Source organism: Leifsonia poae (assembly GCF_050632865.1).
GTDB lineage: Bacteria > Actinomycetota > Actinomycetes > Actinomycetales > Microbacteriaceae > Leifsonia > Leifsonia poae_B.
The window spans coordinates 447,924-502,696 of sequence record NZ_JBODSA010000002.1 but is presented as its reverse complement, the minus strand read 5'-3'; the positions used below and the strand labels follow the sequence as shown (position 1 = coordinate 502,696).

Sequence of the window (54,773 nt, the reverse complement as noted above, 5' to 3'; positions counted from 1 at the left end):
GATCCGCGCTCCTCAGATGACCGGTGGTGGCATCGTCCACGGCCCGACGCCGCGCAGCTACGCGCAGCGCACCCCGAAGAAGATGATCGCCGCTGCTCTGCTCGGCGCCCTCTCGGACCGCGCTCGTGGCGCCCGTCTCCACGCCGTCCAGGCCTTCACCGCCGGTGACGCGCCCTCGACCAAGGCCGTCGTCGACCTGCTCAGCGGCATCGCGACCTCGAAGCACGTCCTGATCGTGCTCGAGCGCGACGACGAGCTGGCCTTCAAGAGCGTCCGCAACATCCCGTCGGTGCACGTGCTGACCTTCGACCAGCTGAACGCCTACGACGTCCTGGTGAGCGACGACATCGTCTTCTCGCAGGCCGCGCTCGAGGGCTTCATCGCTGCCAAGTCCAACAAGGAAGAGGTGAACGCGTAATGGCCGCCGTCAACAAGGACCCGCGCGACATCATCATCGCCCCGGTCGTCTCCGAGAAGAGCTACGGCCTGATCGACGAGGGCAAGTACACGTTCATCGTCGACCCGCGTTCGAACAAGACCGAGATCAAGCTCGCCATCGAGTCGATCTTCAAGGTCGAGGTCGCGTCGATCAACACCCTGAACCGTCAGGGCAAGACCCGTCGCACCCGCTTCGGCATCGGCAAGCGCAAGGACACCAAGCGCGCCATCGTCACGCTGAAGTCCGGTTCCATCGACATCTTCACGGCCGTCGGCTGAGCGAAGGACTAGAGGAAAACAGACATGGCTATTCGTAATTACAAGCCCACGACCCCCGGTCGTCGCGGCTCCTCGGTCGCCGACTTCGCCGAGATCACCCGCTCGACGCCGGAGAAGTCCCTTCTCCGTCCGCTGTCGAAGACCGGTGGCCGCAACAACCAGGGCCGCATCACGACACGTCACATCGGTGGTGGCCACAAGCGCCAGTACCGCGTGATCGACTTCCGTCGCAACGACAAGGACGGCGTCGACGCCAAGGTCGCGCACATCGAGTACGACCCGAACCGCACCGCGCGCATCGCGCTGCTGCACTTCGTGGACGGCACCAAGCGCTACATCCTGGCGCCGGCCGGCCTCAAGCAGGGCGACATCGTCGAGTCGGGCGCCGGCTCGGACATCAAGCCGGGCAACAACCTGCCGCTGCGCAACATCCCGACCGGTACCGTCGTGCACGCGATCGAGCTGAAGCCGGGCGGCGGCGCCAAGATGGCCCGCTCCGCCGGAGCCTCGGTCCGTCTCGTCGCGAAGGACGGCCCCTACGCCCAGCTGCGCCTCCCCTCGGGCGAGGTCCGCAACGTCGACGCACGCTGCCGCGCCACGATCGGCGAGGTCGGCAACGCCGAGCAGTCGAACATCAACTGGGGCAAGGCCGGCCGCATGCGCTGGAAGGGCGTCCGCCCGACCGTCCGCGGTGTCGCGATGAACCCGATCGACCACCCGCACGGTGGTGGTGAGGGCAAGACCTCCGGTGGTCGCCACCCGGTCAGCCCGTGGGGTCAGAAGGAAGGCCGTACGCGCCACCCCAACAAGGAAAGCGACAAGCTCATCGTCCGCCGCCGTAACGCCGGCAAGAAGCGCAAGTAGGAGTTCGAGAAGATGCCACGCAGTCTCAAGAAGGGCCCCTTCGTCGACGAGCACCTGTTTCGCAAGGTGGTCGCCGCGAACGAGGCCAACAGCAAGAACGTGATCAAGACCTGGTCGCGCCGCTCGATGATCGTCCCGGCCATGCTGGGTCACACCATCGCGGTGCACGACGGTCGCAAGCACATCCCGGTGTTCGTCACCGAGACCATGGTCGGTCACAAGCTCGGCGAGTTCGCGCCGACGCGCACCTTCCGTGGACACGTGAAGGACGACAAGAAGGGTCGTCGCCGCTAACGCGGTGACGTAAGGAGGAGAGAAATGGTGGAGTCGATCGCACGCGTGCGACACATCCGCGTCACCCCCATGAAGGCCCGCCGCGTCGTCAACATGATCCGCGGCAAGCAGGCCCAGGAGGCCCTGGCCATCCTGAAGTTCGCGCCGCAGAGCGCGAGCGAGCCGGTGTACAAGCTCGTCGCCTCGGCCATCGCCAACGCGCGAGTCAAGGCCGACCAGAGCAACACCTACCTGGACGAGCAGGACCTCTACGTGAGCCGCGCCTTCGTGGACGAGGGCACCACCCTCAAGCGGTTCCAGCCGCGAGCACAGGGTCGGGCCTTCCGCATCAACAAGCGCACCAGCCACATCACGATCGTCCTCGCGACGCCGGATGAGGTCGAGGACGCCAAGGCTACGAAGAAGGCGAGCAAGTAATGGGCCAGAAAGTCAACCCGTACGGCTTCCGTCTGGGCATCACCACCGACCACGTGTCGCGTTGGTTCTCGGACAGCACCAAGCCGGGTCAGCGTTACAGCGACTACCTCGCCGAGGACGTCAAGATCCGCCGTCTGCTGCAGACGTCGCTCGACCGTGCGGGCGTGTCCCGCATCGAGATCGAGCGCACCCGTGACCGCGTCCGCGTCGACATCCACACCGCCCGCCCGGGCATCGTGATCGGTCGTCGCGGCGCCGAGGCCGAGCGCATCCGCGCCGACCTCGAGAAGCTCACCGGCAAGCAGATCCAGCTGAACATCCTCGAGGTGAAGAACCCCGAGGCCGACGCCCAGCTCGTCGCGCAGGGCATCGCCGAGCAGCTTTCCGCCCGTGTGGCCTTCCGCCGCGCGATGCGCAAGGGTCTGCAGGGCGCGCAGCGCGCCGGCGCCAAGGGTGTCCGCATCCAGGTGTCCGGCCGTCTCGGCGGCGCCGAGATGTCCCGCTCCGAGTTCTACCGCGAGGGTCGTGTGCCGCTGCACACGCTCCGCGCCAACATCGACTACGGCTTCTACGAGGCCAAGACCACCTTCGGTCGCATCGGTGTGAAGGTGTGGATCTACAAGGGCGACATCACGAACAAGGAACTCGCTCGCGAGCAGGCCAACCAGAAGCCGTCGCGCGAGCGCAACGACCGTGACCGTCCGCGTCGCGGCGGCCGGGGCAACGCCCCCGCCACCGAGTCGGCGCCGGCCGCGGCAGGAGTTGAGGCATAACCATGTTGATCCCACGCAGAGTCAAGCACCGCAAGCAGCACCACCCCGGCCGTAGCGGCCAGGCGACCGGTGGCACGAAGGTCTCCTTCGGCGAGTTCGGCATCCAGGCCCTGACCCCCGCTTATGTGACCAACCGTCAGATCGAGTCCGCTCGTATCGCCATGACGCGTCACATCAAGCGTGGCGGCAAGGTGTGGATCAACATCTACCCCGACCGTCCGCTCACCAAGAAGCCGGCCGAGACCCGCATGGGTTCCGGTAAGGGTTCGCCCGAGTGGTGGGTCGCGAACGTCAAGCCGGGTCGCGTCCTCTTCGAGGTCTCGGGAGTCTCCGAGGAACTCGCTCGCGAGGCCATGACCCGTGCAATCCACAAGCTGCCCCTCAAGGCACGCATCATCAAGCGCGAGGAGGGCGACGCATAATGGCGATCGGTTCCAAGGAGCTTGCCTCGAGCGAGCTCGACACCTTCGAAGACGAGCGTCTCGTCGACGAGCTGAAGAAGGCCAAGGAAGAGCTGTTCAACCTGCGCTTCCAGTCGGCCACCGGCCAGCTCGAGAGCCACGGCCGCCTGCGCGCCGTGAAGCGCGACATCGCTCGCATCTACACCGTGATCCGTGAGCGCGAGCTCGGGATCCGGGCGACCCCGGCTCCGGCCGAGGCCGCGCCCAAGGCTGAGAAGAAGTCCCGTGCCAAGAAGGCGGCCCCGGCCGCCGAGGCTGAGGACACCACGAATGAGGAGGCCAAGTAATGGCTGAGACCACCAAGGCCGCGGCCGCGGAGTCGACGGCCGACGAGGCCATCGTCCGCGGATACCGCAAGGCCCGCCGCGGCTACGTCGTCAGCGACAAGATGGACAAGACCATCGTCGTCGAGGTCGAGGACCGCGTGAAGCACCCCTGTACGGCAAGGTCATCCGCCGCACCTCCAAGGTGAAGGCGCACGATGAGAACAACACCGCCGGCATCGGCGACCTCGTTCTCATCAACGAGACCCGACCCCTCAGCGCCAGCAAGCGGTGGCGTCTGGTGGAGATTCTGGAGAAGGCCAAGTGATCCAGCAGGAATCCCGACTCAAGGTCGCCGACAACACCGGCGCCAAGGAGCTCCTCGCGATCCGTGTGCTCGGCGGCTCCAGCCGTCGCTACGCCGGCCTCGGCGACGTCATCGTCGCCACGGTCAAGGACGCGATCCCGGGTGGGAACGTCAAGAAGGGCGACGTCGTCAAGGCGGTCGTGGTGCGTGTTCGCAAGAACACCCGCCGTCCGGACGGCTCCTACATCAAGTTCGACGAGAACGCCGCGGTCATCCTGAAGAACGACGGTGACCCCCGCGGTACCCGCATCTTCGGACCGGTCGGCCGCGAGCTCCGCGACAAGAAGTTCATGAAGATCATCTCGCTCGCACCGGAGGTGCTGTAACCCATGGCGAACATCAAGAAGGGCGACCTGGTCCAGGTCATCTCGGGCCGCACGCAGGCCCGCGGTGGTGACCGTGGCAAGCAGGGCAAGGTCATCGAGGTTCTCGTCGAGCAGAACCGCGTGATCGTCGAGGGCGTCAACTTCGTCACCAAGCACGTGCGCGTCGGCCAGACGCAGCGTGGCACGAAGACCGGCGGCATCGAGACCCACGAGGCCCCGATCCACGTCTCGAACGTGGCCCTGGTCGACCCCGAGACCAAGAAGCCGACCCGCGTCGGCTTCCGCGAAGAGAGCGTCACGAAGGACGGCGTCACCAAGACGGTCCGCGTTCGCTACGCCAAGAAGTCTGGTAAGGACCTGTAATGACCGACACTGCAGTGGAGTCTGGCAAAATCCAGCCCCGCCTCAAGCAGAAGTACAAGAACGAGATCTCCAAGCAGCTCCAGGGAGACTTCGGCTTCACCAACGTGCACCAGGTGCCCGGTCTGGTGAAGATCGTCGTCAACATGGGTGTCGGCGAGGCGGCTCGTGACGGCAAGGTGATCGACGGCGCGGTCAACGACCTCACCCTGATCACCGGCCAGAAGCCGCAGGTCACGAAGGCCCGCAAGTCCATCGCGCAGTTCAAGCTGCGCGAGGGCCAGCCGATCGGTGCGCACGTCACGCTGCGCGGCGACCGGATGTGGGAGTTCCTCGACCGCCTGCTCTCGCTCGCTCTGCCCCGTATCCGCGACTTCCGCGGACTCTCGGACAAGCAGTTCGACGGGAACGGCAACTACACGTTCGGTCTCACGGAGCAGTCGATGTTCCACGAGATCAACCAGGACCGCATCGACCGCGTCCGCGGTATGGACATCACTGTGGTGACCACCGCCAAGAACGACGACGAGGGCCGCGCGCTGCTCAAGCAGCTCGGCTTCCCGTTCCGTTCCAACGACGCGGCCAACTAAGGCCCACCCGCGGGCCGGCCGCCTTGGCCGGCCCGCTTCCACCACAGGTCGTCAGTCGTGTAACGGCTGAACGAAACCTGGTGATCCGTAAGGAAAAACCGAAATGACCATGACAGATCCGGTCGCAGACATGCTGACCAGACTGCGCAACGCGAACTCGGCTCACCACGACACCGTGTCGATGCCGCACTCGAAGCTCAAGGCCCACATCGCCGAGATCCTCACCAACGAGGGCTACATCGCCGGCTGGGACGTCACCGACGCCCGCGTCGGCAAGACGCTGACCCTGAACCTCAAGTTCGGTCCGAACCGCGAGCGTTCCATCGCCGGTATCAAGCGCGTGTCCAAGCCCGGCCTTCGCGTCTACGCGAAGTCCACGGAGCTCCCCAAGGTGCTCGGCGGGCTCGGTGTCGCCATCCTGTCCACCTCCTCCGGTCTGCTCACGGACCGCCAGGCTGAGAAGAAGGGCGTGGGTGGGGAAGTCCTCGCCTACGTGTGGTAAGCCGCCATGTCGCGTATTGGAAGACTGCCCATCGACGTCCCCGCCGGGGTCGATGTGAAGATCGACGGCCAGGCCGTCACCGTCAAGGGCCCGAAGGGTGAGCTGAGCCTCACCGTCGCGAACCCGATCGAGGTCAAGCTCGAGGAGAACCAGGTCCTCGTCACCCGTCCGGATGACGAGCGCGCGTCGCGTTCGCTCCACGGCCTGACCCGCACGCTCATCAACAACCAGATCATCGGCGTCACCGAGGGCTACTCCAAGGGCCTGGAGATCGTCGGCACCGGTTACCGCGTCGTGCAGAAGGGTGCGGCCGTCGAGTTCGCGCTCGGCTTCTCGCACCCGGTGACCGTCGAGCCGCCGGCCGGGATCACGTTCACGGTCGAGGGCAACAACCGCCTCACCGTGGCCGGGATCGACAAGCAGGCCGTCGGCGAGGTCGCCGCGAACATCCGCAAGATCCGCAAGCCCGAGCCGTACAAGGGCAAGGGTGTGCGTTACGCCGGCGAGGTCGTTCGTCGCAAGGCCGGAAAGGCTGGTAAGTAATCATGGCTCTGGGTACCAGAGGAAAGAGCAAGGCGGCCGCTCGCGACCGCCGTCACACCCGCCTTCGCAAGAAGATCGAGGGCACCGCGGTCCGTCCGCGCCTGGTCGTCACCCGTTCGGCCCGCCACGTCTTCGTGCAGGTCGTCGACGACGCTCAGGGTCACACCCTGGCCTCCGCCTCGACCATGGAGGCGGACCTCCGCACCTTCGACGGTGACAAGACCGCCAAGGCCCGCAAGGTCGGCGAGCTCGTGGCCGAGCGCGCGAAGAGCGCCGGTGTCGAGGCCGTCGTGTTCGACCGCGGAGGCAGCAAGTACGCCGGCCGCGTCGCCGCTGTCGCCGAGGGCGCTCGAGAGGGCGGACTGAACCTGTGAGCGACGAGAACAACAAGGAGCAGACCGTGGCCGATCAGGTAACGGACAGCGCGCAGCCGGTCGAGACCGCTGCGTCCACCGACAACAACACCACCAGCCGTGGTGAGCGCGAGCCCCGCCGTGGCGGTCGCGACCGCAACCAGGGCCGTGGTGACCGCGGCAGCCGCGACGCCGACAAGAGCCAGTTCCTGGAGCGCGTCGTCACCATCAACCGCGTCTCCAAGGTCGTGAAGGGTGGTCGTCGCTTCAGCTTCACCGCTCTCGTGGTCGTCGGCGACGGCAACGGTCTGGTGGGCGTCGGCTACGGCAAGGCCCGCGAGGTGCCGCTGGCGATCTCGAAGGGCGTCGAGGAGGCGAAGAAGAACTTCTTCCGCGTCCCGCGCGTCGGCAACACCATCCCGCACCCGGTGCAGGGTGAGGCCGCCGCCGGTGTGGTCCTCCTGCGTCCGGCCGCCGCCGGTACCGGTGTTATCGCCGGTGGTCCGGTCCGCGCCGTGCTCGAGTGCGCCGGCATCCACGACGTCCTGAGCAAGTCGCTCGGTTCGTCCAACACGATCAACATCGTGCACGCGACCGTCGAGGCGCTGCAGCAGCTCGAGGAGCCTCGTGCCGTCGCTGCCCGCCGTGGTCTCGACTACGACCAGGTGGCTCCGGCTCGCCTGCTGCGTGCCGAGGCTGAGGCGGCAGAGGCCGCCGCGACCGCGAAGGCAGGTGCCTGATGGCTGCGCGTCTGAAAATCACGCAGATCAAGTCCAAAGTGAGCGAGAAGCAGAACCAGCGCGACACCCTGCGCAGCCTGGGTCTGAAGCGCATCGGTGACGTCGTCGTCCGCGAGGACAACCCGCAGAACCGCGGGTACGTCAACACCGTCGCTCACCTGGTGAAGGTTGAGGAGATCGACTAATGGCTGACGAGAAGGCCACCACCGAGGCCGCCGAGACGGCGACCCCGAAGAAGGCGCCCGCCAAGAAGGCTCCGGCCAAGGCCGCCGCCGACAAGCCGGCAGCCGAGAAGAAGGCGCCCGCCAAGAAGGCTCCGGCCAAGGCTGCCGACAAGGCCGCCGCCGCCGACAAGGCCGACGACACCGTCGCGGCCAAGCCGGCGAAGAAGGCTGCTGCCAAGAAGGACGTCGCGGAGCCCCGCGAGCAGGTCCTGAAGGTTCACCACCTGCGCCCCGCCGCCGGTGCCAAGAAGGACCGGACCCGCGTCGGACGCGGTGAGGGCTCGAAGGGCAAGACGGCCGGCCGCGGTACCAAGGGAACCAAGGCGCGCTACCAGGTGCGTCCGGGCTTCCAGGGCGGACAGCTTCCGCTGCACATGCGTGCGCCGAAGCTGCGCGGGTTCAAGAACCCGTTCCGCGTCGAGTACCAGGTCGTGAACCTGGAGAAGCTCGCCGAGCTGTACCCGTCCGGCGGTGACGTCACCGTCGCCGACCTCGTCCTCAAGGGCGCCGTTCGCAAGAACGAAAAGGTCAAGGTTCTCGGCAACGGGGACATTGCGGTTAAGCTGAACGTTGCGGTCGACAAGGTCTCCGGCTCTGCTGAGCAGAAGATCGTCGCCGCTGGTGGTTCCGTCAAGTAGCCATCCGTACAGCAGTCGAGTCGGGTGGTCGGGAAACCGGCCACCCGACTGACTCTTAGGAAAGCAGGACGCAGGTTTGTTTAGCGCCGTTGCGCGGATCTTCCGCACCCCGGACCTTCGGAAGAAGATCCTCTTCACCCTGGCGATCATCGCCCTGTTCCGGCTGGGGTCGTTCATCCCCGCGCCGTTCGTCGACTTCGGCAACGTCCAGACGTGTCTGAACGCCAATCAGGACACCTCGGGTCTCTACTCGCTGGTCAACCTGTTCTCCGGCGGCGCCCTGCTCAAGCTCTCGATCTTCGCGCTCGGCATCATGCCGTACATCACCGCGTCGATCATCGTGCAGCTGTTGCGCGTGGTCATCCCGCGCTTCGAGACCCTGTACAAAGAGGGTCAGGCCGGTCAGGCCAAGCTCACGCAGTACACGCGTTACCTCACGATCGCGCTGGGCGTCCTCCAGTCGACGACCCTCATCACCGTCGCCCGCAGCGGCGCGCTGTTCGGCACCACCGCCGTCTCGCAGTGCACGCAGCTCATCACGGACGACTCCTGGTACGCGATCATGCTCATGGTGATCACCATGACCGCCGGTACGGGCCTCATCATGTGGATGGGCGAGCTCGTCACCGAGCGCGGCATCGGCAACGGCATGTCGCTCCTCATCTTCACCTCGATCGCCGCGCAGTTCCCGTCCTCACTGTGGGCGGTCGGCCAGTCGCAGGGCATCGAGATCCTGCTGGTCGTGATCGCGATCGGACTGCTCATCGTCATGGGCGTCGTCTTCGTCGAGCAGTCGCAGCGGCGCATCCCCGTGCAGTATGCGAAGCGGATGGTCGGGCGGCGCACCTACGGCGGCAACAACACGTACATTCCGATCAAGGTCAACATGGCCGGCGTCGTGCCCGTCATCTTCGCCTCGTCGCTGCTGTACCTGCCTGCCCTGATCGCGCAGTTCAACCAGCCGGCCGCGGGCAAGGCCCCGGCGCCGTGGGTCACCTGGATCACGAACTACCTCACCAAGGGCGACCACCCGCTCTACATGCTCCTGTACTTCCTCCTGATCGTGGGCTTCACGTACTTCTACGTCGCCATCACCTTCAACCCGGAGGAGGTCGCGGACAACATGAAGAAGTACGGCGGATTCATCCCCGGTATCCGCGCGGGCCGCCCGACGGCGGAGTACCTGGACTACGTGCTCACCCGCGTCACGCTGCCCGGCTCGTTCTACCTCGGCATCATCGCGCTGATACCGCTGGTCGCCTTCGCGCTGATCGGCGCGAGCCAGAACTTCATGTTCGGCGGCACGTCCATCCTGATCATCGTCGGTGTCGGGCTGGAGACGGTCAAGCAGATCGACTCCCAGCTCCAGCAGCGGCATTACGAAGGGCTTCTGCGTTGACCCGAATGCTGATCGTCGGTCCCCCGGAGCGGGCAAGGGCACTCAGGCCTCCCGCATCACCACCACCTACGGGATCCCCGACATCTCCACGGGCGACATCTTCCGGGCCAACATCAAGAACGAGACCGAGCTCGGCAAGCAGGTCAAGGCCATCGTGGATGCGGGCGACTACGTTCCCGACAGCCTCACGAACCAGCTGGTCGCGGACCGGCTGCGCGAGGACGATGCCGCGAACGGCTTCCTGCTCGACGGCTACCCGCGCACGCTCGCGCAGGTCGAATACCTCGACCAGCTCCTGGCCGGCGACGGGCAGAAGCTCGACGCGGTCATCCAGCTGACGGCCGACCAGGACGAGATCGTCCAGCGCCTCACCAAGCGTGCGCAGGAGCAGGGGCGCGCCGACGACTCGGAGGAGGCGATCCGCCACCGCCAGGAGGTGTACGTCCGCGAGACGTCGCCGCTGATCGACGTGTACCGCGAGCGCGGCCTGCTCGTCCCGGTCGACGGCCTGGGCGGCATGGACGAGGTCGCCGACCGCATCACGGCGGCACTCAGCGAGCGCGGCATCCACCCGGTCGCGAGCGCGTCCACCGGCGAGTCCGTGGCCTGACGGCCCCTCTCGATGAAGTTCAAGAGGTCCATCTACAAGACGCCCGCCCAGCTGCGCGAGATGGTCGCGCCGGGACGGGCGACGGCGGCGTCGCTCGACGCCGTGGCGGCGGCGGTGGCGCCGGGCATCACGACGCTCGAACTCGACGCCCTCGCCGAGCGGGCGATCGTCGACGCCGGCGGTGCGTCGAACTTCAAGCTGGAGCCGGGTTACCACCACACGATCTGCGCGTCCGTGAACGACGAAGTCGTGCACGGCATCCCGGGCGGCCGTGTGCTGGAGCCGGGTGACATCCTCTCGGTCGACAGCGGCGCCATCCTCGGCGGCTGGAACGGGGACGCGGCGCGCACGTTCGTGCTGCCCGATCCGGCGCATCCCGAGCGGGTTGAGCAGCGGCAGCGCCTCTCCGACGTGACCGAGCGGTCGCTCTGGCGCGGCATCGCGACGCTGGCACAGGCCCGCTACCTCAACGAGGTCGGGGAGGCCATCGAGGACTACATCCTCTCGGAGGGCGACTACGGCATCCTGACCGACTACATCGGGCACGGCATCGGCCGGCGGATGCACGAGGAGCCGCCGGTGTTCAACTACCGTGTGCGGGCCAAGGGCCCGGAGGTGCGCCCCGGCCTGGTCGTGGCCATCGAGCCGATGGTGGTGCTGGGCGACCAGGAGACCTACGTGAAGGACGACGGCTGGACCGTCGCGACCGAGGACGGCTCGGCCGCCGCGCACTGGGAGCACAGTGTCGCCGTGCACGAGAACGGCATCTGGGTGCTCACCGCGGCGGATGGCGGAGCGGCCGGTCTGGCGCCGTTCGGCGTGACGCCGACGCCCATTCCGTGACCCGGGCGCAGATGATACACGCCGATTGGCGGAATCGCGCCTTTTCCCATAAGATAGATCCTTGGTGTCTTAGGCGCGTTCCGACGTGCCTTCCGCCAGTCAACGCACGACCAGCAAACCACTACTTTTAGCGACAGTGAGGCTATGGCCAAAAAAGACGGTGTCATCGAGATCGAAGGATCCGTGATCGAAGCTCTGCCCAACGCGATGTTCCGCGTCGAGCTGACGAACGGTCACAAGGTTCTTGCCCACATCTCCGGCAAGATGCGTCAGCACTACATCCGCATCCTCCCCGAGGACCGCGTGATCGTGGAGCTGAGCCCCTACGATCTGACCCGCGGCCGGATCGTCTACCGCTACAAGTAAAGGTCTGCTGTAAGTAACGGCCACGCCCACGGGTTGCCCCGGGCGAGGTACGAGGACAGCGAACAAAGGTAAATCACAATGAAGGTCAATCCCTCCGTCAAGCGGATCTGCGACAAGTGCAAGGTCATCCGTCGTAACGGCCGGGTAATGGTCATCTGCGAGAACCCGCGCCACAAGCAGCGCCAGGGCTGATCGCAGCGCTCATAACCGAATAACGAAACAGGCGGTCCCAGATCCCTGCTCCGGAAACGGACCAGGAGGACACCCTCGGAGGAGGCCGGGGCACCGGGATCGCTGCAGACCTCCACTCACCACAGGAGCCACCGAACATGGCACGTCTAGCAGGCGTCGACATCCCGCGCGAGAAGCGCGTGGAGGTCGCACTCACCTACATCTACGGAGTCGGCCGCACCCGCGCCCTCCAGACTCTGCGCGAGACCGAGATCTCGGGCGACATCCGCGTCAAGGACCTGACCGACGACCAGCTCGTCGCTCTCCGCGACTACATCGAGGGCAACTTCAAGGTCGAGGGTGACCTCCGCCGTGAGGTCGCCGCCGACATCCGCCGCAAGGTCGAGATCGGCAGCTACGAGGGTATTCGCCACCGCAAGGGCCTGCCGGTCCGCGGCCAGCGCACCAAGACGAACGCGCGCACCCGCAAGGGACCGAAGCGCACGGTCGCCGGCAAGAAGAAGGCACGCTAAGGCCCGCGGCCCCACGCTCTTAGGATTCAGGAGAAGAAATGGCAGCACCCAAGTCGGCCGCTCGTAAGCCGCGCAAGAAGGAAAAGAAGAACATCGCTGTGGGCCAGGCCCACATCAAGAGCACGTTCAACAACACGATCGTCTCGATCACCGACACCACCGGTGCCGTGATCAGCTGGGCCTCGTCCGGCGGCGTCGGGTTCAAGGGCTCCCGTAAGTCGACCCCGTTCGCGGCACAGCTCGCGGCCGAGTCGGCTGCGCGTCAGGCGCAGGAGCACGGCATGAAGAAGGTCGACGTCTTCGTCAAGGGCCCGGGTTCGGGTCGCGAGACCGCGATCCGCTCGCTCCAGGCCGCCGGCCTCGAGGTGGGCTCGATCAACGACGTCACCCCGCAGGCGCACAACGGCTGCCGCCCGCCGAAGCGTCGCCGCGTCTAAGCAGTTCTCTTCAGTCCGCCGCAGGCGGCGACTCGATCGGGTCGCCGCCTGACGGCGTGACACCCCCACCTCAGTAGAAGCAAGTGTCATATAGCGGACACTTAGCCGAAAGGAATCAATAGTGCTCATCGCACAGCGTCCTACCCTCACCGAAGAGAACATCTCCGAGTTCCGCTCGCGGTTCGTCATCGAGCCGCTGGAGCCGGGCTTCGGCTACACCCTCGGCAACTCCCTTCGTCGCACCCTCCTCTCCTCCATCCCCGGCGCCGCGGTCACCAGCATCCGCATCGACGGCGTGCTGCACGAGTTCAGCACCGTGCCGGGCGTGAAGGAGGACGTGACCGAGATCATCCTGAACATCAAGGGTCTGGTGGTCTCGAGCGAGCACGACGAGCCGATCACCGCGTACCTCCGCAAGACCGGCGCCGGTCAGGTGACCGCCGCCGACATCTCGGCTCCGGCCGGTGTGGAGATCCACAACCCCGAGCTGGTCATCGCGACCCTCAACGACAAGGCGAAGTTCGAGGTCGAGCTGACCATCGAGCGCGGCCGTGGCTACGTGTCGGCCCAGCAGAACCGCAACGAGTACAGCGAGGCGGGCCAGATTCCGATCGACTCGATCTACTCGCCGGTCCTCAAGGTCACCTACCGCGTCGAGGCCACCCGTGCCGGCGAGCGCACCGACTTCGACCGCCTCGTGGTCGACGTCGAGACCAAGCCGGCCATCAGCCCGCGCGACGCGATCGCGTCGGCCGGCCGCACCCTGGTCGAGCTGTTCGGTCTGGCCCGCGAGCTCAACAGCGCGGCCGAGGGCATCGAGATCGGCCCCGCGCCGGTCGACCAGGTGCTCAGCTCCGAGCTGTCGATGCCGATCGAGGACCTCGACCTGTCGGTCCGCTCGTACAACTGCCTCAAGCGCGAGGGCATCAACACCGTCAGCGAGCTCGTCTCGCTGTCGGAGACGCAGCTCATGAACATCCGCAACTTCGGTCAGAAGTCGGTGGATGAGGTCAAGGACAAGCTGACGGAGATGGGCCTGTCGCTGAAGGACTCGGTTCCCGGGTTCGACGGCGCCCACTTCTACAGCGGGTACGACGAGGACGAGTCCACCACCATCTGAGGCCCGTCGTCCGACTGCAACCCTCAGACCTTTTCAACACTGGAGATAACCGATCATGCCTAAGCCCACCAAGGGCCCCCGCCTCGGGGGCGGTCCGGCGCACGAGCGCCTGCTGCTCGCCAACCTGGCCGCTGCGCTCTTCACGCACAAGAGCATCAAGACCACCGAGACCAAGGCCAAGCGCCTCCGTCCGGTGGCCGAGCGCCTGATCACGTTCGCGAAGCGCGGCGACCTGCACGCGCGCCGTCGCGTGCTGTCCGTGATCCAGGACAAGACCGTCGTGCACGAGCTCTTCACCGAGATCGCGCCGCTGGTCGCCGAGCGTGAGGGCGGCTACACCCGCATCACCAAGCTCGGCTTCCGCAAGGGCGACAACGCGCCGATGGCGCAGATCGAGCTCGTCCTCGAGCCGGTCAGCCCGAAGGTGAAGTCGTCGAAGTCGACCAAGGCCGCTGAGCCCAAGGCCGCGCCGGTCGAGGAGCCGGCCGCCGAGGAGACCGCTGCTGAGGAGACCCCGGCCGAGGAGACCTCGACCGAGACCGCCGCTGCCGAGGCCGAGGTCGCGGAGGACGCGACCGCCGACGCCGACGTCGCCGGTGAGACCGACGCCGAGACCGAGGCCGAGAAGGCGTAACCCCTTCCGCTGCACGTCTGAAGGCCCCGCATCCACGGATGCGGGGCCTTCGTCGTGTGCGGCCCGTAAGGTGAGAGGCATGACCGACGACACTCTGCCGCCGCTCCGGGAGCGCGTGAGCGCCCCTCCGTCGCACCGTCCGCAGCATCCCGAGATCGCCGAGTGGCGTCCGGCGACGATGGGCGACGTGGACGCGGTGCACGCGGTCTTCCACGCCATCGACACCGAGGATCACCCCAACTACCTGACGAATCGCGAGCAGGTCGAGGAGGAGCTGGGCTACAGCTTCATCGACCTGGAGCGGGACTCGCTGCTGGCCGTCACCGCCGACGGCCGTGTTGCGGCGGTCGGGATCGTCATGGAGCCGCCGCGGCAGGAGACGCTGGTGCGCGAGTTCATGAACGGCGGCGTCCATCCGGAGTTCCGCGGCCGCGGTATCGGCCGTGAACTGCTCGCCTGGCAGCGGGCGCGCGGCGAGCAGAAGCTGGCGGCGTCGGAGAAGCGCCTGCCGGGCTGGCTGGTCGGCTACGCCGACGTCCGCGCGCCGGGACGTCAGCGGCTTCTCGAGGCGGGCGGGTTCGAGGTGGTGCGGTACTTCCAGACGATGGAGCGCGACCTCGCCGAGCCCATCCCGGAGGTGTCGGCGGTCGGCGTCGTCCGCATCGAGCCATACCGGGCCGAGCTGTCGGCGGCCGTGCACGCGGCGAGGGATGACGCGTTCCGCGACCACTGGGGCAGCCAGCCGCTGTCGGACGAACAGTTCGCGGGGCTCACATCCGGCACCTTCGACGCGTCGCTGTCGTTCGTGGCGATGGTCGACGACGTCGTCGCGGGGGTGCTGCTGACCGACGTGGCGGAGGAGGACTGGGCCGGCCAGGGCTTCACGGGCTCGTATGTCTCGACGGTGGCCGTCACGCGTCCGTATCGCGGGCGGCGGATCGCGCCGACGCTGCTGCGCGCGGTGCTCGAGGCGTCGAAGGCGCGGGGCCTCGAGAAGGTGGTGCTCGACGTCGACGCCGAGAACCCGACCGGCGCGCTCGGTCTCTATACCGGGATGGGCTTCGTCACCTCGCAGCAGGAGTTGGGGCTGGTCCGTGCCTACTGATCCGTCGGCCGCCACGCGGTACCGGCTCGACATCGCCTACCAGGGCACCGACTTCAACGGTTGGGGCCGCCAGCCCGGGCTGCGGACCGTGCAGGGCACCCTCGAGGACGCGCTCGCCACGATCTTCCGCCGCGCCGGCGATCCGCCGCTGCTGACGGTGGCAGGCCGTACCGACGCGGGGGTGCACGCGACGGGTCAGGTCGCGCATGTCGACCTCACTGCGGACCAGGAGGCGGTGCTGCGGAAGCCGCACGGCAAGCGTCCTCCACTCTCGGCGGAGGAGGCGCTGGGTCGCCGTCTCAACGGCATCCTCGGCCCGGTGTCGGACGTGGTCGTGCTGGCGGCATCCGTCGCACCCGCGGGGTTCGATGCGCGTTTCTCGGCGCTGTGGCGGCGCTACGAGTACCGGGTGGCGGACCGCGCCTCCCTGCGTGACCCGCTGCAGCGCCACCGCACGGCGTGGGTGTCCTCCGATCTCGATGCGAGCGCGATGGACATGGCGTCGCACGGGCTGCTCGGGCTCCACGACTTCGCCAGCTACTGCAAGGCACGCGAGGGTGCGACGACCATCCGCACCCTGCAGGCGTTCGCCTGGCGCCGCGACCCCGACGGCGTTCTCGTGGCCGACCTCACAGCGGACGCGTTCTGTCACAGCATGGTGCGCGCGCTGGTGGGCGCGTGCGTAGAGGTGGGGGAGGGGAAGCTCGCGCCGCAGGATCTGGTGGCGCTGCGCGATGAGCGGCAGCGCACCAGCGCCTTCAAGGTGATGCCGGCACGCGGACTCACCCTGCTGGAAGTCGGTTACCCCGAGGGAGCGGAGCTCGCGCTGCGGGCCGAGCGGACGCGGGCGCTGCGGGAGCTGTAGTCAACGCAGCGTCTGGGTCCCGATCACGGAAAGCAGGCGCAGTTTCTCCGCGGATTCGCTCCCAGGAATCGCCGTGTAGACCAGCAGCGAATGCGCGTGGCCAGGGTCCACGAGCTGCTGGCAGTGCAGCTCCAGCTCGCCGACCTCCGGATGCATGAAGTGCTTGACCTCCTTGGGTCGGAGGCCTACCTCGTGCGCCGCCCAGAGCGTCCGGAACTCCGCGCTGCGTTCCGAGAGGTAGTCGGCCAGCGCGGCGGCCCGGGACTCCGGACCGCGAGCCGTCGCGATCTCGCGCAGGCCCGAGGCGAACATCCGGCTGAGGAAGTCGTGCTCGCTGGGTGCGTAGAGCCGGCGGGATGCCGGGTCGGTGAACCAGCGCACCCCAAGGCTGCGCTCCGGACCGCGGAGGGACGCGGTGTCTCCCGTGAGCGCCACGCCCATCCTGCTCTGGCGCAGGGTCTCGCCCAACTCGGTCACGATCTCGGCCGGGGTGTCGTCGAGGCGATCGAGCACGCGCAGCAGGCCCGGGCTCACATGCTCGCTCTCCACGCCCTGCGCGGGCGGGGTGTGGCCCGCGAGCCGGAATAGGTGGTCGCGCTCGGCGTGCGAGAGGTGCAGGCCCTGGGCGATCGAGGCCAGCATCTGCTCGGACGGTTGGGGTCCGCGCTCGCGCTCCAGCCGCGAGTAGTAGTCGACGGACATGTGCGCCAGCGCGGCCACCTCCTCGCGCCGCAGCCCGGACGTCCGCCGCCGGGCGCCGCGGGGCAGTCCCACATCCTTCGGCTGAAGCAGTTCACGCCGTGTGCGGAGGAAGTCGGCGAGCCCGGTACGGTCGATCACTCTTCATGTCTACCGTTCCGCGCCCTCCGCAGCCACGGATCGTCAGGCCGTGGCTACGTCTCGGCGCACGATCCAGTGTTGATCGCGAGAGAAGGAGCACACCATGGCACGGACCATCGACATCGACATCCCCGACCTGAGCGTCCGGAGGGCCATCGTCACCGGAGCGAGCGACGGCATGGGCGCCGTCATCGCCGAGCGGCTGGCGCGAGCGCGCGCCGAGGTCGTCATGCCGGTCCGGGACCGTGCCAAAGGCGAACGGGCAGCGGCGCGCATCCGCTCCGCCGTCCCGGAGGCGCGCCTCGCGCTGCGCGACCTCGACCTGGCCTCCCTCGACTCGGTCGCGTCCTTCGGAGATGGGATGCGCGCCGAGGGGGCGCCCGTCCACATCCTGATCAACAACGCCGGGCTGATGACCCCGCCGGAGCGCCGGACGACGGCCGACGGATTCGAGCTGCAATGGGGCACGAACCACCTCGGTCACGTCGCCCTCGTCGGCGCCCTCTTCCCCCTGCTGCGCGAGGGACGGGCGCGCGTCACGTCGCAGGTGAGCGTGGCCGCGCGGAGCGGCGCGATCGACTGGGACGACCTCGGGAGCGAGCGGCGGTACAACGCGCAGCGGGCGTACAGCGCCTCGAAGATCGCGCTCGGCCTGTTCGGGCTGGAGCTGGATCGCCGCAGCGCGGCGGGCGACTGGGGCATCACGAGCAATCTCGCGCATCCCGGCGTCGCGCCGACCAACCTGCTCGCCGCGCAGCCCGGGTACGGACGCGCCGCGGACACGGGTGCCGTCCGGCTCATCCGCTGGATGTCGGCTCGCGGGATCCTCGTCGGGACGCCGGAGACGGCTGCGCTGCCGGCCCTGCTCGCGGCGACGTCCCCGGATGCGGTGGGCGGCCGGATGTACGGCCCGAGCGGAGCCGGACACCTGGGTGGAGTTCCGGCGGAGCAGGAGCTCTACCGCCCGCTGCGCGATGCTGCTGAGGCGGCGCGCGTGTGGGACGTGTCGGAGCGGCAGGCAGGGATCGCGCTGCCCGCAGCGCAGGCATGACGCCGGTCCCGACCGCTCAGCGCACCAGACCGTTCTCGTAGGCGAAGGCGACCAGCTGCACCCGGGTGGCAAGTTTGAGCTTGGCCAGGATGCTGCGGATGTGGGTCTTGACGGTCGCCTCCGAGATGAACGCGGTCCGGCCGATCTCCGCGTTGCCGAGGCCGCGAGCGGCGAGGAGGAAGACCTCCTTCTCGCGGACCGACAGGGGCGCAAGGGCCTCGGGTCGCCGCCGCGCGATGGCGCGAAAGAGCTCACTGGTCGACTTGTGGGCCACGACGGACGTTCCCTCGTGGACGGTCCGGATCGCCGACAGGATCAGGTCGGGGGTGGCGTCCTTGAGCAGGAAGCCCTCCGCGCCGGCTCGGAGCGCAGCCGCGACAGCGTCGTCGCGTTCGAAGGTGGTGAGGACGACGATGCGGGGGAGGGCGGAGTCGGCCGCCTCCCGGATCGCCGTCGTCGCGGCGATGCCGTCGAGGCGCGGCATCCGGATGTCCATGAGCATGACGTCGGGTCTCGCGTCGCGCGCGAGCGCGATCGCCGCGTCGCCGTCGGGCGCGGCTCCGGCGAACTCGAGGTCGGGCTGGGATTCGATCATCATCTGGAGCCCTGCGCAGAACAACGGCTGGTCGTCGGCCACCGCGACCCGGATCATGCGGACACCGCCGTGCGGCCGGCCGCCGGGAGGTAGGCGGTGACGAGGTAGCCGCCGGGGACGTCGTCGTCGGGGCCGGCGTCGAGCCAGCCGCCGGCGAGCCGGGCGCGCTCGCGCATGCCGACGAGTCCGCGGCCAGTCTCGCTGGGCTCCGGCGCGGGCCGGGTCGCATCGGCGGGGTGGGAGGCGACCGACAGCGAGAGCCCGTCGTCGCGCGCGTCCAGGGCGATCCGGGCGGAGGCGCCGGGACCGGCGTGCTTCAAGGCGTTGGTCAACGCCTCCTGCACGATCCGGTAGACCGCGAGCTGCTGGGCGCCGGTCAGGCCTCCCGTCGCGCCGAAGCGCTCAACGGTGACGGTGAGGCCTGAGTCGGTCAGCCGTCGCACCAGGTCGTCGAGATCGCCGAGTCCCGGATGCTCCGCGGACGTCGGTGCGCCGACCAGCGTCTCGATCAGCATCCTGACCTCGGTCAGGGACGACCGCGCGGTGTCCGCGATGGTGACGAGGGAAGGTGCGACGGCGGCCGGGCGCTCCTCCGCGAGCAGCCGGGCACCGTCCGCCTGGGCGAGGATGACGGACAGCGAGTGCGCCATGATGTCGTGCACGTCCTGGGCGATCCGCTCCCGCTCCTCCGCGATGGCGAGGTCGGTCTGCACCTCGCCGAGGCGACCGGCGGCGTCAGCTGCGGCTCGCTCGGCGCGGCGACGGCCGATCCGAGCGCTGACCGCGATACCGCCCGTCCACGCCACCGCTGCGACAAGGAGGAGCAGGAGGATGAGCGCGATGCGATTGACCAACACGGTGCCTGTGTACCCATCGTCGATCTGCCCAGGCGCCGTCGCCACGAGCGGCCAATCGGCTGTCACGGTGGACCACGAGGCCACGATGCCCGCCGTCAAGAGGGCCGAGATGGCACCGGCGGCACCGGAAAGCGCGAGCGCGCGACGGCCTGACACGACGGCCGTGGCGGCGAACAGGATGTAGGCGGAGCCCAGGTAGAACCAGATGGGGAAGAGAGTGCCCGGGAAGAAGAGCTGAGCGGCGGGGATCGCGACGATGGCGCTGAGTGCCGCTGCCGGCCACCGCCTGGCCGTCGCCATGGCGACCGACATGACGACGAGCAATGCCCACCAGGCTGCGGTCATCTTGTTCCCGCCGGGAGCGAACTGGTGCCTGCCCGCCTCGGCGACGGCGCACACGATGAAGTACGCGACACCGGCAAGCGGATCGAGCATCCGGTGGAAGCTGAGGAAGAGGCGCGTCATGCGGCCAATGTATGGGCACGGGGGTCGGACAGCACGCTGATCGGACGGCTTTCAGCCCTGGGGATGAGGGGAACCATCCCGGTTTGACCGGGTATGACGCCGTCCCGTACTATTGATCTTTGGTGTCCGCGCCTCCTGCGGCGCGGCACGCGAACGTGAGCCCTCCACCGGCATCGGTTCCCTCTTCTCGAGAGACGAACCCCCATCGGAGCGGGATTCACGAACACCTCCGTTCGAGACAGAAAGCAGCCACTACTGTGACGCGCACGTATTCCCCGAAGGCAGACGAGATCCAGCGCGACTGGGTCGTCATCGACGCGACCGATGTCGTGCTCGGCCGTCTCGCCAGCCACACCGCCGCCCTCCTGCGCGGCAAGCACAAGCCGACCTTCGCCCCGCACATGGACTCCGGTGACTTCGTCATCATCATCAACGCGGACAAGGTCGCCCTGACCGGCCAGAAGCTGCTCCAGAAGAAGGCCTACCGCCACTCGGGCTACCCGGGCGGCCTGAAGGCGACCACCTACTCCGAGCTCCTGGAGAAGAACCCGATCCGCGCCGTCGAGAAGGCCGTCCGCGGCATGCTCCCGAAGAACTCCATCGGTCGCGCCCAGCTCCGCAAGCTGAAGGTCTACACCGGAAGCGAGCACCCGCACGCCGCCCAGCAGCCGAAGCCGTACACGCTCGGCCAGGTCGCGCAGTAAGCGCGTCGACGACTTTCACGACTTAAAGAGACAAAGGATTATCACCACCGTGGCGAAGATCGCAGACAGCATCGACTCGGCCCAGGTCGAGAACGTCGAGTCCTACTCGACCGAGACCCCGGAGAGCGCGGCCCCGGCCGCGCCCCGTCCCGTCCTCTCCGTTCCGGGTGCGGCCGTCGGCCGCCGCAAGGAGGCCATCGCGCGCGTGCGCCTGGTCCCGGGCGCCGGAACCATCACGGTCAACGGCCGTGAGTTCGCGGACTACTTCCCGAACAAGCTGCACCAGCAGCTCATCAACGACCCGTTCAAGGTGCTCGACCTCCTCGGCTCCTACGACGTGGTCGCCCGCATCACCGGCGGTGGTCCCTCGGGCCAGGCGGGCGCGCTGCGTCTCGCCATCGCGCGTGCGCTCAACGAGATCGACCGCGAGAACAACCGCCCGACCCTGAAGAAGGCCGGCTTCCTCACCCGTGACGCCCGCGTCACCGAGCGCAAGAAGGCCGGTCTCAAGAAGGCCCGCAAGGCGTCGCAGTTCTCCAAGCGTTGACGCTTCCGAGCGTTTAGGCTTCGGTCCATGCCCCGCCTTTTCGGAACCGACGGCGTTCGCGGTCTCGCGAACGGCAGCCTCACCGCCGACCTCGCGCTCGGCCTTGCTCAGTCAGCTGCTGCTGTACTGACGCAAGGCCGCAGCGCCGAGGCGCGGCGAGCTGCCGGCAAGCGCCCGACGGCCATCGTCGCCCGCGACCCCCGCGTCTCGGGCGAATTCCTCTCCGCCGCCGTCGCGGCCGGGCTCGCTAGCTCCGGCATCGACGTGTACGACGCGGGAGTCATCCCCACGCCCGCGACCGCGTTCCTGATCGCCGACTACGATGCCGACTTCGGCGTCATGGTGTCGGCGTCGCACAACCCGGCGCCCGACAACGGGATCAAGATCTTCGCCCGCGGAGGCACCAAGCTCCCGGACATCGTCGAGGACCGCATCGAGCAGCACCTCGACCTCGAGAAGCTGACGCCCACCGGCGCCGACGTGGGTCGCATCCGCCGCTTCGCGGACGCCGAGGACCGCTACGTCCTCCACCTGCTGGCCAGCCTCCCGCACCGGCTCGACGGCATCCACGTCGTCCTCGACTGCGCGCACGGCGCCGCCGCAGGCATCTCTCCTGAGGTCTTCACCGACGCCGGCGCCCGCGTGACCGTCATCGGCGACGCGCCGGACGGCATGAACATCAACGACGGGGTCGGCTCCACGCACCTCGACAACCTGGCGAAGGCCGTCCTGGCCGCCGGCGCCGACGTCGGCATCGCGCATGACGGAGACGCCGACCGCTGCCTCGCGATCGACGCCGAGGGCAACGTCGTCGACGGCGACCAGATCATGGCGATCCTCGCGGTCGGGATGAAGGAGCGCGGCAAGCTGCGCGACAACACGCTCGTCGCAACGGTCATGAGCAACCTCGGGCTCAAGCTCGCCATGCGTGAGAACGGCATCCGCGTCGTCGAGACCGCAGTGGGCGACCGCTACGTGCTCGAGGAGATGAACGAGCACGACTTCTCGCTCGGCGGCGAGCAGTCGGGCCACGTCATCATGCGGGAGTTCGCGACGACCGGCGACGGCATCCTGACCGGCCTGCACCTCCTCAGCGAGATGGCGCGCCAGGGCAAGTCGCTGGCCGAGCTCGCGAAGGTGATGACCATCTACCCCCAGGTGATGGTCAACGTGAAGAACGTGGACCACCACGCGGTGCACACCGACCAGGGTCTCCAGACGGCGGTGCAGACGGCGGAGAGCGCCCTCGGCGACAGCGGCCGTGTGCTGCTGCGCCCGTCGGGCACCGAGCCGCTGGTGCGCGTCATGGTGGAGGCCGCCGATCACGACACGGCAGTACGCCTCGCCAACGAGCTCGCGGACGTGGTGCGGGAGCGACTGGCGCTCTAGCGCGTCAGCGCTTGTCGTGCTCCCGCTGCGCCGCCAGGAAGTCGGCGACGGAGTAGGCGCGCGACCGGTCGGGCAGCATGTCGGCGCCGTAGAGGCCCTTCATCAGCTCGCCCGGGTCGACGTTCAGCGCGGTCGCCAGCCGGACGATGGTGTGCAACTCCGAGTTCGCCTCGCCCCGCTCCACCCGGCCGTAGTTGGTCACGTGCATGTCGGCCAGCCCGGCGATGTCCTCCTGGCTCATGCCGAGCGCGATGCGCGCTTCACGGACTCGACGGCCGAAGACCTCGGCGGCACGGGAGCGAGGAGCAGGCATGCCTCATGCTTACGGGGCAGTTGCATGCATGGCCAGAGCTTGACGACCACACGCATCTGAGCGTCGGGCTTAAGAACCTCAGAGCTTGCGGAGGAGCACCGAGCTCACGGCGTGGTTGTCGTCCTTGCGCAGCACCAGCTTGGCGCGCGACCGGGTGGGCCGGATGTTCTGGAGGAGGTTCGGCTCGTTGATCGCCGACCAGATGGATGCGGCCCGCGCGCGAGCCTCGTCCTCGGTCAGCTCCGCATACCGGTGGAAGTACGACTTGGGGTTCGCGAACGCGCCGCGTTGCAGCTTGAGGAAGCGCTCCTCGTACCAGCGCGCGATGTCGCGCGTGCGCGCATCCACGTAGACGCTGAAGTCGAACAGGTCGCTGACCGCGAGCCGGTTGCCGCCGCCCGCCGGCTGCAGCACGTTGAGGCCTTCGACGATGAGCACGTCCGGCCGCCGGACCACGATCTCGGCGTCGGGGACGATGTCGTAGCTGAGGTGCGAGTAGAACGGGGCGCGCACCTCCGGGGCGCCGCTCTTCACCGCGGTGACGAAGCGGAGGAGGGCCTTGCGGTCGTACGACTCGGGGAAGCCCTTGCGGTCCATCAGGCCCAGCCGTTCCAGCTCGGCGTTGGGGTGCAGGAAGCCGTCGGTCGTGACCAGTTCGACGCGCGGGGTGTCGTCCCAGCGGGACAGCAGCTCGCGCAGCAGGCGCGCGATGGTCGACTTGCCGACGGCGACCGAGCCGGCCACGCCGATGACGAACGGTGTACTCGCGGCGCGCTCGCCGAGGAAGTCGCTGGTCACGCGGTGCAGCTGCTTGGTGCCGCCGACGTAGAGGTTGAGCAGGCGGCTGAGGGGAGGTAGACCTCTTCGACCTCGCGCATATCCAGCGGGTCGCCGAGACCGCGCAGTTGGACGATCTCCGTCTCCTGCAGGGGGAGGCGCGTGTTCTCCGCCAGCTCCGCCCAGTCGGACCGGCTCAGCTCGACGAACGGGGTGGAGGAGTCTCCGTGGGGAAGCATAGGTCCCCAAGTCTAGGGGTGCGGCTCTCAGCGGGCCCTCACTGCGCCTCGGATAGACTCGACCCCATGTGTGGAATCGTGGGGTACGTCGGTACCGACAAGAGTCTCGAGGTGCTTCTCGGCGGTCTGAAGCGCCTGGAGTACCGCGGCTACGACTCGGCGGGCATCGCCGTGATCGGCCCGGACGGCGAGCTGGGCACCGCGAAGAAGGCGGGCAAGCTCTCGGTGCTGACCGAAGACCTTCAGGAGCACCCCATCCCGAACGGCCAGACCGGCATCGGTCACACCCGGTGGGCGACCCACGGCGGTCCGACCGACGTCAACGCGCACCCGCACCTGGGCGACGAGGGTCGCCTCGCCGTCATCCACAACGGCATCATCGAGAACTTCGCCACGCTGAAGGACGAGCTGCTGGCCGATGGCTTCGCGTTCGAGTCGGAGACCGACACCGAGGTCGCCGCCGTGCTGCTCGGCCGCGAGTACCGCCGCACCGGCGACCTGCCGCAGGCGTTCCAGTCCGTCGTCTCGCGCCTCGAGGGCGCGTTCACGCTGCTCGCGATGCATCAGGACCAGCCGCACGTGGTCGTCGGCGCGCGCCGCAACTCCCCGCTGGTGATCGGTCTGGGCGAGGGAGAGAACTTCCTCGGCTCCGACGTCGCCGCGTTCGTCGAGCACACGCGCCGCGCGATGGCGATCGGCCAGGACCAGATCGTCACCATCACGCCGGACAGCGTGACCGTCACCGACTTCGAGGGCGCGCCGGTCGAGGTCGAGCCGTTCGAGGTCGCGTGGGACGCCTCCGCCGCCGAGAAGGGCGGCTGGTCCTCCTTCATGGCCAAGGAGATCGCCGAGGAGCCGGACGCGGTGGCCAACACGATCCGCGGCCGCCTCGTCGACGAGACGGTCCACATCCCTGAGCTGGACGCGCTGGGCGACGACTACTTCGCCAGCATCGACCGCATCACGATCATCGCGTGCGGCACCGCCGCCTACGCCGGCCTGGTCGGCAGCTACGCGATCGAGAAGTGGGCGCGCGTCCCCGTCACGGTCGAGCTCAGCCACGAGTTCCGCTACCGCGAGCCGGTGCTCACCGACGGCACGCTGGTCATCTCGATCAGCCAGTCGGGCGAGACCATGGACACGCTGATGGCCGTCAAGTACGCCCGCGACGCCGGCGCCAAGGCCATCTCGGTCTGCAACACGCAGGGCGCGACCATCCCGCGGGAGTCGGACGCCGCGCTGTACACGCACGCCGGTCCGGAGGTCGCGGTCGCGTCGACCAAGGCGTTCGTCGCGCAGATCACCGCGCTCTACCTGTTCGGCCTGCACCTCGCCCGCATCCGCGGCACGCTGTCCGCCGCGCAGCAGCGCGACGCGATCGCGGAACTTCAGTCCGTGCCGGAGAAGATCGCGACCGTGCTCGAGTCGCACGCCGAGATCGCTCAGCTGGCCAAGTGGATGTCGGACACCCGCTCTGTGCTGTTCCTCGGCCGTCACGTCGGCTACCCGATCGCCCTGGAGGGTGCGCTGAAGCTCAAGGAGCTCGCGTACATCCACGCCGAGGGCTTCGCCGCCGGCGAGCTGAAGCACGGCCCGATCGCGCTCATCGAGCCGGGTCAGCCGGTCTTCGTGGTCGTCCCGAGCCCGCGCTGGTCGGACGAGCTGCACAAGAAGGTCGTGTCGAACATCCAGGAGATCCGCGCCCGCGGCGCCCGCGTCATCGCGATCGCCGAGGCCGGGGACGCCGCGGTGCTGCCGTTCGCCGACGAGGTCATCCGCATCCCGCTGGCCGCTCCGCTGTTCGAGCCGCTGCTGGCCGTCATCCCGCTGCAGATCTTCGCCATGGAGCTGTCCGCCGCGAAGGGCCTCGACGTCGACCAGCCGCGCAACCTGGCCAAGTCCGTCACCGTGGAGTGACGCCGTGATCGCCGGCATCGGGGTCGACGTCGTCGATCTGGCCCGCTTCGAGCGGTCGATCGCGCGCACCCCGAAGCTGCGCGAGCGGCTGTTCACCGAGGCGGAGCGACCGCTTCCCGTGCATTCGCTCGCCGCGCGGTTCGCGGCGAAAGAGGCGCTGATCAAGGCGCTGGGCGGCTCCGAGGGCGTGCGCTGGCACGACATGGAGATCGTCCCCGACGAGGAGAGGAACCCCGGTTTCGTGCTGCACAACGTGGTCGAGGCGCAGGTGCGCGAGCGCGGCATCGTCCGCATCCACGTGTCCATGACGCACGATGCGGGGGTCGCCACGGCGTTCGTCGTGACGGAGTGCGCGCCGTGACGGAGTTCCGCGAGCGGGTCGTCGATCTGGATGCGGTGACCGCGAACGTCGCGCGTCTGCGCGAGGTCGTCGGCACGCCCCACGTGATGGCGGTCGTCAAGGCGGACGCGTACGGCCACGGCGCCGTGGAGAGCGCCCGCGCGGCGCTCGCCGGAGGCGCCGACTGGCTGGGCGTGGCGGAGATCGCCGAGGGTCTGGCGCTGCGGGACGCGGGCATCGACGCGCCGGTGCTGGCGTGGCTGCACGACCCGGACGAGGACTTCGCCGCGGCCGCGCGCGCCCGGATCGATCTGGGCCTGTCGTCGCTGCGGCAGCTGGAGGCGGCCGCCCGAGCCGCTGTGGTCGCCGACGGCCCGGTGTTCGTGCAGCTCAAGGTCGAGACCGGCCTCAGCCGGAACGGCATCGCCGAGGACGAGTGGGACGCGGTGTTCGTCCGGGCGCGGGAGCTGGAGACGGACGGCACGATCGTCGTCCGCGGGATCTTCTCGCACCTGTCGAACGCCTCGCCCGAGGACGACCGCGCGGCGGTCGCCGTGTTCGAACGCGCGCTCGCCCGTGCGCGCGAGGCCGGGATCGAGCCCGCCCTGCGGCACATCGCGGCCAGCGCGGGTGCGCTCACGCTCCCGGACGCGCGCTACGACCTGGTGCGGCTCGGCATCGCGATCTACGGCCTGTCGCCGTTCGGCCGGGGCGCGGGCGCGGAGCTGGGGCTGCGTCCCGCGATGACGCTGCGCGGCCGGGTCGCGGCGGTGCGCCGGGTGCCCGCGGGCAAGGGCGTCTCGTACGACTACACCTACCGCACGACCGAGGAGACGACCCTCGCGCTCGTTCCGCTCGGGTATGCCGAGGGCATCCCGCGGCACGCGTCCAACGCCGGCCCGGTGTCGATCGGTGGACGGACGTTCCGCATCAGCGGGCGCGTCGCCATGGACCAGTTCGTGGTGGACGTCGGAGACCTCGACGTCCAGGTCGGGGACGAGGTCGTCCTGTTCGGCGACCCGGCGACCGGAGTGCCGGGAGCAGACGAGTGGGCCGAGGCGGCCGGCACGATCAACTACGAGATCGTCACGCGCCTCGGTGGGCGGCTGAAGCGCACGTTCGTCGGAGGAGCGCAGTGAGCGCCGTCGCCCTGCCCGCCACCCGTCGTGTCGCCACGGCGGACGACATGCACGCGCTGGGCCTCGAGCTCGCGGCCGTCCTGCGTGCGGGCGATCTGGTCGTGCTCTCCGGCCCGCTCGGGGCAGGGAAGACGACGCTGACGCGCGGCATCGGCGAAGGCCTGGACGTGCGCGGCCCGGTGACCAGCCCCACCTTCGTGCTCGCACGGACGCATCCCGCCCTCTCCGGCGGCGCGCCCCTCGTGCACGTGGACGCGTACCGCCTCTCCAGCGCGCTCGAGCTGGACGACCTCGACATCGACTTCGCCCGCTCGGTCGTCGTCGTGGAGTGGGGGAGCGGGATGCTCGACGGCGTCGCGGAGTCGTGGCTGGAGGTCGCGATCGAGCGGCCGACCGGCGCCGACGAAGGGTCCGGGGCGGAGGACGAGGGCGACGAGGTCGACGAGCCGCGCACGGTCACCCTCACCGGCTTCGGCCCGCGCTGGGCCGCCGATCCCGCTTAGGCTGGAGCTATGCTCCTCGCCATCGACACCTCCGCCGGAACGAGCGTCGCGGTGGTCGACCTCGACGCCGGCGTCATCTCCGAGGTGATCGAGACCGACACCATGCGGCACGCCGAGGTGATCGGCACCCTGATCGACGAGGCGCTGCGCGTCGCGGGCGTCGAGGTGCGCGCGCTGTCCGGCGTCGTCGCCGGGATGGGGCCGGGCCCGTTCACGGGCCTGCGCGTCGGGATCGCCGCTGCGAAGGCGTTCGCGATCGGTGCAGGGAAGCCTCTGGTCCCGGTGGTCAGCCACGACGCGGTCGCGTACGACCAGTACGCGGCCGGCGCGACCGGTCCGCTGCTGGTGGTGACGGACGCCCGCCGCCGAGAGCGGTACTGGACCGCCTACGCCGGAGCCGACGACCTCGGGCTGCCGATCCGCCTCGACGGCCCGGGCCTCGCCAAGCCCGACGAGCTGCCGCATCCCGAGGTCCCGCGCATCGAGACCGACGTGGTGCCGGCCGGCCGGCTCGGGATGCTCGCCGAGCTCCGCTACGCCAACAGGCTCCCGATGGACGCCGACGACGCCCTCTACCTGCGCTCGCCGGACGTGACCCTCTCGGCCGGACCCAAGCGGGTGACCGCATGACCGCGTACCAGCTGCGGCGCGCGCAGGCCGCCGATGTCCCGGCGATCATGGAGCTGGAGCGCTCGATCTTCGTCACCGACGCCTGGTCGGAGCGGTCCATGCTCTCCGAAGTGACCGGCGAGCACGGTTACTACCTGGTCGCGTTCGAGCCCGAGACTCCCGAGCGGATCGACGGGTACGCCGGGCTGCTGGCGCCGCGCGGGGGAGGCGAGGGCGACATCCAGACCATCGCCGTGGCGCCGCAGGCCCGCCGCCGGGGACTCGGCCGCGCACTGATGCTCGCCCTGATCGGCGAGGCGCGCAACCGCGGCGCCCGCGAGGTGTTCCTGGAGGTGCGTGCCGACAACCCCGGAGCCCAGACGCTGTACCGGGCCCTCGGCTTCGAGGAGATCGGCGTGCGCCCGAAGTACTACCAGCCGGACGGCGTGGACGCCCTCGTGATGCGCCTCACCGTCCCGACCCCGGAGACGACCATCGCATGACCTCCGCCATATCCGCCGACGGGCCGCTCGTCCTCGGCATCGAGACCTCCTGCGACGAGACCGGCGTCGGGATCGTCCGCGGCACCACCCTGCTCTCCAACACCATCGCGTCGTCGATGGAGGAGCACGCGCGGTACGGCGGTGTCGTGCCCGAGGTCGCGGCGCGAGCCCACCTGGAGGCGCTGGAGCCGACCCTGCGCACGGCGGTCGCCGACGCGGGCATCGAACTGTCCGACGTGGACGCCATCGCGGTGACCAGCGGGCCGGGCCTCTCCGGCGCGCTCATGGTCGGCGTCGGCGCGGCGAAGGCGCTCGCCGTGTCGCTCGGCAAGCCGCTCTACGCGGTCAACCACCTCGTCGGCCACGTCGGGGCCGACCTGCTCGACGCGTCCGGCGGTCCGGGGCACCCCGTCGAGCTGCCGACCATCGCACTGCTGGTGTCGGGCGGCCACACCTCCCTCCTGCTGGTGCGCGACCTGGTGTCGGATGTCGAGCTCCTGGGCGAGACGATCGACGACGCGGCCGGGGAGGCGTTCGACAAGGTCGCACGCGTGCTCGGTCTGCCGTACCCCGGCGGCCCGCAGATCGACCGCGTCGCGGCAGACGGCGACCCGACCGCCATCCGCTTCCCGCGCGGGCTGACCCGTCCGAAGGACCTCGAGAAGCACCGCTACGACTTCTCGTTCTCCGGCCTCAAGACGGCGGTCGCGCGCTGGGTGGAGCAGCGCCAGGACGCCGGCGAGGAAGTGCCGGTCGCCGACGTCGCCGCATCCTTCCGCGAGGCGGTCGTCGACGTGCTCATCACGAAGGCGCTCGCCGCCTGCCGCGACCACGACGTCCCCCGGCTGCTGCTGGGCGGCGGCGTCGTCGCGAATGCGCGCGTGCGGCAGGTCGCCGTGCAGCGCGCGGCGGAGGCGGGCGTCGCACTGCGCATCCCGGCCCTCTCGCTGTGCACCGACAATGGCGCGATGATCGCAGCGCTCGGGGCTCAGCTGATCCAGGCGGGCCATGCGCCGAGCGAGCTGACGTTCTCGGCCGACTCCACCCTCCCCGTGACGGAGATCCAGGTCGCGCGCTGACACGTGCGTTGACACTCTCGCGAAGGCCCTGCCACCATGGAACCGTTACAGCGTTCTCTCAGGAAGGCGACTTCCGCGGAGTCGCTGGATCACCAGAGCCTCCACGATGAAGGAGATGGGTCTCATGACCGATCCGAACGCCCCCACCGACCCGGTGGACCCGAACACGCAGAACGGCTCGGTCCCCCCGCCGCCTCCGACCCCGCCCGCGGCACCCGCGGGTGACACCGGTGCTGTGCCGCCGCCCGCTCCCGGCTACGGCCAGCAGCCGCCGGCTCCGGGATACGGCCAGCAGCCTCCCGCGCCGGGCTACGGCCAGCAGCCCTACGGTCAGCAGCCGTACGGTCAGCAGCCGGGCCAGCCGTACGGCGCCCAGCCCGCCTATGGCCAGCCCGCCCCGGGCTACACTCAGCCCTACGGGCAGCCCGCCGCGAAGTCGCCCATCCTCAGCATCCTGTCGCTCGTCGGCGGCATCGTCGGCCTGCTGATCAACCTGGTCTGGGGCATCGGCTTCCTGTTCGGCGTGGCCGCCGTGGTGCTCGGCTTCATCGGCAGGAACAAGGAGCCGCAGGCCCGCGGCTTCTGGCTGACCGGCATCATCCTGGGCTTCGTGAGCATCGCCATCGCGATCATCTACTGGATCATCCTGGCGATCGTCTTCGCGAGCCTCGCCAACTACAACACCTACTGAGCGCGCAGCGCCGAGCGGCCTAGATCCGCTCGGCGAGCAGTGCCGTGTGCCGCCCGGCCACCCTGGTGAGGATCAGGGTCGCCGGGCGGTCGCCGTTCAGCGCCAGACGCTTCCGCAGGGCGGCCGGGTCGACATCCACACCGCGCTTCTTGATCTCCAGGGTGCCGATGCCGCGCTGGCGCAGCGCGCGTTTCAGGTCCTTCTCGCCGGCCGGCAGGGTCTCCAGGATGCGGAAACCGGAGGCGAAGGGCGTCTCGACGGGCGCGTCGGCGGTGATGTAGGCGATCTGCTCCGAGAGCATCCGGCCGCCGAGGCGCCGGGCCAGATCGCCGATGAGGCGTGCGCGGATGACCGCGCCGTCGGGCTCGTACAGGTACTCGCCGAGCGGACCGGGCTCCTCGTCCACGCTGTCCGCGTCGGCCACGAGCTCGTCGGCCTGGTCGCCGCGCAGCACGAGCGCGGCCCGGCGGATCCCCGGGCGGGCCAGCGCGCCGAACCAGAGGCCGAGCTCGACCACCTGTCCGTCGGCGGAGACCCACTGCGCCTCGGCGGTGGACGGGATGAGGTCGCGGTCGAACCCGGGGCCGAGCTTCAGCCCGACCGACCGGCCGGTCGCCAGCTCGTAGGCGAAGCCGAGCGACGGCGTGTAGTCGTCCGGGTCGACCAAGCGCTCGGTCTGCGTGTGCCCGGCGGTGCGTCGTGCGGGGTCGAGGAAGACGCCGTCGATGGCGCGGAGGTCGACGTCCTCTGCGCGCTTCTGCTCGACCGTCGCGGTCGGGAAGGGCGCCAGGTTGAAGGAGGCGATGGCGGCGGTGACCTCGTCCGCATCCACCCCGGTCACCTCGAGCTCGAGAGCGGCGAGCGCGAGGGCGTCGCCGCCGATGCCGCACCCCAGATCGGCGACGCGGTGCAGGCCCGCTGCACGGAACCGGCCCGCGTGACGGGCGGCCACAGGGAGACGCGTCGCCTGCTCCAGCCCCGCCTCGGTGAACAGCATGCTGGACGCGAAGTCGCCGAACTTCGCCTGCGCCTTGCGGCGGAGCTTCGACTGGGTCAGCACGGCCGCGACGAGCGCGGGGGAGTGGCCCTGCTTGCGCAGGTCGCTGACGATCCGGAGCACATCCTTCTCGCTGCGGTACGGTGGCAGCGAGTCGAGGAGACGGAGCCCTTCCGGGCTCAGCAGCGCGACCAGCTCGGACCGTTCCATGCCTCAACGGTACCTTTCCACAGAGCTTGGCACTCACGTTGCGGGACTGCTAACGCACCCCTAGACTCGTGTTAGCACTCTCAGTGCGAGTTTGCTAATCAGTCTTCGTCAAGACACTGTTCTTCACAGGAAAGGGGTCAACGTGTCGGTCTCCATCAAGCCGCTCGAGGATCGCATCGTCATCAAGCAGGTCGAGGCTGAGCAGACCACTGCGTCCGGTCTGGTCATCCCCGACACCGCCAAGGAGAAGCCGCAGGAGGGCGAGGTCGTCGCCGTGGGCCCGGGTCGCATCGACGACAACGGCAACCGCGTCCCGCTCGACGTCGCCGTCGGCGACAAGGTCATCTACTCCAAGTACGGTGGCACCGAGGTCAAGTTCGGCGGCGAGGACTACCTGGTCCTGTCCGCCCGCGACGTCCTGGCGGTCGTCGTCCGCTGACGCACCCCTCTTCGTAACGGCCCGGCTGCTCTGAGCAGCCGGGCCGTCGTCGTTGGCGCGAGGTAGAGTCGGACGAGTGTCAACACCCTCCGCCGATCTCTCCTCCCACCGCACGTCCGGACTCATCTACGCGGTCTCGGCGTACGTGCTCTGGGGCATCCTGCCCATCTACTTCCTGGCGCTCGCCCCTGCCGGCGCGTGGGAGATCGTCGCCTGGCGGATCGTGTTCTCGCTCGGGTTCTGCGCCATCGCGCTGACCGTCACGCGCACATGGCGGCAGTTCGGCGCTCTGATGCGGGACACCCGGGTCCTGCTGACGATGGGGCTCGCCGGCGTGCTGATATACGTCAACTGGCAGACCTACGTTCTCGCGACGGTGAGCGGCCACGTCGTCGAAGCGGCGCTCGGCTACTTCATCAACCCGATCGTCACGGTGTTTCTCGGGGTCCTCGTCCAGCGCGAGCGGCTGAGGATCGCGCAGTGGGTCGCCGTCGGCGTCAGCGTGGTGGCCGTCATCGTGCTCGCGGTCGGCTACGGCTCGGTGCCATGGATCGCGCTCATCCTCGCGTTCTCCTTCGGCCTCTACGGCCTCATCAAGAAGCGGGTCGGCGGCCGCGTCGATGCACTGTCCGGTCTGACCCTGGAGACGATGTGGCTGACGCCCGTCGCCGTCATCCAGCTGATCGTGGTCGGCGTGACGGCCGGTCTCACGCTCGGCACCGAGGGGCCGTGGCACACCGTCCTGCTGGTCGGCGCCGGCGTGATCACCGCCGTTCCCCTGCTGTTCTTCGCCGCCGCGTCCCGCCGCCTCCCGCTCGTCTTCATGGGCTTCATCCAGTACTTCGCGCCGATCATCCAGTTCGTCGTCGGCGTCGCCGTGCTGCACGAGGCGATGCCGCCCGAGCGCTGGCTGGGCTTCGCGATCGTGTGGCTCGCGCTCGTCATCCTCAGCGTCGACATGATCGTCGCCGCGCGCCAGGGGAAGCGGGCCGCCGAGCTCGATCTCGCGACCGTCGACTGAGTCCCCAAATCGCGGAATAGCCGCCCAGGTTCTGCCGTTACCATTGAGCATCCACAGTCGCGCATCTTCTTGATAGGGGTGAAATGGATCAGCCCGATCCGTTCGGTTTCATCGGTTTGACCTACGACGACGTCATGCTGCTCCCGGGGCACACCGACGTCATCCCGAGCGAGGCTGACACCTCGACTCGCCTGACCAAGCGCATCTCGATGGCCACTCCGCTGCTGTCGAGTGCGATGGACACCGTCACCGAGTCGCGTATGGCCGTCGCCATGGCGCGCCAGGGCGGCATCGGCATCATCCACCGCAACCTCTCCATCGAGGATCAGGCGTCGCACGTCGACAAGGTGAAGCGCTCCGAGTCGGGCATGATCACCAACCCGGTCACGACGACCCCTGACGCCAGCGTCGAAGAAGTGGATGCGCTCTGCGGCCAGTTCCGCGTCAGCGGCCTCCCGGTGGTCGAGCCGGACGGCACCCTCGTCGGCATCATCACGAACCGCGACATGCGCTTCGTCTCGCCGTTCGAGCGGTCGACCACGAAGGTCCGCGACGTCATGACCCGGATGCCGCTCATCACGGCACCGGTCGGCATCGACCCGGACTCCGCGGTCGCCATCTTCGCCGAGCACAAGATCGAGAAGCTGCCGCTGGTGGACGCCGACGGCAAGCTCCGCGGCCTCATCACCGTCAAGGACTTCGACAAGAGCGAGAAGTACCCGGACGCCACCAAGGACGACGAGGGCCGCCTGCGCGTCGGCGCCGCGATCGGGTTCTTCGGCGACGCCTGGGACCGCGCGATGACCCTGGTCGACGCGGGCGTGGACGTCATCGTGGTCGACACCGCCAACGGCGACAGCGCCGGCGTGCTCGACATCATCCGCCGACTCAAGGCCGAGCCGCGCGCGTCGCACGTCGACGTGATCGGCGGCAACGTCGCGACCCGCTCCGGCGCCCAGGCGCTCATCGACGCGGGAGCCGACGCCATCAAGGTCGGCGTGGGCCCCGGCTCCATCTGCACCACGCGCGTCGTCGCGGGTGTCGGCGTTCCGCAGGTGACCGCGGTGTACGAGGCGTCCCTCGCGGCGCGCGAGGCGAACGTCCCCCTCATCGCGGACGGCGGCCTGCAGTACTCGGGCGACATCGCCAAGGCGCTCGTCGCGGGCGCGGACAGCGTCATGCTGGGCTCGCTCCTCGCGGGAACCTCCGAGTCGCCGGGCGAGCTCGTCTTCGTCAACGGCAAGCAGTTCAAGAACTACCGCGGCATGGGGTCGCTCGGCGCCCTCCAGACCCGCGGCAAGAAGACCTCCTACTCGCGCGACCGGTACTTCCAGGCGGATGTGCCCAGCGACGAGCAGCTGATCGCCGAGGGCATCGAGGGGCAGGTGCCGTTCCGCGGACCGCTCTCCGCCGTCGCGTACCAGCTGGTCGGAGGCCTGCGTCAGTCGATGTTCTACGTCGGGGCGCGCACCATCCCTGAGCTCAAGTCGAACGGCAAGTTCGTCCGCATCACGGCGGCCGGGCTCAAGGAGTCCCACCCGCACGACATCCAGATGGTCGTGGAGGCGCCCAACTACCGTCGCTGAGCCGGCCCAGCGGCCGCCTACCCGAAAGCGACCCGATTGACCGTCAAACACCTCGCCGCAGTACTGGCCGGGCTCATCCTGGCCGGTACTGTCGCGGGTCCGGCGGCGGCTGCATCCCCTTCATCGTTCGGCGAGCTCGTCGGCGACCTGGCTCCGCTCGAGACGTACGCCCGGCAGTACGCGTCCGCGCACCCGGGCGACGCGGTGGATCAGCTGGTCCTGGTGTACGTCCGGACGGCGAACCCCGACTACGACGACTCCCGGTGGCAGACCCTCGGCGGCCAGCGTGACCCGGACTTCGAGGCGTACGTCGACGAGCAGGACGCCCGGAACGGGACGTCCGCGGCCGATCTGAAGCGACTGCGCGAGGTGACCCTGCCGAACGGCGAGACCACGGACGCGGTGCACATGTTCGCCACGATGAGCCTGGGCACGCCGCCGAGCACCGCTGCGGCCGACCTCGGCGGCTTCGCGGGCGACATCACCGACCTGATGACCGACATCCGATCCGTCGCGGGCGGACCGGCGGCGGTCCAGGCGGCTGCCGCCGCCGACTTCGGGAACCCGAACGGACGCTTCTCGACGGACGACCTCCGCGCCGACCTCGACGCCGTCAACCTCACCGCTCTCCGCGCGGCCGCCCCGCAGACCCCGTACGCGGACCTGCTGACCGCCTACTTCACCGGGCTCACCGAGCGGAAGCGCGTCGTCGACTTCCTGACCAACCGCTTCCCGTCCACTCCCCGCACGCAGGCCGACCTCCGCGCCGCGGTGGAGTCGGCGTACACCTCCAACACGTACATCTCGTTCCTGGAGTACAACCGCGGACTCACCGACCTGACCGACCAGCGGAACGCGGCGATCACGGTGTTCGCCGGCTACCTCGCCCAGGTGGCGCACGTCATCCCGGTTGCCGTGACGTCGCCCGCGACGTCCGCGACGGTGGGCACCTCGACACCCACCGTGTCGGGGACCGGCGAACCGGGCGCGACCGTGACGGTCACCGGTTCGGGCGGCCGCGTGGTGGGGACGACGACCGTGGATGCGGCGGGTGCCTGGTCGCTCACCACCGCGAGCCTGCCCGCCGGCCGGGCGGGGCTCACGGTCGCGCAGGCCGCCGGCGGGGAGGTCCGACCACCGCGACCGTCGCGTTCGAGGTGGTGCTGCCGCGCCCGCTTCCGATCGCGAACTCCTGGATCGGGTCCTCCGTGGCGGTCGCGACCGCGCTCGCCGTGGTGGCGCTCGTGCTGTGGAGGCTGCTCAGCCCCGCCGCGCGACGTCGGCGATCCGGTCGATCGCATCCGTCAGCACCTCGGGCGAGCACGCGAGGTTGAGCCGGACGAATCCGGCCCCCTGCGCGCCGAAATCCGTCCCGGGGTTCACCGCGACGCGCGCCTCCTCGAGGATGCGTGCCGCCGGTCGTCGCCCCAGCCGAGCTCCCGGAAGTCGAGCCACGCCAGGTAGCTCGCGTGCGGCTCACGGTAGCCGACGCGCGGCAGCCGGTCGGTCAGCAGCACCGACAGGAGCGCGCGGTTCGTCTCGATCGCGGTGAGCGCTCCCTCCAGCCACTCCGCGCCGGAGGTGTAGGCGGCCTCGGTGGCGATGCGTCCGAACAGGCTGGTGCGCACCTCCACTTCGATCGGCAGCGCGTGGATCCGCTCCGCCTGCTCGGGAGAAGCGGTCACGAAGAGGGCGCACTTGAGGCCGGCGAGATTCCACGCCTTCGACGCGGCGTGGGCGGCGATGCCGACCCGGCGGGCCTCGTCCGACACCGACAGGAACGGGGTGAACGTCGCCTCGCGGTGGGTCAGCGGCGCGTGCACCTCGTCGCTGACGACGTGGACGCCGTGGTGCGCCGCGAGCGCAGCGACGGCTGCAAGCTCGTCGCGCGGGTGCACGAGGCCGAGCGGGTTGTGCGGGTTGCAGAGCAGGAACGCCGTCGCGCCGCCGGCGAACGCCCGCTCCAGGCCGTCGAGGTCGAGCGCCCAGCCGGCGCCGTCCGTCCCGCCGGAGAGCAGCGGCACCTCCTCCACGACACCGCCCGCCTCGGGAATGAAGTCATAGAACGGCGGATAGACCGGGGGAGTGATGACCACGCGGTCGCCCGGCCGGATGAGGGCGCGCAGTGACTCCACGATGACGACGCCGACGTCGGTGGTGGTCCGGGTCCACGCCGGGTCGACCTCCCAGCCCCAGCGCCGCTGCGCGAACCCGGCGAACGCGCGCTGCGTCCGGTCGTCCGGGCCGATGTACCCGGTGTCGCTGCGGTCGACGGCGGCGTGCAGCGCCTCGGCGATCGACGGGGCCAGCGGATAGTCCATCTCGGCCACGAAGAGCGGCAGCACGTCGTCGGGATACGCGCGCCACTTCTCGCTGGTGCGCAGGCGGAGACGGCTCAGGGGTTCGGCTTCGACCTTCACGCGTCCACTGTCCCACGGTCACCCGGCACTGGCCCACCCGCCTGTGCGGCCTAGACTGAAGCGCGTGAGTATGGAGATCGAGATCGGGCGCGCCAAGCGCGCCCGCCGTGTGTACGCCTTCGATGACGTCGCGGTGGTTCCGAGCCGTCGCACCCGCGACCCCGAGGACGTCTCGGTCTCCTGGACCATCGACGCGTACCAGTTCGACATCCCGTTCCTCGCTGCGCCCATGGACTCGGTGGTGTCGCCGACGACGGCCATCATGATGGGCCAGCTGGGCGGCGTCGGCGTCCTCGACCTCGAAGGCGTGTGGACGCGCTATGAGGACCCGGAGCCGCTGCTCGCCGAGATCCGCGAGCTGCCCGCCGAGCGCGCGACATCCCGCATGCAGGAGATCTACGCCGAGCCGATCAAGCCCGAGCTGGTCACCCGTCGCCTCGCCGAGATCCGTGAGGGCGGCGTCACCGTCGCCGGCGCGCTCTCGCCGCAGCGCACGCAGGAGCTGTACCAGACGGTGGTCGAGGCGGGCGTCGACCTGTTCGTCATCCGCGGCACCACCGTGTCTGCGGAGCACGTCTCGAAGAACGTCGAACCGCTCAACCTCAAGAAGTTCATCTACGAGCTGGATGTGCCGGTCATCGTCGGCGGCGCGGCCACCTACACCGCCGCCCTGCACCTGATGCGGACCGGCGCCGCGGGCGTGCTCGTCGGCTTCGGCGGGGGTGCCGCGTCCACCACGCGCTCGACCCTCGGCATCCACGCGCCCATGGCCACCGCGGTGGCCGACGTCGCCGGTGCGCGTCGCGACTACATGGATGAGTCCGGCGGCCGCTACGTGCACGTCATCGCCGACGGCGGCCTCGGCAGCTCCGGCGACATCGTCAAGGCGATCGCCTGCGGCGCCGACGCGGTCATGCTCGGCACGACGCTCGCCCGCGCCACGGACGCGCCCGGCGGCGGCTGGCACTGGGGCGCCGAGGCGCACCACTCCCAGCTGCCGCGCGGCAACCGCGTCGCGGTCGGCCAGATCGCCCCGCTCGAGGAGATCCTGTACGGTCCGGCTCCGGTCGCCGAGGGCTCTGCGAATCTCGTGGGAGCCTTGCGGAGAAGCATGGCCACGACGGGATACTCGGACTTGAAGGAGTTCCAGCGCGTCGAGGTGGTCGTCGCGCCCTACCGAACGCAGTAGGACAACACGCCGGCCGATGGCGGCCGGGGAGGAGAGAACGATGACGGATACGCAATCGGCTCCGGGCGGCGACAGGCACGCCACCCCCGCCTCCAACCCGGCTGTGACCTATCCGTCGCGCCTCGGGCCGGCGGAGCGGGCGGCGGCGATCGCGGCGCTGAAGGACACCGAGCTCGACATCCTGGTCGTCGGCGGCGGCATCGTCGGCGCTGGCTCCGCGGTCGACGCTTCGACGCGCGGACTGAGCGTCGGACTGGTGGAGGCGCGCGACTTCGCGTCCGGCACCTCCAGCCGGTCGTCGAAGCTCGTCCACGGCGGCATCCGCTACCTCGAACAGCTCGACTTCCGTCTGGTGCGCGAGGCGCTGATCGAGCGCGGGCTGCTGCTGCAGCGCATCGCACCGCACCTCGTGAAGCCGGTGCGGTTCCTCTACCCGCTGCACAAGCGGGTCTGGGAGCGCTTCTACATCGGCGCCGGGATGATGCTCTACGACATCTTCTCGTACACCGGCGGGCGTCCTCCGGGCGTCCCGCACCACCGGCACCTCAGCAAGCGTCAGGTGCTCAACGCCATCCCCTCGATGAACAAGGATGCGCTGGTCGGCGGCATCACGTACTACGACGCGCAGGTGGACGACGCCCGGTACGTTGCCAACCTGGTCCGCACGGCCGCACACTACGGCGCGCACGTCGCCCCGCGCGTCCGCGTCGAGGGCTTCATCAAGGTGGGCGAGCGCGTCGTCGGCGTGCGGGCGCACGACCTCGAGACGGACGAGCGGTTTGACATCCGCGCGAAGCAGGTCGTCAACGCGACCGGCGTGTGGACGGACGACACCCAGTCGATGGTGGGCGAGCGCGGGCAGTTCAAGGTGCGCGCGTCGAAGGGCATCCACCTCGTCGTGCCGCGGGACCGCTTCCAGTCGAAGATGGGCCTGCTGCTCCGCACCGAGAAGAGCGTGCTGTTCGTCATCCCGTGGGGGCGCCACTGGCTCATCGGCACCACGGACACCGACTGGCACCTCGACAAGGCGCACCCGGCGGCGACGGCGGCCGACATCGACTACCTGCTCGCGCACGTCAACGAGGTGCTGAACGTGCCGCTGACCCGGGAGGACGTCGAGGGCGTCTACGCGGGCCTGCGGCCGCTGCTCGCGGGGAGTCGGAGCAGACGTCGAAGCTGTCGCGCGAGCACCTGGTCGCCCACTCGGTACCGGGCCTCGTCGTCATCGCGGGTGGCAAGTGGACTACGTACCGGGTGATGGCGAAGGACGCGGTCGACTCCGCGGTCAGCGCGCTCGACGGCAAGATCCCCGCCTCCACCACGATGGAGATCGCGCTCGTCGGAGCCGAGGGGTACCAGGCCGCCTGGAACCGCCGGCACCGTATCGCGAAGGAGTCCGGCCTGCACGTCGCGCGGATCGAGCACCTGCTCAACCGCTACGGCACGTTCGCCGAAGACATCCTGGCGCTCATCCGCGAGGATCCGTCCCTCGCCGATCCGCTGCCCGGCGCGGACGACTACGTCGGGGCGGAGGTCGTCTACGCGGCGAGCCACGAGGGCGCGCTGCACCTGGAGGACGTGCTCGCCCGTCGGACCCGCATCTCGATCGAAGCCTGGGACCGCGGCGTCTCGGCCGCGCCGGTCGCGGCGTCCCTGCTGGCGCGCGTGCTCGGCTGGGACAAGGCGCGCGAGGAGCGCGAGGTCAAGACGTACCTGCAGCGGGTCGAGGCCGAGCGGGCCAGCCAGCTGCAGCCCGACGACGAGTCGGCCGACCGCATCCGCCTCGAAGCCCCGGACATCGTGGAGGTGGACGCGGCTGCGGCCAAGCACGTTGCTCCGGCGAAGGCGCGCGGCGCCAAGGCGGGCACGCCCACCAAGGCCGACGAAGCGCCCAAGGACGTCGAAGGCGCCGGCGGAGAGGACGCCCCGGCGACCGAAGGCTGAGAACCGCCGCAGAGGGGCCCTCCCGGGACGCGATCCCGGGAGGGCCCCTCTGCGCCTCCGGTAGGCTGGAGTCTCACCCCCTTATGCCGGCGAACCCGGCGGATGGAGACGGATGATGGTTGACGTTCGACGGGTCAAGCTCCCCGGGGTCGGGGTGCTGCACACCTTCGTCACCGACGACGGAGGCAAGGTCGGCGTCATCGCCCACCGGTCCGGCCACAGCGATCTGATCACGTTCTCCGACCACGAGGACGGCAGCGACGTCACCAAGGTCTCGCTCCGTCTCAGCGAGGACGAGGCGCACACGCTCGCCGAACTGCTCGGCGGCACGCAGATCACCGAGACGCTGACCGCGCTCGACCAGATCCCGGGCCTCAGCATCGACTGGTTCACCGTCGACTACGACGACCACATCGCCGGCCAGCAGCTGGGTGCACCCGGCGACCGCGGCTTCGTGGGGCTCACCGTCGTGGCGGTCGTGCGCGGCGACTCCGCCAACCCGGCCCCCGCTCCCGACTTCAAGGTCTTCCCCGGCGACACGCTCGTCGTCGCCGGGACGCCGGAGAAGGTCGCGAAGGCCTTCGCGTTCTTCCGCACGGGCGAGATCGCCGCCCGTGCCACCGCCGACGCTCCGCCCGGAGGCTGATCGATGCACCTCGGCGAAGACCTCATCGTCCTCGGACTCCTCCTGCTCGTCGCGTACGTGCTGGGGCGGCTCGGCAAGCTGGTGGGCCTTCCCGCGATTCCGATCTACATGCTCGTCGGCCTGCTGGCGAGCCCGCACACCGGCTGGTTCCCGCTCAACTTCGAGAGCCACTACATCGAGCTGATCGCGGTCTTCGGGCTCATCCTGCTGCTGTTCAACCTGGGCCTGGAATTCGACCAGGACGAGTTCTTCGGCAACTTCGGCAAGCTGATCGTCTCCGGCGGCTCCTACATCCTCATCAACATGGGCGTGGGCCTGATCTTCGGCTTCATGGTCGGTTGGGGCACCCGGGAGGCGCTGATCATCGCCGGGATGACGGCGACCTCGTCGTCGGCGATCGTCACCAAACTCCTCATCGAGCTGCGCAGGCTGGCCAACACGGAGACGCCGATGATCCTGGGCGTCACCGTGGTCGAGGACATCTTCATCGCGATCTACCTCGCGATCGTGTCCGTCGTGCTGAGCGGCGAGACCGACTTCTGGCCGGTCGTCGGCAAGCTGGCGATCGCGTTCGCCTTCCTCGTCGTGATGTTCACGATCGCGCGCTGGGGCGGCCGCTTCGTGTCTCGGCTGTTCCGCACCAAGGACGACGAGCTGTTCACCATCCTGTTCTTCGGATTCGCAGTGCTCTTCGCGGGGATCGGCGAGATCCTGGGCGTCACGGATGCGATCGGCGCGTTCCTGATCGGCCTCGTGCTGGGGGCGACGAAGTACCGCAACAAGATCGAGCACATCGCCATCCCGCTGCGGGACGTCTTCGCCGCGTTCTTCTTCCTCAACTTCGGCCTGGCGCTCAACCCGGCGCAGTTCCCGTCGGTCATCGTCCCCGTGCTCGTCGCGGTGCTCCTGACGATCGTGCTCAACATCGCGGCGGGGCAGTTCGTCGCGTGGATCAACGGCTTCGGCGTGCAGGCCGGCATCAACACGACGGTCATCCTGCAGAACCGCGGCGAGTTCGCGTTGATCCTGGCGACGCTGTCGCTCGCCGCCGGGCTGGACGAACGCATCCAGCCGTTCGCGGGCCTCTACGTGCTGATCATGGCCGTGCTCGGGCCGATCCTTGCAGCGAACTCCGAGAAGATCGGTGCGATGATCCTCAGGTCCGGCCCCAAGCGGCGGCGCGAACGGAAGAAGAAGAAGCGCGATCCCATGCTCGACGAGCAGATCGCACTGGTAGAGGCGGCAACGGCCGACCTCGACCCCGACGCGCAGCGCGACACACGGAGCGCGGACGAGACGCAGCGCGCCGTCGACCGGATGGTCGAGGCGGCGATGCAGGAGCACGACATGAACACGGAGCGGGCCGGGGAGCCGGCCGGCGAACGGGAACGGGACTGACGATCGAGACCACGACGGGACGGCCGCCTCAGAGCGAGACGACCCTCTTCCAGATGATGCTGCGCCCGCGGTGGATCGGCGCGCTGATCTTCGCGCTGCTGCTCGCCGCCGGCTTCGCCTGGCTCGGCCAGTGGCAGCTGGAGCGCGCGGTCGAGTCCGGCAAGGCCGTCGAGGCGCCGACCGAGACCGTCCTCCCGCTCGCGCAGGTCGCGGGTCCGGGTGCGCCGTTGAAGGATGTGGCGGTCGGGCAGCTCGTCGAGTTCACTGGCACGTTCGTCCCCGGCGACGACCAGCTGCTCGAAGGCCGGCTCAACGACGGGAAGAGCGGCTGGTGGGTCGTCGGCCACGTCAACCTGGAGCGCGACGGGAAGCCGGTGGCGCTCGCCGTAGCGCGCGGCTGGGCGGCCGACGAGGCGACGGCGAAGGCCGCGATGGCCCGGCTCGCGGAGGAGCCGGCGTCCGAGCAGCGCATCGTGGGCCGCATCCTGCCGGACGAGCAGCCGGAGCTTCCGAACGACAAGAAGAACGACCCGACCGCGATGCGGAGCCTCGGCGTCGGCCAGCTCTACAACCTCTGGCACGGCGTCGACGGGATGGACGTCTACGCCGCGTACGTCGTCCAGCGCGGCGCCCCCGAGGGCCTGGTGCAGATCGACTCTCCGCCGCCGATCGCGCAGACCGAGCTCAACTGGCTGAACGTGTTCTACGCCGCCGAGTGGATCATCTTCGCGGGCTTCGCGGTGTTCCTCTGGTACCGCCTGGTGAAGGATGCGAAGGCGCGCGAGGACGAGGAGCGCGAGCAGGCCGAAGCCTCGGCCGAAGCGCAGGAATCCGCCACCGCGGGCACCGTAGAATAGACCCATGCCCCTCGCTCCCAAGCTCGAAGACTTCCCGAAGATCCGCGGGGCGCTCCGGTTCTACCAGGTGTTCGCGTACATCACGGGCATCATGCTGCTCCTGCTGTGCGCCGAGATGATCGTCAAGTACGGGATGGGCTACCAGCTCTTCGCGTTCAGCAACTACGGCGCGCTCACCTTCGTCCCGGTGCAGACCGCGGTGGCGCCGACGGGCGTCGACCTGAGCACCGGCATCCTCATCGCGCACGGCTGGCTCTACGTCGTGTACCTGATCTCGGACTTCCGCCTGTGGAGTCTGATGCGCTGGCCCTTCACGAAGTTCGTCATGATCGCCCTCGGCGGCGTCGTGCCGTTCCTCTCCTTCTTCGTGGAGGCGCGCATCACCAAGCAGGTGAAGTCCTACCTGGCCGGCCGCGAGGCCGAGGCCACGACCCTCGCGGAGGCGACACATTAGCGATTCAACGAACCCGGCCGACTCGGCGAACCCGACCGGTCCCGTCCTCGTCGTCGACTTCGGCGCGCAGTACGCCCAGCTGATCGCGCGCCGCGTGCGCGAGGCCAACGTGTACTCCGAGATCGTGCCGCACACCGTCACGGCCGCAGAGATCGCCGAGAAGCGGCCCGCGGGCATCGTCCTCTCCGGCGGTCCGTCGTCGGTGTACGAGGAGGGAGCCCCGCGTCTGGACGAGGCGATCCTCGACCTCGGCGTGCCCGTCCTGGGCATCTGCTACGGGTTCCAGGTGATGGCCACCGCGCTCGGCGGCGAGGTCGCGAAGACCGGCCAGCGCGAGTACGGCTCGACCGCGGTCCGCATCTCCGATTCGGGCGTCCTGCTCGACGGCCAGCCGGACGAGCAGACGGCGTGGATGAGCCACGGCGACTCCGTCTCCCGTGCCCCCGAGGGCTTCGAGGTGCTGGCCTCCACGGACGGCACCCCGGTCGCCGCGTTCGCGAACGACGAGCGCCGGCTCTACGGCGTGCAGTGGCACCCCGAGGTGAAGCACTCGACGTACGGCCAGGCCGTGCTGGAGAACTTCCTGCACCGCGCCGCGGGCATCCCGGCCGACTGGAACAGCGGCAACGTCATCGCCGACCAGGTGGCGGCGATCAAGGCGCAGGTCGGCTCCGGCCGCGTCATCTGCGGCCTGTCCGGCGGCGTCGACTCCGCTGTGGCCGCGGCGCTCGTGCACAAGGCCGTCGGCGATCAGCTCGTCTGCGTCTTCGTCGACCACGGCCTGCTCCGCAAGGACGAGGCCCGTCAGGTCGAGGAGGACTACGTCAAGGCCACCGGCATCCGGCTGGTGACCGTGAACGCGCAGGAGCAGTTCCTGAGCGCGCTCGCGGGCGTCAGCGACCCGGAGACCAAGCGCAAGATCATCGGCCGCGAGTTCATCCGCGTCTTCGAGCAGGCGCAGGCCGACCTCATCGCCGAGGCCGCGAGCGAGGGCGACCCGATCCGCTTCCTCGTCCAGGGCACGCTGTACCCGGACGTCGTGGAGTCGGGCGGCGGCGCCGGCACCGCGAACATCAAGAGCCACCACAACGTGGGCGGCCTGCCGGAAGACCTGCAGTTCGAGCTCGTCGAGCCGCTGCGGACGCTGTTCAAGGATGAGGTGCGCGCGATCGGCCGCGAGCTGGGTCTCCCGGAGGAGATCGTCGGCCGCCAGCCGTTCCCCGGTCCGGGTCTCGGCATCCGCATCGTCGGCGAGGTGACGCAGGATCGTCTCGACCTGCTGCGCGACGCGGACGCGATCGTCCGGGCCGAGCTGACCGCCGCCGGACTCGACCAGGAGATCTGGCAGTGCCCGGTCGTGCTGCTCGCGGACGTCCGCTCGGTGGGCGTGCAGGGCGACGGCCGCACCTACGGCCACCCCATCGTGCTGCGCCCGGTCTCGAGCGAGGACGCGATGACCGCGGACTGGACGCGACTGCCCTACGACCTCCTGGCGAAGATCTCGAACCGCATCACCAACGAGGTGGACGGCGTCAACCGCGTCGTGCTCGACGTCACGTCGAAGCCGCCGGGGACCATCGAGTGGGAGTGACGTGGGGTGCTCAGGTTCGGCCGGAGGGGCTGCGCTAGAGTGCCAAGCGTGACTGTTGGCAAGGGGAGCGCGCGTATGCCGTCCGGCATGCCCGCAAGAAGAAACGACCGGTCCGGTTGATCACGACGCTGTCGATCATCGGCGGCGTCGTTCTCGTGTTGGCGGTCGTCGGTGGCTGGATCGGCTTCCGTGCTCTCAGTGCCAAGAGCTCCCTCGAACAGGCCCAGGCGCTCGTCGGCCAGATCAAGACGCAGGCCATGGCGATGAACCTGGACGGCATCCAGGACTCCGCCAAGAAGCTGTCGAAGGCCACGGCGGACGCGGCCGCGGACACCAACGACCCGCTCTGGCGGGCGGCCGAGTACGTCCCCGTCCTGGGCAAGAACCTCACCGCTGTCCGCGAGATGGCGGAGGCCGTCGACCGTGTGGCCACGAAGACGATCACCCCGGTCGCGCGCGCGGCGGACGGCATCAGCATCGCGTCGCTGAAGCCGGCGGGCGGCCGCATCGACCCGACCCCGATCCGGAAGCTCGCTGCCGCTCTCAAGCCGGCGTCGGAGGAACTGCATCGCACCACCGTTTCGGCTCGCGAGATCGACCTCGGCGGCACGATCGGCGCGGTGAAGACGGCGGGCACCAAGCTGACGTCGATGCTCACGTCGGCAGACGGCGCGCTGGCGACAGCCAGCTCCACACTCGACGTGCTGCCCGGGATGCTCGGCGCCGACGGTCCGCGCCATTACGTCCTCGTCTTCCAGAACCTCGCTGAGAGCACGGCGCTCGGCGGCTCCTCGGCCTCGCTCACCGAGGTGGTCATCGACAACGGCTCCATCGGTGTCGGCAGGCAGGCATCGAGTTCCACCATCCCCTGGCAGGACGGGAGCCCGATCATCCCGCCGGTCGCCAGTGCGGAGGCGTTGTACAACCCCCTGATGTACACGAGGCTCAACCTGGCCACCAGCCGTCCGGACTTCCCGACGGCCGCGCAGATCATCCAGGGGTGGTGGAGCAAGGACGTCGGCGGTCCAGTCGACGGCGTCATCTCCATCGATCCGGTCGCTCTCGCTCACATCCTGGGTGCGACAGGTCCTGTCGATCTCGCCACCGGCGATCAACTCACCAACAAGAACGTCGTCGAACTCCTCCTGAATCAGGTCTACTTCCGTTATCAGGGAAAGAACGACGCCCAGACCAACGCGATGACGGATCCCTTCTTCGCCGAGGCCGCCCTCAAGATCTTCAACGCGCTCACCACGACCAAGGCTCAGCCGACGAGCCTCCTGCGTGCGGTGGCTCAGGGGGTGGACGAGAACCGCATCATGTTCTGGAGCAGCCACCCGGACGAGCAGAAGTTCCTGGCCACGACGCCGCTTTCCGGCGTGCTCCCCACGGACAACAAGGCGTCGACGACCACGGGCGTCTTCTTCCGTGACATCTCCGCATCGAAGATGGACTACTACCTCCAGACGGCGGCCCACCTCACCACCGACACCTGCCAGGCCCGAGCGCCGAAGTACACGGTCGGGGTAACGCTCACCTCGTTGATCTCGGCCGAAGCGGCCGCTCGACTTCCCAAGTACGTGGCCAGCGCGCGTTTGGACAAGGGGGACTTCCAGACCGAGGTGTTCGTCTACGGGCCGCCCGGGACCAAGGCGATCGCGTCGTCCATCGTGAAGCCCGCGGCATACACCGTCCAGGGGATCACCACCGACGATCTGGGCCGGCCCGTCGTCGCGTTCTCGACCATCATGGCGCCCGGCCAGCAGACCGAGCTCTCGGTCTCGTTCCAGGGTGCGCAGGGCGAGTACGCGGCACCCGCGCTTCGCACGACTCCCATGCTGCACCCGACAGAGGTCACGGTGGACGCTCCGCGTTGCACGAGCCGGTAGGGATCCGGGCGGTTGATACTATGACAGATGTTTCGCTCGCGCCGTCACGGCGTCCAGAGGGGAACCTGCCGTCGGTGAGCCAGCTCGGATGATCGGCACCGACCCCAGCCACGAATGCGGAGTGTGAATGCGAGCCAGACCCGAAACGGGAGCGCGACGCGTTGATGCTCCGAACGAGGACGCCGGCGTGAAGCGCACCGGTGACTCCGTGGAGCTGATGGTCAACGGCCGTTGGATGTCCAAGCCGATAACCGGAACGGAACGATATGCGGCCGAGGTCACTCGGGAACTGCTGAAGCGCGACGACGTTCGGGCGACGCTCCTCGTGCCGAAGGATGCGGTGATTCCGCCGTGGGCCGCAGGAACTCCTGTGGTCCGATCCCGCCTCTCCGGGGTGCTGTTCGAACAGCTCGCCCTGCCGGTGCTCTCCTTCGGGAGGCATCTGATCAACCTGAGCGGGCCGGCGCCGCTGCTGAAGCTGAACCAGTCGGTCGTGCTGTTCGACGCGAGCACCTTCCGCTATCGCGACACCTTCAGCCGAGCCTTCGCCCTCTGGTACACCATCCTCTACTGGACGCTGACACGCACGGCGAGGCGGGTGTTCACCATCTCGCAGTTCAGCGCTCAAGAGATCGCTGAGGTGGTTCACGTTCCCGAGTCGCGCCTGACCGTTGCCCTGTGCGGTGCGGACCACGCCTCTGCGCCGCCTTCGAGGAAGCCGGATCTGGAGGTTCCCGAGCGTTTCGCCCTCTTCGTCGGCACGCTCGCCGAGCGCAAGAATCTGGCGCCGGTGCTGCGCTCCTTCGCCCGGCGCGGCATCCCGGCGGTCGTGGTCGGTGCCGCAGGAAGTTCCCGCGTCTTCTCCCGGACCAGCGGTCTGGGTGAAAGCAACTCCATGGTCACCTTCGCCCGTCGCCTCGACGACGAAGAGATCTACTGGCTGATGGAGCACGCCACGGCTCTCGTTTTTCCCTCGCTGTATGAGGGGTTCGGACTGCCGGTCGTCGAAGCGCAGACGCGGGGGTGCCCGGTGATCTGCGCCGACACCTCGTCGCTCCCCGAGGTGACCGGAGAATCGGCCCTGCGATTCGACCCGACGCGGCCTGAGGAAGCGGTCGCGCTCTTCGAGCGCCTGGAGACCGAGGACGGGTTGCGTTCGCGGCTCGTCGACCTCGGCCGGCGCAACGTGGAGCGGTTCACCTGGGCGGCGGCCGCGGCGACGATGGTGGATGCGATCAGGGTGAAAGCGCGACGACCGTGAGGATCGCGCTCGTCAACACGTCCTATCCGCCGTACACCGTCGGCGGAGCCGAGCGCTCGGTCTCCGAGCTCGCGCACGCCCTCGCCCATGAGGGCCACACGGTGATGGTCGCAGCGCTCGGACCGGAGGACGGGACGGCCTCGAGGGAGCTGGACGACGACGTCACGGTGGTTCGCATCGCCTCGCGAGCGTTCCGGCCCTTCGCTTCCGGCGGCAAGAACGAGTCGCGGCTCGGCAAGCTCTTCTGGCACGCGGGTGAGCTGGCCCGCGTGGCCGAGTACCGGTCGCTGCGGCGCGTGCTCGGCGACTTCGCTCCGGACGTGGTCCACACCAACAACCTCGCGGGTTTCGGCTGGCTCGGATGGAGAGCGGCGCGCAACTGGCCGATCGTGCACACGATGCGTGACTACTACCTGTCGTGCATGGCCAGCAACCACTGGAGGAACGGTCGACCCTGTCCGCCGACTGCGCTCGCCTGCCGCGTCAGCAAGGCGCCGCTGCGTCACGCGACCGTCCGTCCGGACCTGTTCGTCGGCGTGAGTGACGACATCGTCGAGCGTCATCGCGAATACGGCACCATCAGGCCGAGTGAGCGAGCGGAGACCATCCACAACCAGCCTGTCCTCTCCGAGCCGAACGTCGCGCGCGTTGCCTCGGGGGAGAAGTTCGTGTTCGGCATCCTCGGGCGGATCGGCTCGGACAAGGGAACCTGGCTCGCCATCGAGGCCTTCCTTCTCCTGGCGCAGCGTTCTCAGCGGCCCGTGGAGCTTCGGCTCGCCGGTTCAGGGACCCCGTCCGACGTGCGCTGGATCGTCGACCTCGCGAGCAGGCGTGATGACATCGTGTACGTCGGCCCGGCGGATCCGTCGGAGTTCTACGCGACGGTCGACTGTGCTCTCGTCCCGACCCAGTGGCCCGAGCCGTTCGGGCGCACGGCCGCGGAAGCGCTGGCGGTCGGGACGCCGCTCATCGCCTCCAGGACCGGTGGGCTGCCCGAGGTGACCGAGCGCTACGGCGGCTCCTTCCAGCTGGTGGGGGAGTTCCACAGCGCGGAGGCCTGGGCGGATGCGATGGCCTCGGCGGTCTCTCCCCTCCCCGAACGGGAAGCAGCGGGGTTCGTCGACGTCCCTCGCGCGCACCTCGTCCCCGACGAGCCGATCCACCGCCGCTACCTCGCCAGCTACCGCAGTGCGATGGTCCGGGCAGGACATGCGCGGTCGGAGCGGCGCTCGTGATGCACGATGTGGTCGGCATCGTCCTCGCGGCCGTGATCCTCGTCCCCGCTCTCGTGCTGATCGTGCGGCGTGACGTGAGCCGGTCGCTGGAATTCGCCGTCGTGGCGAGCCTGGCGTGCGCCGTGCTCATTCCGTCCTTCGCGACGTCGGCTGTGGTGGCGGTCATCGCCGTGCTCGGGCCGGCCGCGCTCCTGGCGATCGCGATCATCCGTGATCGCGCTCACCTGCGGACTCTCCAGTACCCGTGGGTTCTCGCCGCGTTCCTCGCGTGGTCCGGTATTGCGGGCTCGTTCGGTTCGCCGGTCAAGCTCGTGCTGCTCAACGTGGCGACCGTCGTGCTGCTCATGCTGTTCGCCGTGGCGGTGGTGGGAGCCGGGAGCAGGAGCCGGAACGTCTTCCTGCCGTTGTTCCCGATCGTCATCGTGGTCGAGCTCGCCATCGGTATCTGGGAGGAAGTCCTCCGCGCGCCCGCGCCGTGGCCCCGCGCGAACGGCACGGACGTCATCAGCCACCGGGTCAACGAGGTGCTTCCGCTCCTTCCCGGCCGGGCAATGGGAACGACGGCTCAGCCCATCCCCTATGGCGTCCTCGTGGGCTTCGCCGTCGTCGTGTGCCTCTGGTTCGCCGTGCGGACGAAGTCGGCCGCGCTCTACACCGCTGCCGGGCTGGGGCTCGTGACCATGGTGTTCGCGGGTACCCGGAGTGCCTTTGTGACGCTGGCCGGCGTGCTCGTCCTCTGGGCGTTGATGCGGATCCGGTGGCGGAAGTCGGCGCTGATCTGGGTCGTGGCCGCGGTCGTCGGTGTCGCTGCGGTGATGGCGATCCTCGTCGTCTTCATGAATTCCGCCGTCCTGGCCACCGCGTCCTTCCAGCACCGGGCGGGCATCCTGTCGACAGCCGGGAACCTCTTGGGACGCGAGCCTCTTCAGGTCGTCTTCGGGACCGGCTATGCGTCGATCCCCGATCTGCTCGCTCACGGGATCGTGAGCGGGGTCAAGGGCATCACCGTGTTCGACGAGGAATTCGTGCGCACAGCGGCTGCGATGGGTCTGGTCGGACTGGGCCTGTTGGTGGCCGTCATCGTGCGGGGGATCGTCAAGGGGACGGAGCTCACGCGTCTGCTGATCCTCTTCGTAGCGGGAACGTTCCTGTTCTTCGACGGGTTCAGCTGGCGGCTCATCGCCATGCTGTTCGTGCTCGCGATCGCATACGGGTACGGCAAGCCCGGCCCGAGTGCATGGGATGTGCCCCGGTATCTCCATCGTCCGCTTCGGCGACCGGTGACGGAGGCCCGAAGATGACGCGCACGACTCACACACCTGATGACGTCGGGCGTCACATGGCGATGTCGGCGATCGCGAACATCGCGATCCCGTTGGCATCGTTCGCTACCGCGCCGATCCTTGCGCGAGTCCTCGGCACCGAAGGCCGAGGAGAGCTCGCCGCGATCACGGCGCCGTTCCTGTTGGTGACCACCATCGCGATGCTGGGGCTTCCCGAGGCGGTCACCTACGTGGTCTCACGGGGGAGGCTTCCCACGCGTCCGGTGTGGCGAGGGCGTCGGCGCTTCTGCTCGCATCCGGTGTCGTCTCGACCGGGGTGCTCATCCTGCTCGCGCCGTGGCTATCCGGCGGCGACCCGCACATCCAGCAGCTCATGGTTCTGGCGGCTCTCGCCGTCATACCCACCCTGCTCGTCGGCGCGCTGCGCGGAGGTGCCAGCGGTCTGCAGGAGTGGAACCGGGTCAATTTCGAGAAGTATGCGACGGCGCTGTCGCGTGCGTGCGCCATCTTCGGCTTCGCGATCTTCGGCGTGCTGTCGGTGGAGTCGGCCACTCTCGCCACGATCGTCGCGCCGATTCTCGGTGTGGTCGCCTACTTCGGGCTCCGCGCGAAGGAACGGACGCCCGAGAAGCGGGCGCGGTTCAGCAGCCTCCTCGGGTTCGGCGGCCGCGTGTGGCTCGGATCCGTCTCCGGCATCCTGCTCAACAAGCTGGATCAGGCGATCATGGTGCCGCTCGCGGGACCGGTGCAGCTGGGCATCTATGCTGCCGCTTCCGCGGTCGCGGACGCCGCACTGCTCGCCAACAACGCCGTGCGTGATGTCGCCTTCTCCACCGAGGCCAAGGAAGCGGCCGTCGAGCGGTTGACGGCAGCAGCCCGCCGCTCCTTCGCGGTCTCCCTCGCCGTCGCTGTGATCATCTGCTCGACGGCGTGGCTCTGGTTCCCGTTCCTGTTCGGACAGGACTTCGCCCCGGGCGTGCCCGTGGTCGTCGTCCTCACGCTGGCGTCGGCCCTCGGCGTTCCCGGCTCGATCGCCGGCGCCGGTCTCAGCGCGCGAGGGCGGCCGGGGATCCGGAGCGCCGCTCTCATCGTCGCCGCGGTGGCGAACGTGGTCATGCTTCTGTTCCTCGTCCCCGTGACGGGAGCGATGGGAGCCGCGTGGGCGACGTTGGTCGGCAACGTGCTCGCGGCGAATATCAACATCATCGCGTGCCGCAGGCTGTACGGCATACCGATGAGGCGCTTCTACCTCATCAACCTCGCCGACATCAGAGCCCTCTTCGCGCTCGCGCGCCGGCTCATCCGACGGCGGGCACGATGAGAGGATCGACGATTGTGAGGAGTTCGAGGTGAGCCAGGCGCGCGTCGTCATGTGGAAGAGTGTCTGGCTGCCATCGACCGAGACCTTCGTCGCCGGGCAGCTCGCGTCGCTGAGGCGCTGGGACGCCACGGCCGTCGGTATCGAGCGGAGAAAGTCCTCTCTCCTCACCGGTGACGAGGTCATGCTCTACGGCGCCGGACGCGTGGAGGCCCTGCGGCGGCGCTTGTTCGTCCTCACCGGTCGCAGCCGTCGACTGGAGCGGGTGATCCGCGAGTCCGGAGCGTCCCTCATCCACGCCCATTTCGCGCACGAGGGATTCTTCGTCGCCCGTGCTGCCCGCCGGCTCCGGCTGCCGCTGGTCGTGTCGACCTACGGCAGCGACGTGACGTCGTTGCCTGCGAGAGGCGGCCCTCGGGGGGCGCGCTTCCGCCGTAAACTCCGCCGGACGTTCTCGACGGCCTCCCTCGTCCTCGCGGTCTCCGAGTCCATCGCAGCGAAGGCCATCGAGTACGGCGCAGACCCGGGCGAGGTCGTCGTCCTCCGCACGGGTATTCCCATCCCGGATCGTCAGGAGCTGGAAGGGGAGCGCTCCGGCATCCTCTTCGTCGGGCGGTTGGTGCCCAAGAAGGGGCTCGAGGATCTGATCGACGCAGTCGCTGCTCTGCCGGATGCTCTCCGCGGTGTGCCGGTCACGGTGATCGGCGACGGACCGCTGCGACCGCAGCTGGAGGCAGCGGCCGCCGCGGCCGGCATCGACATGACTTTTCGCGGCGCTGCGACGCAGACGGAAGTGCTGTCTGCCATGGCGTCCCACCGCCTCCTCTGTGTGCCCTCCAAGACACCCGCTGACGGTGACACCGAGGGGCTTCCGACCGTCATCGTGCAGGCTGGTGCGTCGCTGCTCCCCGTGGTCGCCTACGCGCATGGGGGAATTCCCGAGATCGTCGTCGACGGGGTCACGGGCGTGCTGGTTCCCGAGGGGGATCGCCCTGGTCTCACGGCGGGGATCGCGCGATTGCTCGACAACCCGGCGGTGGCGTCCGACCTGGCGGAGGGCGCGCGCCGATTGGTCGAGCGGGAGTACAGCGTGACGAGCCAGGGCCAGAAGCTCGAGGACCTATACGATATGGCTCTGGTCCGGTTCGTGCAGGGGAGATAGAGGCGACGTGGCGCGTTGTGTCATCATCGGGGCTAACGGCTTCATCGGGTCGCATCTCGTCGACGCGCTCGTGGCGTCGGGTCATGAGGTCACGGCGTTCGACCGTTTCAGTGCCGGTGCAGCGACGTTCCAGTCGGACGACGTCCGGGTGCTCGTCGGAGACTTCGCGAACCGCGCGGATCTGGCGTACGCGGTACGGGGCCAGGAGGTGGTCTTCCATCTGCTTTCCGCGACGACGCCGATCACCTCTGAGGGCGATCCCTCCCTGGACCTCCGGTCCAATGTCGGGCAGACCGTCGATCTTCTGGAGCTCTGCGTCGAGGCGGGCGTGTCTCGATTCTTCTTCGCGTCGACGGGAGGAGCCATGTACAGCGCCCCCTCGGATCGGCCCATCCTCGAGACCGACCTGCCCACGCCGGTTTCCCCCTACGCGATCGGGAAGCTGGCCATCGAGAACTACCTGCGCTACTTCCACGTGACGCATGGACTGCAGTCGGTGGCCTTCCGGATCTCCAACCCGTACGGTACGCGCCAGCACCCGCTGAGAAGGCAGGGTCTGATCCCCATCGCCGCGCGGCAGATCGCCGGCTCTGAACCGGTGGTCCGCTACGGCGACGGTCGGATGGTGCGCGACTACATCTATGTCGACGACCTCGTCGCCATGATGCTCAAGGTCCTCAACGGGTCGCCCAAGTGGGGCCTTTATCACCTGGGGAGCGGCACGGGCCTGACGGTGAACGAAGTTCTCCACTGCCTTTCCACCGTCGCGGGCGCGCGATTCGAGATCGAAGAGCGGCCCG

The 54,773-nt window shown here is 69.0% G+C and carries 61 protein-coding genes and 6 pseudogenes (2 of these 67 cut by a window edge); 59 read left to right on the top strand and 8 right to left on the bottom strand.

Features of this window, described 5'->3' with window-relative positions:
• The 29 genes and pseudogenes from rplD to truA form a co-directional block, all read left to right on the top strand.
• Positions 1-418: the 3' portion of a 50S ribosomal protein L4 gene (gene rplD / locus ACRAWB_RS09760; protein ID WP_064109783.1), read on the top strand. 233 nt of this gene lie to the left of the window's left edge; the window shows 418 of its 651 coding nt (coding positions 234-651); its start codon lies beyond the left edge, outside the window; it ends in the stop codon at positions 416-418.
• Positions 418-717, top strand: a complete 300-nt coding sequence (rplW, locus tag ACRAWB_RS09755; protein ID WP_064109782.1) for a 50S ribosomal protein L23 — start codon at positions 418-420, stop codon at positions 715-717. The genes rplD and rplW overlap by 1 nt, the downstream gene beginning before the upstream one ends.
• A gap of 24 nt (positions 718-741) precedes the next feature.
• Positions 742-1,581 carry a 50S ribosomal protein L2 gene (gene rplB, locus ACRAWB_RS09750; RefSeq protein ID WP_431353134.1) on the top strand — a complete coding sequence of 280 codons (840 nt, stop codon included), beginning with the start codon at positions 742-744 and terminating at the stop codon, positions 1,579-1,581.
• Positions 1,582-1,593: 12 nt separating this feature from the next.
• Entirely contained in the window at positions 1,594-1,875 is a 282-nt protein-coding gene (rpsS, locus tag ACRAWB_RS09745) for a 30S ribosomal protein S19 (RefSeq protein WP_018191964.1), read from the top strand.
• Positions 1,876-1,899: 24 nt separating this feature from the next.
• On the top strand, positions 1,900-2,292 hold the full coding sequence (gene rplV, locus ACRAWB_RS09740; protein WP_121262457.1) for a 50S ribosomal protein L22: 393 nt from the start codon (positions 1,900-1,902) through the stop codon (positions 2,290-2,292).
• On the top strand, positions 2,292-3,065 hold the full coding sequence (rpsC, locus tag ACRAWB_RS09735) for a 30S ribosomal protein S3 (RefSeq protein ID WP_431353133.1): 774 nt from the start codon (positions 2,292-2,294) through the stop codon (positions 3,063-3,065). The genes rplV and rpsC overlap by 1 nt, the downstream gene beginning before the upstream one ends.
• Positions 3,066-3,067: 2 nt before the next feature.
• The gene (gene rplP, locus ACRAWB_RS09730) at positions 3,068-3,487 is read left to right on the top strand and encodes a 50S ribosomal protein L16 (RefSeq protein WP_055894786.1); all 420 of its coding nucleotides are present in this window, start codon (positions 3,068-3,070) and stop codon (positions 3,485-3,487) included.
• Complete coding sequence (rpmC, locus tag ACRAWB_RS09725; protein WP_064109778.1) at positions 3,487-3,813, top strand: 50S ribosomal protein L29; 327 nt, start codon at positions 3,487-3,489, stop codon at positions 3,811-3,813. The genes rplP and rpmC overlap by 1 nt, the downstream gene beginning before the upstream one ends.
• Positions 3,813-4,117, top strand: a pseudogene (gene rpsQ / locus ACRAWB_RS09720) (30S ribosomal protein S17). Before rpmC ends, rpsQ begins: the two are co-directional and overlap by 1 nt.
• Positions 4,114-4,482, top strand: a complete 369-nt coding sequence (gene rplN / locus ACRAWB_RS09715; RefSeq protein WP_018191958.1) for a 50S ribosomal protein L14 — start codon at positions 4,114-4,116, stop codon at positions 4,480-4,482. Before rpsQ ends, rplN begins: the two are co-directional and overlap by 4 nt.
• A 3-nt stretch (positions 4,483-4,485) precedes the next feature.
• Positions 4,486-4,845: a 50S ribosomal protein L24 gene (rplX, locus tag ACRAWB_RS09710; protein ID WP_064109776.1), complete on the top strand. Its 360-nt coding sequence runs from the start codon at positions 4,486-4,488 to the stop codon at positions 4,843-4,845.
• The gene (gene rplE, locus ACRAWB_RS09705; protein ID WP_431353132.1) at positions 4,845-5,432 is read left to right on the top strand and encodes a 50S ribosomal protein L5; all 588 of its coding nucleotides are present in this window, start codon (positions 4,845-4,847) and stop codon (positions 5,430-5,432) included. Before rplX ends, rplE begins: the two co-directional genes overlap by 1 nt.
• A 103-nt stretch (positions 5,433-5,535) precedes the next feature.
• Positions 5,536-5,934 carry a 30S ribosomal protein S8 gene (rpsH, locus tag ACRAWB_RS09700; RefSeq protein ID WP_064109774.1) on the top strand — a complete coding sequence of 133 codons (399 nt, stop codon included), beginning with the start codon at positions 5,536-5,538 and terminating at the stop codon, positions 5,932-5,934.
• A gap of 6 nt (positions 5,935-5,940) precedes the next feature.
• Positions 5,941-6,477, top strand: coding sequence for a 50S ribosomal protein L6 (gene rplF / locus ACRAWB_RS09695; protein WP_431353131.1), 537 nt, complete (start codon positions 5,941-5,943; stop codon positions 6,475-6,477).
• 2 nt (positions 6,478-6,479) lie between these two features.
• Entirely contained in the window at positions 6,480-6,851 is a 372-nt protein-coding gene (gene rplR / locus ACRAWB_RS09690) for a 50S ribosomal protein L18 (protein ID WP_121262451.1), read from the top strand.
• On the top strand, positions 6,848-7,570 hold the full coding sequence (gene rpsE, locus ACRAWB_RS09685; RefSeq protein ID WP_115697818.1) for a 30S ribosomal protein S5: 723 nt from the start codon (positions 6,848-6,850) through the stop codon (positions 7,568-7,570). Before rplR ends, rpsE begins: the two co-directional genes overlap by 4 nt.
• Positions 7,570-7,755 carry a 50S ribosomal protein L30 gene (gene rpmD / locus ACRAWB_RS09680; protein ID WP_064109770.1) on the top strand — a complete coding sequence of 62 codons (186 nt, stop codon included), beginning with the start codon at positions 7,570-7,572 and terminating at the stop codon, positions 7,753-7,755. Before rpsE ends, rpmD begins: the two co-directional genes overlap by 1 nt.
• Positions 7,755-8,432, top strand: coding sequence for a 50S ribosomal protein L15 (rplO, locus tag ACRAWB_RS09675; protein ID WP_064109769.1), 678 nt, complete (start codon positions 7,755-7,757; stop codon positions 8,430-8,432). Before rpmD ends, rplO begins: the two co-directional genes overlap by 1 nt.
• A 76-nt stretch (positions 8,433-8,508) precedes the next feature.
• Positions 8,509-9,831, top strand: a complete 1,323-nt coding sequence (gene secY / locus ACRAWB_RS09670; RefSeq protein WP_064109768.1) for a preprotein translocase subunit SecY — start codon at positions 8,509-8,511, stop codon at positions 9,829-9,831.
• Positions 9,828-10,441, top strand: a pseudogene (locus ACRAWB_RS09665) (adenylate kinase). The gene secY and the pseudogene ACRAWB_RS09665 overlap by 4 nt, the downstream one beginning before the upstream one ends.
• Before the next feature lie 12 nt (positions 10,442-10,453).
• Positions 10,454-11,284 (top strand): type I methionyl aminopeptidase, encoded by an 831-nt coding sequence (gene map, locus ACRAWB_RS09660; RefSeq protein WP_431353130.1) that lies wholly within the window; start codon positions 10,454-10,456, stop codon positions 11,282-11,284.
• Between the two features lie 144 nt (positions 11,285-11,428).
• Positions 11,429-11,650 (top strand): translation initiation factor IF-1, encoded by a 222-nt coding sequence (gene infA, locus ACRAWB_RS09655; protein ID WP_011186713.1) that lies wholly within the window; start codon positions 11,429-11,431, stop codon positions 11,648-11,650.
• A gap of 78 nt (positions 11,651-11,728) precedes the next feature.
• Entirely contained in the window at positions 11,729-11,842 is a 114-nt protein-coding gene (gene rpmJ / locus ACRAWB_RS09650) for a 50S ribosomal protein L36 (protein ID WP_018191946.1), read from the top strand.
• Positions 11,843-11,979: 137 nt separating this feature from the next.
• Positions 11,980-12,354 carry a 30S ribosomal protein S13 gene (gene rpsM / locus ACRAWB_RS09645; protein ID WP_055914002.1) on the top strand — a complete coding sequence of 125 codons (375 nt, stop codon included), beginning with the start codon at positions 11,980-11,982 and terminating at the stop codon, positions 12,352-12,354.
• Between the two features lie 38 nt (positions 12,355-12,392).
• On the top strand, positions 12,393-12,791 hold the full coding sequence (gene rpsK / locus ACRAWB_RS09640) for a 30S ribosomal protein S11 (RefSeq protein ID WP_018191944.1): 399 nt from the start codon (positions 12,393-12,395) through the stop codon (positions 12,789-12,791).
• 121 nt (positions 12,792-12,912) lie between these two features.
• Entirely contained in the window at positions 12,913-13,911 is a 999-nt protein-coding gene (locus ACRAWB_RS09635; protein ID WP_041767718.1) for a DNA-directed RNA polymerase subunit alpha, read from the top strand.
• Positions 13,912-13,966: 55 nt separating this feature from the next.
• Entirely contained in the window at positions 13,967-14,545 is a 579-nt protein-coding gene (gene rplQ / locus ACRAWB_RS09630) for a 50S ribosomal protein L17 (protein WP_431353129.1), read from the top strand.
• A 79-nt stretch (positions 14,546-14,624) separates the two neighbouring features.
• Positions 14,625-15,650: a GNAT family N-acetyltransferase gene (locus ACRAWB_RS09625; protein WP_431353128.1), complete on the top strand. Its 1,026-nt coding sequence runs from the start codon at positions 14,625-14,627 to the stop codon at positions 15,648-15,650.
• Positions 15,640-16,515: a tRNA pseudouridine(38-40) synthase TruA gene (truA, locus tag ACRAWB_RS09620; protein ID WP_431353127.1), complete on the top strand. Its 876-nt coding sequence runs from the start codon at positions 15,640-15,642 to the stop codon at positions 16,513-16,515. Before ACRAWB_RS09625 ends, truA begins: the two co-directional genes overlap by 11 nt.
• Here truA and ACRAWB_RS09615 read toward each other — a convergent pair whose 3' ends face one another.
• Positions 16,516-17,355, bottom strand: a complete 840-nt coding sequence (locus tag ACRAWB_RS09615; RefSeq protein WP_431353126.1) for a helix-turn-helix transcriptional regulator — start codon at positions 17,353-17,355, stop codon at positions 16,516-16,518. It lies immediately after the preceding gene.
• A 103-nt stretch (positions 17,356-17,458) separates the two neighbouring features.
• Here ACRAWB_RS09615 and ACRAWB_RS09610 point away from each other — a divergent pair, with 103 nt between their 5' ends.
• The gene (locus tag ACRAWB_RS09610) at positions 17,459-18,406 is read left to right on the top strand and encodes an SDR family oxidoreductase (protein ID WP_431353125.1); all 948 of its coding nucleotides are present in this window, start codon (positions 17,459-17,461) and stop codon (positions 18,404-18,406) included.
• Positions 18,407-18,422: 16 nt separating this feature from the next.
• Here ACRAWB_RS09610 and ACRAWB_RS09605 read toward each other — a convergent pair whose 3' ends face one another.
• Entirely contained in the window at positions 18,423-19,058 is a 636-nt protein-coding gene (locus ACRAWB_RS09605; RefSeq protein ID WP_431353124.1) for a response regulator, read from the bottom strand.
• Positions 19,055-20,323 (bottom strand): sensor histidine kinase, encoded by a 1,269-nt coding sequence (locus tag ACRAWB_RS09600; RefSeq protein ID WP_431353123.1) that lies wholly within the window; start codon positions 20,321-20,323, stop codon positions 19,055-19,057. The genes ACRAWB_RS09605 and ACRAWB_RS09600 overlap by 4 nt, the downstream gene beginning before the upstream one ends.
• A 257-nt stretch (positions 20,324-20,580) precedes the next feature.
• Between ACRAWB_RS09600 and rplM the strand changes: the two genes are divergently transcribed.
• From rplM to glmM, 3 genes are read left to right on the top strand one after another with little or no spacing between them, the layout of a single operon-like run.
• Positions 20,581-21,027, top strand: coding sequence for a 50S ribosomal protein L13 (gene rplM, locus ACRAWB_RS09595; RefSeq protein ID WP_175337729.1), 447 nt, complete (start codon positions 20,581-20,583; stop codon positions 21,025-21,027).
• A 49-nt stretch (positions 21,028-21,076) separates the two neighbouring features.
• Positions 21,077-21,574, top strand: coding sequence for a 30S ribosomal protein S9 (gene rpsI, locus ACRAWB_RS09590; RefSeq protein ID WP_175337730.1), 498 nt, complete (start codon positions 21,077-21,079; stop codon positions 21,572-21,574).
• Between the two features lie 27 nt (positions 21,575-21,601).
• Complete coding sequence (gene glmM / locus ACRAWB_RS09585; RefSeq protein ID WP_431353122.1) at positions 21,602-22,963, top strand: phosphoglucosamine mutase; 1,362 nt, start codon at positions 21,602-21,604, stop codon at positions 22,961-22,963.
• Between the two features lie 4 nt (positions 22,964-22,967).
• Here glmM and ACRAWB_RS09580 read toward each other — a convergent pair whose 3' ends face one another.
• Both ACRAWB_RS09580 and coaA read right to left on the bottom strand, forming a co-directional pair.
• A complete protein-coding gene (locus tag ACRAWB_RS09580; RefSeq protein WP_431353121.1) occupies positions 22,968-23,276 on the bottom strand; it encodes a helix-turn-helix domain-containing protein in 309 nt (102 codons plus the stop codon).
• A gap of 78 nt (positions 23,277-23,354) precedes the next feature.
• Positions 23,355-24,292: pseudogene (gene coaA / locus ACRAWB_RS09575) on the bottom strand (type I pantothenate kinase).
• 66 nt (positions 24,293-24,358) lie between these two features.
• Between coaA and glmS the strand changes: the two are divergent.
• From glmS to ACRAWB_RS09535, 8 genes are all read left to right on the top strand, one after another.
• Positions 24,359-26,209, top strand: a complete 1,851-nt coding sequence (glmS, locus tag ACRAWB_RS09570) for a glutamine--fructose-6-phosphate transaminase (isomerizing) (RefSeq protein WP_431353120.1) — start codon at positions 24,359-24,361, stop codon at positions 26,207-26,209.
• Between the two features lie 4 nt (positions 26,210-26,213).
• Positions 26,214-26,570, top strand: coding sequence for a holo-ACP synthase (locus ACRAWB_RS09565; RefSeq protein ID WP_363805364.1), 357 nt, complete (start codon positions 26,214-26,216; stop codon positions 26,568-26,570).
• Positions 26,558-27,688: an alanine racemase gene (gene alr / locus ACRAWB_RS09560; protein WP_431353119.1), complete on the top strand. Its 1,131-nt coding sequence runs from the start codon at positions 26,558-26,560 to the stop codon at positions 27,686-27,688. Before ACRAWB_RS09565 ends, alr begins: the two co-directional genes overlap by 13 nt.
• Before the next feature lie 47 nt (positions 27,689-27,735).
• Positions 27,736-28,191 (top strand): tRNA (adenosine(37)-N6)-threonylcarbamoyltransferase complex ATPase subunit type 1 TsaE, encoded by a 456-nt coding sequence (gene tsaE / locus ACRAWB_RS09555; protein ID WP_431353174.1) that lies wholly within the window; start codon positions 27,736-27,738, stop codon positions 28,189-28,191.
• A gap of 9 nt (positions 28,192-28,200) precedes the next feature.
• Positions 28,201-28,821, top strand: coding sequence for a tRNA (adenosine(37)-N6)-threonylcarbamoyltransferase complex dimerization subunit type 1 TsaB (tsaB, locus tag ACRAWB_RS09550; RefSeq protein ID WP_431353118.1), 621 nt, complete (start codon positions 28,201-28,203; stop codon positions 28,819-28,821).
• The gene (gene rimI, locus ACRAWB_RS09545; RefSeq protein WP_431353117.1) at positions 28,818-29,303 is read left to right on the top strand and encodes a ribosomal protein S18-alanine N-acetyltransferase; all 486 of its coding nucleotides are present in this window, start codon (positions 28,818-28,820) and stop codon (positions 29,301-29,303) included. Before tsaB ends, rimI begins: the two co-directional genes overlap by 4 nt.
• On the top strand, positions 29,300-30,382 hold the full coding sequence (gene tsaD, locus ACRAWB_RS09540; RefSeq protein WP_431353116.1) for a tRNA (adenosine(37)-N6)-threonylcarbamoyltransferase complex transferase subunit TsaD: 1,083 nt from the start codon (positions 29,300-29,302) through the stop codon (positions 30,380-30,382). The genes rimI and tsaD overlap by 4 nt, the downstream gene beginning before the upstream one ends.
• Before the next feature lie 124 nt (positions 30,383-30,506).
• The gene (locus ACRAWB_RS09535) at positions 30,507-31,073 is read left to right on the top strand and encodes a DUF4190 domain-containing protein (RefSeq protein ID WP_431353115.1); all 567 of its coding nucleotides are present in this window, start codon (positions 30,507-30,509) and stop codon (positions 31,071-31,073) included.
• Positions 31,074-31,092: 19 nt separating this feature from the next.
• Here the strand turns inward: ACRAWB_RS09535 and ACRAWB_RS09530 are convergent, their stop codons facing one another.
• The gene (locus ACRAWB_RS09530) at positions 31,093-32,280 is read right to left on the bottom strand and encodes a THUMP-like domain-containing protein (protein WP_431353114.1); all 1,188 of its coding nucleotides are present in this window, start codon (positions 32,278-32,280) and stop codon (positions 31,093-31,095) included.
• Between the two features lie 142 nt (positions 32,281-32,422).
• On the opposite strand from ACRAWB_RS09530, the gene groES reads away from it, so the two are divergent.
• The 4 genes and pseudogenes from groES to ACRAWB_RS09510 form a co-directional block, all read left to right on the top strand.
• Complete coding sequence (groES, locus tag ACRAWB_RS09525; RefSeq protein ID WP_055894868.1) at positions 32,423-32,719, top strand: co-chaperone GroES; 297 nt, start codon at positions 32,423-32,425, stop codon at positions 32,717-32,719.
• Positions 32,720-32,795: 76 nt separating this feature from the next.
• Positions 32,796-33,740: an EamA family transporter RarD gene (gene rarD, locus ACRAWB_RS09520; RefSeq protein WP_431353113.1), complete on the top strand. Its 945-nt coding sequence runs from the start codon at positions 32,796-32,798 to the stop codon at positions 33,738-33,740.
• An 83-nt stretch (positions 33,741-33,823) separates the two neighbouring features.
• Positions 33,824-35,326, top strand: coding sequence for an IMP dehydrogenase (gene guaB, locus ACRAWB_RS09515; protein WP_431353112.1), 1,503 nt, complete (start codon positions 33,824-33,826; stop codon positions 35,324-35,326).
• Positions 35,327-35,734: 408 nt separating this feature from the next.
• A pseudogene (locus ACRAWB_RS09510) lies at positions 35,735-36,421 on the top strand (Ig-like domain-containing protein); the annotation flags it as partial.
• Positions 36,422-36,586: 165 nt separating this feature from the next.
• Here ACRAWB_RS09510 and ACRAWB_RS09505 read toward each other — a convergent pair.
• Positions 36,587-37,746, bottom strand: a pseudogene (locus ACRAWB_RS09505) (MalY/PatB family protein).
• Between the two features lie 70 nt (positions 37,747-37,816).
• Between ACRAWB_RS09505 and ACRAWB_RS09500 the strand changes: the two are divergent.
• The 11 genes and pseudogenes from ACRAWB_RS09500 to ACRAWB_RS09450 all read left to right on the top strand — a co-directional run bounded on the left by ACRAWB_RS09500 (position 37,817) and on the right by ACRAWB_RS09450 (position 51,511).
• Positions 37,817-38,935, top strand: coding sequence for a GuaB3 family IMP dehydrogenase-related protein (locus tag ACRAWB_RS09500; RefSeq protein WP_431353173.1), 1,119 nt, complete (start codon positions 37,817-37,819; stop codon positions 38,933-38,935).
• 103 nt (positions 38,936-39,038) lie between these two features.
• Positions 39,039-40,879, top strand: a pseudogene (locus ACRAWB_RS09495) (glycerol-3-phosphate dehydrogenase/oxidase).
• 115 nt (positions 40,880-40,994) lie between these two features.
• On the top strand, positions 40,995-41,525 hold the full coding sequence (locus ACRAWB_RS09490; protein ID WP_064109743.1) for a cation:proton antiporter regulatory subunit: 531 nt from the start codon (positions 40,995-40,997) through the stop codon (positions 41,523-41,525).
• Positions 41,526-41,528: 3 nt separating this feature from the next.
• Positions 41,529-42,923: a cation:proton antiporter gene (locus tag ACRAWB_RS09485; protein ID WP_431353111.1), complete on the top strand. Its 1,395-nt coding sequence runs from the start codon at positions 41,529-41,531 to the stop codon at positions 42,921-42,923.
• Positions 42,924-42,976: 53 nt separating this feature from the next.
• A complete protein-coding gene (locus ACRAWB_RS09480) occupies positions 42,977-43,780 on the top strand; it encodes an SURF1 family protein (RefSeq protein WP_431353110.1) in 804 nt (267 codons plus the stop codon).
• A 4-nt stretch (positions 43,781-43,784) separates the two neighbouring features.
• Positions 43,785-44,234, top strand: coding sequence for a DUF3817 domain-containing protein (locus ACRAWB_RS09475; protein ID WP_431353109.1), 450 nt, complete (start codon positions 43,785-43,787; stop codon positions 44,232-44,234).
• Positions 44,230-45,825: a glutamine-hydrolyzing GMP synthase gene (gene guaA, locus ACRAWB_RS09470; RefSeq protein WP_431353172.1), complete on the top strand. Its 1,596-nt coding sequence runs from the start codon at positions 44,230-44,232 to the stop codon at positions 45,823-45,825. The genes ACRAWB_RS09475 and guaA overlap by 5 nt, the downstream gene beginning before the upstream one ends.
• Before the next feature lie 116 nt (positions 45,826-45,941).
• On the top strand, positions 45,942-47,714 hold the full coding sequence (locus tag ACRAWB_RS09465) for a DUF4012 domain-containing protein (RefSeq protein WP_431353108.1): 1,773 nt from the start codon (positions 45,942-45,944) through the stop codon (positions 47,712-47,714).
• Positions 47,715-47,901: 187 nt separating this feature from the next.
• Positions 47,902-48,975, top strand: coding sequence for a glycosyltransferase family 4 protein (locus ACRAWB_RS09460; protein ID WP_431353107.1), 1,074 nt, complete (start codon positions 47,902-47,904; stop codon positions 48,973-48,975).
• A complete protein-coding gene (locus tag ACRAWB_RS09455; RefSeq protein WP_431353106.1) occupies positions 48,972-50,210 on the top strand; it encodes a glycosyltransferase in 1,239 nt (412 codons plus the stop codon). The genes ACRAWB_RS09460 and ACRAWB_RS09455 overlap by 4 nt, the downstream gene beginning before the upstream one ends.
• The gene (locus tag ACRAWB_RS09450; protein WP_431353105.1) at positions 50,207-51,511 is read left to right on the top strand and encodes a hypothetical protein; all 1,305 of its coding nucleotides are present in this window, start codon (positions 50,207-50,209) and stop codon (positions 51,509-51,511) included. Before ACRAWB_RS09455 ends, ACRAWB_RS09450 begins: the two co-directional genes overlap by 4 nt.
• 34 nt (positions 51,512-51,545) lie before the next feature.
• Here the strand turns inward: ACRAWB_RS09450 and ACRAWB_RS09445 are convergent, their stop codons facing one another.
• Positions 51,546-51,719 (bottom strand): hypothetical protein, encoded by a 174-nt coding sequence (locus ACRAWB_RS09445; RefSeq protein ID WP_431353104.1) that lies wholly within the window; start codon positions 51,717-51,719, stop codon positions 51,546-51,548.
• Positions 51,720-51,758: 39 nt separating this feature from the next.
• Here ACRAWB_RS09445 and ACRAWB_RS09440 point away from each other — a divergent pair, with 39 nt between their 5' ends.
• The 3 genes in view from ACRAWB_RS09440 to ACRAWB_RS09430 are tightly spaced (at most 28 nt apart) and all read left to right on the top strand, a layout consistent with a single transcriptional unit that may run on beyond the window.
• Entirely contained in the window at positions 51,759-52,814 is a 1,056-nt protein-coding gene (locus ACRAWB_RS09440; protein WP_431353103.1) for a polysaccharide biosynthesis C-terminal domain-containing protein, read from the top strand.
• A 28-nt stretch (positions 52,815-52,842) separates the two neighbouring features.
• Positions 52,843-53,973, top strand: coding sequence for a glycosyltransferase (locus ACRAWB_RS09435; RefSeq protein ID WP_431353102.1), 1,131 nt, complete (start codon positions 52,843-52,845; stop codon positions 53,971-53,973).
• A 7-nt stretch (positions 53,974-53,980) separates the two neighbouring features.
• Positions 53,981-54,773 carry the 5' portion of an NAD-dependent epimerase/dehydratase family protein gene (locus ACRAWB_RS09430; RefSeq protein WP_431353101.1) on the top strand. Its footprint extends 164 nt past the window's final position, so only the first 793 of its 957 coding nucleotides appear in the window; its start codon is at positions 53,981-53,983; its stop codon lies off the right edge, out of view.

Excerpts from the sequence above, each read along its gene's own strand:
- ACRAWB_RS09580 (WP_431353121.1), bottom strand. The coding sequence starts at position 23,276 with ATGCCTGCTCCTCGCTCCCGTGCCGCCGAGGTCTTCGGCCGTCGAGTC.
- glmS (WP_431353120.1), top strand. The coding sequence starts at position 24,359 with ATGTGTGGAATCGTGGGGTACGTCGGTACCGACAAGAGTCTCGAGGTG.
- rplE (WP_431353132.1), top strand. The coding sequence starts at position 4,845 with ATGACCGACACTGCAGTGGAGTCTGGCAAAATCCAGCCCCGCCTCAAG.
- rplF (WP_431353131.1), top strand. The coding sequence starts at position 5,941 with ATGTCGCGTATTGGAAGACTGCCCATCGACGTCCCCGCCGGGGTCGAT.
- tsaB (WP_431353118.1), top strand. The coding sequence starts at position 28,201 with ATGCTCCTCGCCATCGACACCTCCGCCGGAACGAGCGTCGCGGTGGTC.
- rplQ (WP_431353129.1), top strand. The coding sequence starts at position 13,967 with ATGCCTAAGCCCACCAAGGGCCCCCGCCTCGGGGGCGGTCCGGCGCAC.
- ACRAWB_RS09605 (WP_431353124.1), bottom strand. The coding sequence starts at position 19,058 with ATGATCCGGGTCGCGGTGGCCGACGACCAGCCGTTGTTCTGCGCAGGG.
- ACRAWB_RS09600 (WP_431353123.1), bottom strand. The coding sequence starts at position 20,323 with ATGACGCGCCTCTTCCTCAGCTTCCACCGGATGCTCGATCCGCTTGCC.
- ACRAWB_RS09530 (WP_431353114.1), bottom strand. The coding sequence starts at position 32,280 with ATGGAACGGTCCGAGCTGGTCGCGCTGCTGAGCCCGGAAGGGCTCCGT.
- rpsH (WP_064109774.1), top strand. The coding sequence starts at position 5,536 with ATGACCATGACAGATCCGGTCGCAGACATGCTGACCAGACTGCGCAAC.
- ACRAWB_RS09485 (WP_431353111.1), top strand. The coding sequence starts at position 41,529 with ATGCACCTCGGCGAAGACCTCATCGTCCTCGGACTCCTCCTGCTCGTC.
- rplO (WP_064109769.1), top strand. The coding sequence starts at position 7,755 with ATGGCTGACGAGAAGGCCACCACCGAGGCCGCCGAGACGGCGACCCCG.
- ACRAWB_RS09625 (WP_431353128.1), top strand. The coding sequence starts at position 14,625 with ATGACCGACGACACTCTGCCGCCGCTCCGGGAGCGCGTGAGCGCCCCT.
- tsaE (WP_431353174.1), top strand. The coding sequence starts at position 27,736 with ATGCACGCGCTGGGCCTCGAGCTCGCGGCCGTCCTGCGTGCGGGCGAT.
- guaB (WP_431353112.1), top strand. The coding sequence starts at position 33,824 with ATGGATCAGCCCGATCCGTTCGGTTTCATCGGTTTGACCTACGACGAC.
- rplB (WP_431353134.1), top strand. The coding sequence starts at position 742 with ATGGCTATTCGTAATTACAAGCCCACGACCCCCGGTCGTCGCGGCTCC.
- ACRAWB_RS09535 (WP_431353115.1), top strand. The coding sequence starts at position 30,507 with ATGACCGATCCGAACGCCCCCACCGACCCGGTGGACCCGAACACGCAG.
- rplP (WP_055894786.1), top strand. The coding sequence starts at position 3,068 with ATGTTGATCCCACGCAGAGTCAAGCACCGCAAGCAGCACCACCCCGGC.
- rpsC (WP_431353133.1), top strand. The coding sequence starts at position 2,292 with ATGGGCCAGAAAGTCAACCCGTACGGCTTCCGTCTGGGCATCACCACC.
- infA (WP_011186713.1), top strand. The coding sequence starts at position 11,429 with ATGGCCAAAAAAGACGGTGTCATCGAGATCGAAGGATCCGTGATCGAA.
- tsaD (WP_431353116.1), top strand. The coding sequence starts at position 29,300 with ATGACCTCCGCCATATCCGCCGACGGGCCGCTCGTCCTCGGCATCGAG.
- ACRAWB_RS09610 (WP_431353125.1), top strand. The coding sequence starts at position 17,459 with ATGGCACGGACCATCGACATCGACATCCCCGACCTGAGCGTCCGGAGG.
- rpmJ (WP_018191946.1), top strand. The coding sequence starts at position 11,729 with ATGAAGGTCAATCCCTCCGTCAAGCGGATCTGCGACAAGTGCAAGGTC.
- ACRAWB_RS09490 (WP_064109743.1), top strand. The coding sequence starts at position 40,995 with ATGGTTGACGTTCGACGGGTCAAGCTCCCCGGGGTCGGGGTGCTGCAC.
- ACRAWB_RS09500 (WP_431353173.1), top strand. The coding sequence starts at position 37,817 with ATGGAGATCGAGATCGGGCGCGCCAAGCGCGCCCGCCGTGTGTACGCC.
- rimI (WP_431353117.1), top strand. The coding sequence starts at position 28,818 with ATGACCGCGTACCAGCTGCGGCGCGCGCAGGCCGCCGATGTCCCGGCG.
- rpsS (WP_018191964.1), top strand. The coding sequence starts at position 1,594 with ATGCCACGCAGTCTCAAGAAGGGCCCCTTCGTCGACGAGCACCTGTTT.
- map (WP_431353130.1), top strand. The coding sequence starts at position 10,454 with ATGAAGTTCAAGAGGTCCATCTACAAGACGCCCGCCCAGCTGCGCGAG.
- ACRAWB_RS09475 (WP_431353109.1), top strand. The coding sequence starts at position 43,785 with ATGCCCCTCGCTCCCAAGCTCGAAGACTTCCCGAAGATCCGCGGGGCG.
- rpsM (WP_055914002.1), top strand. The coding sequence starts at position 11,980 with ATGGCACGTCTAGCAGGCGTCGACATCCCGCGCGAGAAGCGCGTGGAG.
- rplV (WP_121262457.1), top strand. The coding sequence starts at position 1,900 with ATGGTGGAGTCGATCGCACGCGTGCGACACATCCGCGTCACCCCCATG.
- glmM (WP_431353122.1), top strand. The coding sequence starts at position 21,602 with ATGCCCCGCCTTTTCGGAACCGACGGCGTTCGCGGTCTCGCGAACGGC.
- rpmD (WP_064109770.1), top strand. The coding sequence starts at position 7,570 with ATGGCTGCGCGTCTGAAAATCACGCAGATCAAGTCCAAAGTGAGCGAG.
- rplX (WP_064109776.1), top strand. The coding sequence starts at position 4,486 with ATGGCGAACATCAAGAAGGGCGACCTGGTCCAGGTCATCTCGGGCCGC.
- rpsK (WP_018191944.1), top strand. The coding sequence starts at position 12,393 with ATGGCAGCACCCAAGTCGGCCGCTCGTAAGCCGCGCAAGAAGGAAAAG.
- rplR (WP_121262451.1), top strand. The coding sequence starts at position 6,480 with ATGGCTCTGGGTACCAGAGGAAAGAGCAAGGCGGCCGCTCGCGACCGC.
- ACRAWB_RS09480 (WP_431353110.1), top strand. The coding sequence starts at position 42,977 with ATGATGCTGCGCCCGCGGTGGATCGGCGCGCTGATCTTCGCGCTGCTG.
- rpmC (WP_064109778.1), top strand. The coding sequence starts at position 3,487 with ATGGCGATCGGTTCCAAGGAGCTTGCCTCGAGCGAGCTCGACACCTTC.
- rplW (WP_064109782.1), top strand. The coding sequence starts at position 418 with ATGGCCGCCGTCAACAAGGACCCGCGCGACATCATCATCGCCCCGGTC.